Origin of the sequence: Hoeflea marina (genome assembly GCF_003182275.1) — a bacterium.
Taxonomy (GTDB): domain Bacteria; phylum Pseudomonadota; class Alphaproteobacteria; order Rhizobiales; family Rhizobiaceae; genus Hoeflea; species Hoeflea marina.
In genome coordinates, this window is sequence record NZ_QGTR01000005.1 from 1 (window position 1) to 56,753 (window position 56,753).

Genomic DNA, 56,753 nt, shown 5'->3' on the forward strand with positions numbered 1-56,753 from the left:
CGAACTTCTTGGCCGCCAGCGGCGCCCCGCCCTCGTTGTCTGAGCGGTTTATAGGCCCCACCCTCCCAAACTGTCAACAACCAATTTCACGAATCCGTCATTTTCTGCGAATTTTTGTGCGCCGCACCAGCTCGCCTGGGGTTTGCCCGGCATGCAATCGGGCGCCCTATAGGAATAAGGTGCCAAAGTGCCCGTTTTCGCCTTACAGGCGCCCGATTTCCCGCTAGAGATCGGCGACCGCGGTGCCGGGCATTGCGGCGCCATGGACTCGGCCCTGCAGGCCGGGCCGTCTGCACTGACCGGATTTGACAACAGGGTCATTGCGGGGGCACATCTTGGCTGGCAGGAGGCCGGTCCGCGCGACCGCTAGGGAGAGACTGTAAATTTGATCACGTCCGAACAGTTCCTGGTGCGGCAGATGGGCGACCAGCCTGCGCTGCTGGCCGACGGTCGCAAGCCGCCGGACCGTCGCGAGATATCGCTGCGCTGGCTGTCGGGCACCTTCATGACGGGGATCACGTCGAGCCTGCTGATGGGCGTGGCTCTCTTCGGTGCCCTCGAGGGGCGCGAACAGCTCGCCTTCCCCGCCGAGGCGCTGGCCGCGGTAGAGATGGCAAGCCGCGACACCGGCACCGTCGAGAAGGGTGGTCGCCTGGTGCAGCCGGTCGTCACCGCCAAGCCGGTGGATCGCGAGATCATGGAGGTCTCGACAATGGTGCGCGAGGGCGACCGCGACGTGGTCCGCAAGCAGCCCTTCGCCCATATCAAGATGGCGCTGGCGGCCAGTCATCCACAGCCCAGGAGCTACCCGAAGTTCGACCCGCTCAAGATCTTTGCCACCGGCGACACCGACGCGGCCAGTTCCGTGCGCACCGGGCTGATTTATGGCGCCGACGTCGATTCCGAGATCAGTCTGCGAACCTCGGACTTTCCGCTTGATGTCGCCGGACGCCCATACGCCGCCTCGATGACGCTCGACGAGGTCGAGGAGACCGTGCGCACCAATGGCTCGGTGCTCACCGACGGCAATGTGCAACTGGCCTCGCTTTACTATGTCGACCCGCGGCGCTTCGGCACCCACGCCTTCGATCTCGACTTCTCGGCTGGCCTCAATGCGCGGGTGATAGCAGAAAACGTCTCCGTGGCCTCTTATGCGCCATCGACCGAGCAGCAATCTCCCGAATTCATCGACGACATCCTCCCTGTCCGCGAGGCGGCCGACTGCACCGACGTGCTCTTGGCTGCCGGCTACGAGGAGGCGCAGTTCGCCGCCGCCAGGCTTGCGCTCGCCGGACAGATCAATGCCGACATGATTCCCGCCGGCACGGTGCTGCGACTGGGCGTGCTGCAGACCGGCACGTCATCACGGATCATCCGGATCAGCGTCTACGAGAACGGCAACCACCTGGTGACCGTGGCGGAATCCGATCGCGGCACTTTCGTCGTCGGCAACGAGCCGCAACGGATGGATGCCGTCTCCGCCGCGCTGAACGAGAACCCGGTGGCGGTGTCGGGCAACCGCGATCTTGCCGACGTCTATGACGGCATCTACCGCGCCGGCCTTTCCTACGGCATGACCACCGACATGATCGGCCAGATCATCCGCATGCTGGCCAGCAATGTCGATTTCGAGGCCAAACTGCACCCGTCCGACACGCTCGAAGCCTTCTTCTCAGTCGCCGATGAGAACGGCGATGCGGGAGATGATTCGGAGCTGCTGTTCGTCAACGCCAAGTTCGGCAACTACAACGCGCGGCTCTACCGTTTCCAGCATCCCGAAGACAATACGATCGATTATTATGACGAAAGCGGCCGCAGCGCGCGCCAGTTCCTCCTTCGCAACCCGGTTCCCAACGGCAAGTTCCGCTCCGGCTTCGGCATGCGGAGGCACCCGATCCTCGGCTACAGCCGCATGCACACTGGCACCGACTGGGCCGCGCCGCGCGGGACGCCGATCATCGCCGCCGGCAACGGAACCGTAGTCAAGGCCGGCTGGGATTCCGGTGGCTACGGCAACCAGACGCTGATCCGTCACGCCAACGGCTATGTCTCGTCCTACAATCACCAGAGCGCCATCTCCAAGAGCGTCAAGCCCGGCGCCCAGGTGCGCCAGGGCCAGGTGATCGGCTGGGTCGGCACCACGGGACTGTCAACCGGACCGCATCTGCACTACGAGCTCATCGTCAACGGCACCAAGGTCGACCCGATGCGGGTCCGGCTGCCCGACGGCAAATCGCTCAAGGGGGATGCCCTGGCGATGTTCGGGCGCGAACGCGACCGCATCAACACGCTGCTCGACATCAAGCCGTCGGAAGCCGAGGTCGCCAGCCGCTGAATGACCCGCAGGCGGGGTCTCGCGACGATCGTTGCAGGATATGACAAGGGCGGGTCAAGCCCGCCCTTGTCGATCAGCGATGGCCGCCGCTTCAGGCAGCCTGCGTCCGGTCGTCGGCGTCCCCCGGCTCGTCCAGCGGCCGGGTAACGAAGACCAGCCGGTCCGACCCGTTCGTCACGGTGACAAGCGTTCCGTCGGGGATCTCGCCGGCGAGGATCTTCTCGGCCAGCGGGTCCTGAACCTTCTTCTGGATCACGCGCTTGAGCGGCCGTGCACCGTAGATCGGATCATAGCCCTTGCCGGCCAGCCATTCGCGCGCGCCCGCATCAAGTTCGATGCTGATCTTGCGATCCGCCAGCAGCCTGCTGAGATGCCGGAGCTGGATCTCGACGATCGCCCCCATCTCCGAGCGGCGCAGACGATGGAACAGGATGATCTCGTCGATCCGGTTGAGGAACTCCGGACGGAAGGCCGAGCGCACCACCGCCATCACGTCGTCGCGGGCCACGTCGGCATCCTGATCGTCCCCCAGCGCAGCCAGATACTCGGCCCCCAGATTGGACGTCATGATGATGAGCGTGTTGCGGAAGTCGACGGTGCGGCCCTGGCCGTCGGTCAGCCGGCCGTCGTCGAGCACCTGCAGCAGCACGTTGAACACGTCGGGATGCGCCTTTTCGATCTCGTCGAACAGGATCACCTGATAGGGCTTGCGCCGGACCGCTTCGGTCAACGCTCCCCCCTCGTCATAGCCTACATAGCCCGGAGGCGCGCCGATCAGCCGCGAGACCGAATGCTTCTCCATGTATTCCGACATGTCGATGCGGTTGATCGCCGTCTCGTCGTCGAACATGAATTCGGCCAGCGCCTTGGCGAGCTCGGTCTTGCCGACCCCGGTGGGTCCGAGGAAGATGAACGACCCGATCGGCCGGTTGGGATCCTGCAGGCCGGCGCGGGCACGCCGCACCGCCTTCGACACGGCCTGCACCGCTTCGCCCTGGCCGATCACGCGCTTGCCGATCTCGTCTTCCATCCTGAGCAGCTTGTCGCGTTCACCCTCGAGCATGCGGTCGACCGGAATGCCGGTCCAGCGCGAGACGATATGGGCGATGTGATCGGGCGTGACGGTCTCCTCGACCATGCCGGCCTCATCACCATGGGCTTCTGATTCCGCCAGCTGCCGCTCGAGCGCGGGGATCTCCCCGTAGGCGAGTTCCCCGGCGCGCTGGAACTCTCCCTTGCGCTGGGCGATCGCCAGTTCGTTGCGGGCCTCGTCGAGCTTCTGCTTGAGATCGGCCGCCAGTCCCAGCTTCTGCTTTTCGGCCTGCCAGCGGGCGGTCAGCGCGTCCGACCTCTCCTGGATATCGGTGAGATCCTGGTCGAGACGCTCGAGCCGGTCGCGCGATGCCTGGTCGGTCTCCTTCTTCAGTGCCTCCCGCTCGATCTTGAGCTGCATAATGCGGCGGTCGAGCTCGTCGAGTTCCTCGGGCTTGGAATCAACCTGCATCCGCAGCCTTGCCGCAGCTTCGTCCATCAGGTCGATGGCCTTGTCGGGCAGGAAGCGGTCGGTGATGTAGCGGTTGGACAGCACGGCGGCCGAAACAAGGGCCGAATCGCTGATCCGCACCTTGTGATGCTGCTCATATTTTTCCTTGAGCCCGCGCAGGATCGAGATCGTGTCCTCGACCGCCGGTTCGTTGACCATCACCGGCTGGAAGCGGCGTGCGAGAGCCGGATCCTTTTCCACATGCTTGCGGTACTCATCGAGCGTCGTGGCGCCGACGCAATGCAGATCGCCCCGCGCCAGGGCCGGCTTGAGGAGGTTGGAGGCATCCATGGCGCCCTCGCCCTTGCCCGCGCCCACCAGCGTGTGCATCTCGTCGATGAACAGGATGATCTGTCCGTCGTTGGACTGGATTTCCGACAGCACCGCCTTGAGCCGCTCCTCGAACTCGCCGCGATACTTGGCCCCGGCAATGAGCGAGCCCATGTCGAGAGCCATCAGCTTCTTGTCCTTGAGCGCCTCGGGCACATCGCCGTTGACGATTCGCAGCGCCAGGCCTTCAGCGATTGCGGTCTTGCCGACGCCCGGTTCGCCGATCAGCACCGGATTGTTCTTGGTGCGCCGCGACAGCACCTGGATGGTGCGGCGGATTTCGTCATCACGGCCGATAACCGGGTCCAGCCGGCCCTCGCGGGCGGCCGCGGTGAGATCGCGGGCATACTTCTTGAGCGCCTCGAATCCCTGTTCGGCCGAGGCGCTGTCGGCGGTCCGGCCCTTGCGAATGTCGTTGATGGTCTGGTTTAGGCCCTGGGCGGTCACTCCGGCCTTCGCCAGCGACTTGGAGGTGGAGGCGGAAGGCTCGATGGCGAGCGCCATCAGCAGCCGTTCGACCGTGACGAAACTGTCGCCGGCCTTGCTCGACAGTTCCTCTGCGCTGGAAAACACCTTTGCCAGCGGTTGCGAGAGATAGATCTGCGCGTTGCCGCCGGTAACCTTGGGCAATTTGGCCAGCGCTGCATCATTGGCAAGCCGTGCATCCGCCGCACGGCCGCCGGAGCGGTCGATCAGTGCGGCCGCCATGCCCTGGTCGTCGTCAAGCAGGACCTTGAGCATGTGCTCGGGGGTGAATTGCTGATGCCCGTCGGCCAGGGCGCGCGATTGCGCCGACTGGATGAAGCCGCGCACCCGTTCGGAGTATTTCTCAATATTCATGACTGCTCCTTTGCATGCCCCGCCCTTCAGGCACGAGACACTGGTTCCGGAAAGGGCTCCCTGATGCGGCAAGCCCCGTTGATGACTGAGATATGGGGATCGCGAATTCAAAACGGAAGACTGCCCGCGCGCAAAACCGCAACCGGAGAAGAACCGGACGGAAACGAATCGGACGCTGCGGTCTGGGGGCCCTCCTCCCAAGCCGGACTGCGGCGCTCTGGGCCCTGGGGTGCAAGAACCCGGCAGGGAATTCCGTTGCCGCTCTCCCGACCATCTGTGATACGGACCGAGGGGTGGAACGAACCGCCATTGTCCCGATTGCTGGCCGGGCGACGCCGGGGCATCGACCGCCATTCGATCGCCGGTGCGCGCCGGTAGAAGCAACGTTGACCACCGCCATCGGTGCCGATGCATCTCGTGAAAATGGCCGCATCTTCGCCGATGCGGCCATTCAGACTGATTGCCCAGATCCCGCGCGGTCTGCGAGGGAGGCGGCTCCCAAACCCTGATTGTCGGCTCGGACGTCAATCGGCCGGCGCGACTTCCGTTGCGGGAGCGGTGTCCGCAGATCCTCCCTGGTCGCCCTCGTCGGTGCGAACCCGCCGTGGCCTGCCGCGGCGGCGAACCGGCGCCCGGGCGGCGCCCGCCGTCCCCGGATTGTCCTGTTCGATGGCGACTTCCGCCGGGACTCCGTCGATCACTGGCTGCGGTGAATTGGAATCAAACACGGGCTTTGCCGCCACATCCTTCTGGAGGGCCGCAGGCCGTTCCCGTGCCGCACGGGGAGCGCGTTCAGGCTGCCGTTCGGCACGCTCCGAGCGCTCTGCCCGCTCGGTGCGCTCCGGGCGGTCGGACTGACGCTCAGGCTGCCTGTCGGATTGGCGGCCGTCCTGGCTGCTGCCGGAGCGGTCCTGCTGGACGTTGCCGTTGTTCTGACGATCGGTCTGGCGGTCGCTCTGGCCGTTGAAGCGCTGGTCATCATAGCTCTGGTTGGTCGACTGGCCGGAGTCCATGTCGTCGTCGTCATTGCCGTTGTCGTCGTTGTCGCCGTCGCCGCTCTGATAGCTGCCGTCATTGCTGTCGCGCTGCTGGTCGCGATCATCGCGCTGGAAGCGCTCCTGCAACTGCGCCTGGGCGGCGAAAATGATCCGATTGTAGTGTTCTGCGTGCTGAAGATAGTTTTCGGCCATCACGCGGTCGCCGGAACTCTGTGCATCACGGGCGAGGTTCATGTACTTTTCGGCCACATGCTGCGCCGTGCCGCGAATCTTCACATCCGGTCCGGAACTGTCATAGGAACGGGAAAGCGGATTCTGGCCTTTGCGGTTGCTGTTGTTGCTGCTGCTGTTGTTGTTGCCGCTGCCGCCGGCGCTTCCGCTACGTCCGCGCCCGCGCTTGTTTTGCTGTCCTGGCCTCATTCCTAATTCACCTGGTTATGTTTCTGAAAATCTGGTTTTGGCTCCCGCACCGACATCCGGCGCGCAGGTAGCGCTGCAATCAAAGTCCGTTGAAACGAACCCGTTGCTGTTCTGGGTCTTAAAAAAAGATACCCGCACCGGAGGCTGCCCTGTGAATCACCACCCGCTTGGGGTGTTTCAGGAAACCGAGCCACTTCGGATCGAATCTTCTTCAAGACCTGCAATCCGGCGCTGACCCGGAACCTAGACAGGTTTTCCGGCGATTCCAAGCCTTTTCTTGCCCTATCCGCCGAAAGCCTCAGAACTCAAAGGGCAACCCGCCCATCGCTGAACACCAGGACGCGCTCGATGCGCGACAGGTCTGCGTGACTGCGCGCCAGCGTGAAGCCGGCAGCAGCGAAGATCGCGGTGACGTCGCGCCCCTGGCCCTCGCCGATCTCCACGGCCACCAGGCCGCCCGGCTTGAGGTGCGCCTCCACCTGCCCCGCGATGCTTCGGTAGGCGGCCAGTCCGTCAGGCCCGCCATCCAGCGCCACCAGCGGATCGTGCAACCGCACCTCCGCGGCGAGGCGTTCGATGTCTGCCGTGACGATATAGGGCGGGTTTGACACAATGATGTCGAAGCGTTCACTGAGTCCGCCGAGCCAGTCGCCCACCGCCGCGCGGTAGCGCGATTCCAGTCCCAGCGCCGTCGCATTGGCCGTCGCCGTGGCCACGGCGTCCGCCGAGCAGTCGATGCCGAGGCAGGTGGCGGCGGGTGCCTCGGCAAGCAGCGCCAGCCCTATGGCCCCGGTTCCGATGCCGAGATCCGCGATCGCGCAGCTGCCCGCGGCATCGACAACCGCACGGACATGCGGCAACACCGCATCGACCAGCACCTCGGTGTCCGGACGGGGCTCCAGTGTCTCGGCCGACAGCAGCAGGCGCTGGCCGTAGAACTCGCGGAACCCGAGAATCCGGTGCACCGGTCGGCCCCTGAGGCGCTCGGCGACGGCGCGGCGGACCTGGACCGCGTCGATCGGCCTGACCGGCGCGTCGGCCTGCGTCAGCAGCGCCGTCGTCGTCACATCGAGCAGGCCGCTCACGAGCAGCCGCGCGTCCAGATCAGGCGTCGCCACTTTACCCGCCCGCAAGGCGGAGCGCGCTTCTCCCAGCAGGCTGCCCAGCGTGGCGGGTTCCCGCTCAGCCCCCGTCATGGCTGCCGAGCTCGGCCAGCTGGCCGGCCTGATGGTCGGAGATCAGCGCATCGACGATTTCGTCGATTTCGCCGATCATCATCTTGTCGAGCTTGTAGAGCGTCAGGTTGATGCGGTGGTCTGTCACCCGGCCCTGGGGGAAATTGTAGGTCCGGATCCGTTCGGACCGGTCCCCCGATCCCACCTGGCTGCGGCGGTTGGCCGATCGTTCGTCGTCGGCGCGCGCCCGCTCACGGTCGTAAAGCCGGGCCCGCAGCACCTGCATCGCCTTGGCGCGGTTCTGGTGCTGGGACTTTTCCGACGAGGTCACCACGATGCCCGAGGGCATGTGGGTGATGCGCACCGCCGAATCGGTGGTGTTGACGTGCTGCCCGCCCGCGCCTGACGCCCGCATCGTGTCGATCCGGATGTCCTCGGGCCTGATGTCGATGTCGATGTCCTCGGCCTCCGGCAGCACGGCGACGGTCGCGGCGGAGGTGTGGATCCGACCGCCCGATTCGGTCTCCGGCACGCGCTGCACGCGATGCACTCCGGACTCGAACTTCAGCCGCGCGAACACGCCGCGGCCGGAAACCGTGGCGATGATTTCCTTGTAGCCGCCGACCTCGCCCTCGCTCGCCGAGAGCACTTCGACCTTCCAGCCGCGCGAGGCGGCATAGCGCTCATACATCCGGAACAGCTCGCCGGCGAACAAGGCCGCCTCCGAGCCGCCGGTGCCGGCACGGATTTCGACGATGGCGCTGCGTTCGTCCGCCGCATCCTTGGGCAGCAGCATGATCTGGATCTGTTGCTCGATCTGCTCGATGCGGTCCTTGATCTCGGGCAGTTCGGTTTCGGCCAGCTCGCGCATGTCGCGGTCGGTCGCGCGGTCCGCGAGCAGTGCTTCCAGCCCGGCCTTCTCCTCCTCGGCCCGGGTCAGTTCCCGGATCTGGGCGACCAGAGGCTGCAGTTCGGAATATTCGGAAGCCAGTTTGACATAGACATCCGCCTCCGGCCCCGCCGACATGCGGGCCTCGATCTCGCCGAACCGGCGCTCAAGCCCGCGAATCTTCTCAGTCGGTAATTGTGCCATGCCGTTTGGTGCCTCAGAGGCTCACGCCGTTGGAGTCGGCAAAATCCGCCAGGATTTCCCGAATTGTCTTGTCGCTTTGGGTGTCGGCGATTGCCGGCAGCAGCACCTCCTGCAGCTTGGCGAGGTCGAGTGACAGCAGCATCGACTTGACCGGGCCGATCGAGGAGGGCGACATCGAGATCGACCGGAAACCGATGCCGAGAAGCGCCATCGCCGACAGCGGCTTGCTGGCGATTTCGCCGCACAGCGTCAACGGAGTTCCTGTGCGTTCGGCAGCGCTGACGATCTGCTGGAGCACCCTGAGGAAAGGCCGGCCCATCGTGTCGAAACGATCGGCGACACGGGCGTTGCCGCGGTCGACAGCCATGACGAACTGGAACAGGTCGTTCGAGCCCACAGAAACGAAATCGACCTCGGCCATCAGTTCATCCAGCTGCCACAACAGGCTCGGCACCTCCAGCATGGCGCCAAACTGCAGCGTCTTTGGAAGTTGGTGGCCGAAGCGCGACAGGTGCCGGACCTCCTTGTTGAGGAGCTCGCGCGCCAGCCTGAGTTCGTTGACCTCGGTAACCATCGGCAGCATGAGCTTGAGTTCGCCGCCTGCCGCCGCCCGCAGCAGCGCGCGCAGCTGGGTTCGCAGCAGGCCCGGACGGTCGAGCGACAGCCGGATCGCCCGCCAGCCGAGCGCCGGATTCTCCTCATCCGCCGAGCGGAAATAGGGAACCACCTTGTCGCCGCCGATATCGAGCGTTCGGAAGGTCACGGAATGATCGCCCGCCTGGCGCAGCACATTGCGGTAGAAGCTTTCCTGCTCGTCCATCTTGGGCATGGTGGAGGCGATCATGAACTGAAGCTCGGTCCTGAACAGGCCGATTCCGTCGGCGCCCGATTCGGCCAGTTGCGGCAGGTCGACCAGCAGCCCGGCATTCATCTGTAGGGTGATCGGCTTGCCGTCCCTGGTCACGGAAGGCACTTCGCGCAACGCGCGGAACTGCTCCTGCCGTTTGGCGCGAAACCGCACCTTGTCGGCATAGGCGCTTTCAAGGTCCGGCACCGGTCGCAGATGGACGATGCCGTCCTCGCCATCGACGATGATCGAATCGCGGTTTTCAGCCAGCGACACGATCCCGTGGACCTGCCCCACCACGGGAATTCCCATCGCGCGGGCGACAATCACCACATGGCTGGTGACCGCTCCATCCTCGAGCACCAGTCCGCGGATAGATTCGCGAGGATAGTCGAGAAGCTCCGCCGCCCCCATCGCCCGGGCCACGATGATGGCGTCGTCAGGCAGGCTCGCGCCGCCGGGCGCGAACCCGGTCAGCTGCCTGAGCAGTCGGTTTGCAAGATCGTCGAAATCGTGCAGGCGTTCGCGGATATAGGGGTCGGTCATGTGGATCATGCGGGCGCGCGTGTCGCTCTGCACCTTCTCCACCGCCGCTTCGCAGGTCAGCCCGTTCCGGATCGCCTCCTCGAGCTTCCGTACCCAGCCGCGGTCATGGGCGAACATGCGGTAGGCTTCCAGCACCGCGCGGTGCTCGCCTTCCATGGAGACGTCGCGGCGCGACAGCATGTCATCGATCGACATGCGCAGCGATCCGAGCGAATCCTCGAGCCGCGCCAGCTCCGCATCGATGTCGTCATTGAGCAGGTTGGTGACCACGATCCGCGGCTCGTGCAGCACCACATAGCCGAGCCCGATGCCGTCACCGTAGGAATCGCCGTTGATGGACACCGGCCGCGTCAGATCCAGCTCGATTCCGGAGCTGGTGATCTTCTTGAGTTCACCGGTGGCAATCATCTCGGCCAGCACCATCGAGGTGGTCTCGAGCGCCTCGATCTCCTCGTCGCGGTACTTGCGATGCGCCTTGTTCTGCACGACGAGCACGCCAAGCGAGCGGCCGGCGCGCAGGATCGGCACGCCAAGAAAGGCGTTGAAGATCTCTTCGCCGGTTTCCGGCAGATAGGTGAAGGCCGGATGGGACTGGGCGTCGGACAGATTGAGCGGTCGGGCGCTGGCGGCGATCGTGCCGACAAGCCCCTGCCCCATCTTCAACTGCGCCAGATGCACCGAGGCCTTGTTAAGACCTTCGGTGGCGAACAGCTCCAGCACCCCGTCGGCGCGCAACACGTAAAAAGAGCACACTTCCGCGACCATGTTGGACGCTATCTGGCGTACGATCTGGTCCAGGCGCTCCTGCGGCTCAAGGGGCTCCGCCATCAATTCGCGCAGCCGCCTGAGAAGGACGCGTGGACCCGTGGATAGGTCTCTCATCGCGTGCATTCTCCCAATTTGCGTGTGCCGCCAGCCGGTATGGCCGGGGGATTAACTGCGGCTAGAGCGATGTGCGTCCGGCCGGACGCAGAAGGTACGCTCTGACACCTTGAATCCAAAACATCTGGTCTCTGCCCTGGCGGTTCCGCCTGACCTGAGGATGCTCCGGTGCCCGCCTCACGATCCCTTCGGTTCAAGTCTTATCCAGACCGTAGACCGAATGCAAAGTCCTCACCGCGAGTTCCGCATAGGCGCCATCGATCAGGATCGAGATCTTGATCTCCGAGGTCGTGATCGCCTTGATGTTGATCGCCTTGTCGGCCAACGCGCGGAAGGCGGTGGCGGCCACGCCCGCATGGCTGCGCATCCCGATGCCGATCACCGAGATCTTGGCGAGGCCAGATTCGTTCTGGATGGCATCAAAACCGATGGTCTGCCGCTGCTCGTTGAGCACGGCAAGCGCCTTGTCCACATCCCCGGACGGGACCGTGAAGGTCATGTCGGTGCGCGAGCCATCCTCGGAGATGTTCTGCACGATCATGTCGACATTGATGCGGGATTCGGCCAATGGCCCGAAGATCGCCGCTGAAACCCCCGGCCGGTCGGCAAGACGGCGCAGCGAGATCTGGGCCTCGTCCTTGGCGTAAGCGATGCCGGTGACAACTTCCTGTTCCACGATTTCTTCCTCGTCACAAATGAGAGTACCGGGCGGATTGAGAAGATCCCCCATTCCCGGCGCATCCGGGTCTACGAAACTGGAACGGACAAATGTCCGGACCTTGTGCACCATGGCCAGTTCCACCGAGCGGACCTGCAGGACCTTGGCCCCCAGCGACGCCATTTCGAGCATCTCCTCGAAGGCGATCTTCTTCATCCGCCGTGCCTTGGGTTCGATGCGCGGATCCGTGGTGTAGACGCCGTCGACATCGGTATAGATGTCGCACCGATCGGCCTTCACGGCCGCGGCGATTGCCACAGCGCTTGTATCCGAGCCGCCGCGCCCCAGGGTCGCCACGCGATTGTCCGGACCGATGCCCTGGAAGCCTGCGACCACCGCCACCTGCCCCAGCCCCATGCGCCGGATCATCTCGGCGCCGTCGATCTCCTGGATGCGGGCTGCACCATGGGCATTGTCGGTCTTGACCGGTATTTGCCAGCCCTGCCAGGAGCGGGCATCCACACCCATCGATTGCAGCGCGATCGCCAGCAGACCGCTCGTGACCTGCTCACCGGACGACACGATGACGTCATATTCGCGCGCATCGTAGAACGAGGCATCGGCGCCGGCCACCTTCGGCATCGACTGCACCCAGTTGACCAGTTCGTTTGTCTTGCCGGACATGGCCGAGACCACGACGGCGACCTCGTGTCCGGCATCAACCTCGCGCTTGACGTGGCGGGCCACATTGCGGATCCTGTCAAGATCGGAAACAGACGTGCCGCCAAACTTCATCACGATGCGGGCCATGGCTCAATTCCGGTAAGATGGCCCGACTGCGGGCAATTCTGGACGCCCGCTGCCGGGCAATAAAAACCGCCCCGGTTGAGGGAGCGGAAGTTGGCGGTCTCTTACCCAAAAAAATGTTGATCTGCAACACGACGCTTTGCGGGTCCGCCGCGGCATTGGCTGCCCTTGACAAGCCGCCCGCTTCGACCGACTTCAATAGCAGCATCCGAACCCGGGAGACTGCAATGAGCGAAACCGCGCGCACGACCATAGACGACGGCGAAGTCGAGCGTTTCTCGCGAATCGCGGCGGAGTGGTGGAGCCCGACCGGCAAGTTCCGGCCGCTGCACAAGTTCAACCCCGTTCGCCTCGCCTATATCCGCGACCAGGTTGCCGCCCATTTCGGCCGCGATCCGCGGTCGGACAAGCCGCTGGCTGGGCTCCGCCTGCTCGATATCGGCTGCGGCGGAGGTCTGCTGGCTGAACCGATGGCGCGAATGGGCGCAGAGGTGGTTGGTGCCGATGCCTCTCGCACCAACATAGAGGTTGCCAGCCTGCATGCCGTCCAGAGCGGTCTCGACATCGATTACCGCGCCACGACATCGGAAGATCTGGCCGCCGGTGGCGAACGCTTCGACATCGTGCTCAACATGGAAGTCATCGAGCACGTCGCCGATGTCGAGCTGTTCCTGAAATCCTGCGCCGACATGGTCAAGCCGGGCGGACTGATGTTCGTCGCCACCATCAACCGCACGATGAAGGCGATGGCGCTTGCCATCATCGGCGCCGAATATGTGCTGCGATGGCTGCCGCGCGGCACCCATCAATACGAGAAGCTGGTCCGTCCGGAAGAGATCGAAGGGCCGCTTGCGGCGGCCGGCATGGCCGTCATCGACCGCAGCGGCGTCTTCTACAATCCGCTGTCGGACCAGTGGAACCTGTCCAGGGACATGGATGTCAATTACATGCTGCTCGCCCAGCGGCCTTCCGCATCCGGGATCTGACGGCAGGCGCAGCCCGCCGGATCAGACTGGCAGCGCCGCGACCCTGGCCATCAGCTCCCGCTGTCCGGCTTCGTTCTCGACCGCCGTAGCCCTTGCGCGGACGCGGTCAATCACCGTCGGCGAGCCGTCTGGGCCATAAGGCTGCTTGAATGTGAATGCGCCCGGACCCGGTCCGTGATCATGCAACCGCTCCAGGCGCGGCACCGCCTCCACCCAATGCGGCACGTGACCCGCGTCCACCCACCACAGCACCAGAGGCGGCCAGGGGTTCTTCCGGTTCCACGACCGTGCGTTCTTCAGCGCTTCGGCATGCACGCCGTTGTAGGAGAAGGCCATCAGGCTCTCGATATCGATCCAGAGCGACAGCGAGGACGGCCCCGATTCGAACCCGCTTCCCTAGATGAAGCGCGGAAAGACCTGCACGCCCCAGCTTGCCGGTCCGGCTTCCCCGTCATAGCCCGAGCGCCCCACGAAACCTGCCGCGCGCTCGGCGGCGGCAAAGTTCAGTGGCTCGCGCAGGCGAAATCCGAGCACCTCGGGCTGGTCATAGGCGGCCACATGCAGGCCGAAATTGTACATGGCCAGATGGTGCGAAGCGGCCAACTCAGATCTTCTCCTCGGGAAACTCCGGCAAGGGCGCGATCTCGATACCTTCGTCGATCAGCGACCTGGCTTCGTCCCCCGTGGCGCGACCGATGATGCCGCGGGCTTCGGCCTCGCCATGATGGATCTTGCGCGCCTCCTCCGGGAACCGATCCCCGACATCCTCGGAACTGGCCCGGACGCTTTGCACCATCTCGCGCAGCTTGCGCATCACTTCTCGGCGGTTCGGATCCATCGCCAGCGGCCGCTCCTCCCGCTTCGAGGGGGCAGGCACCGCCGGCGCCATCAGGGCCTTGGTCACATCGGCCGATCCGCACACCGGACAACTGACCAGGCCGCGATGCTTCTGGCTGTCGAAATCATCGTTGGAACCGAACCAGGCCTCGAACTCATGCTCCTGACCGCAGCTGAGCGAGAACCGTATCAAGCCACCCGCTCCCGTACGCTCCCGGTCACGACCTCGGCCATGCGGTAGGGACGCGCATTCTTCAGGTTGGGTATCTTCGCCCTGGCGGCTGCGACCGCGGAGATGTCGATTTTCGCCAGCACCACGCCCGGTTCGTCGGTCTCGGCCTCCGCGACAATCCTGCCCCACGGATCGATGATCAGCGAATGCCCATAGGTTTCCCGTCCATCCTCATGCCTGCCTGCCTGCGCCGCCGAAATCATGAAGGCGCCGTTCTCGATCGCCCGGGCCCGCTGCAGCACGTGCCAGTGCGCCATGCCGGTCTGCCGGGTGAACGCCGCCGGAGCGGTCAGGATCGACGCTCCCGCCAGCGAAAGATCGCGAAACAGTTGCGGGAACCGGACATCGTAGCAGATGCCCATGCCGATCAGCATGCCGTCCATGTCGGCGTTGACCGCGAGACTCCCGGGGCGGTAGGCGGTGCTTTCGCGCCAGCTCTCGCCGCCGTCGAGATCCACGTCGAACATGTGAATCTTGTCGTAGCTGGCGATCTTCCTCCCACGGGGATCGAACACGAAGCCGCGATTGGCGGCCATGCCGTCGCCCGCGTCCACGCCGGTCGATCCGAGATGGAGAAATATCCCCAGCTCCGCTGCCAGGCGCGAGGCGGCCCGGACCACGGCGTCGTCCTCTTCGGTGCTCAACGAAGCAAACAGCGCCTTGCGGTCCTGCTGGATGGCGCCGGTCATTTCGGGCGTCTGCACATAGGAGGCGCCGCGCGCGGCCGCCTCCCGGACCAGGCGCTCCATCACGACAATGTTGTTGGCGGGGTCGATCCCCGAGCACATCTGGATGGCGGCGACAACGAGTTCGGTCATCGGTTCAGGCCCCCTTCAGCATCGGGTCGAGCTTGCCGGCCCGGTCCAGCGCGTGCAGATCGTCGCAACCGCCCACATGCACGCCACCGATGAAGATTTGCGGAAACGTCGCCCGGCCATTCGCTTTCGCCATCATCTCCTGGCGCAGGTCCGGCGACGAGGTGGCGTCATGCTCGGTGTAGTCCACGCCCTTTGTCTCAAGAAGGCGCTTGGCGGCCGTGCAGTAGCCACAGAATTGACGGGTATAGAGCGTTACATCGACCATTCGGGCCTCCGGGGCTTTGCTGGAACTGGTACTCATGCATATAGGGTCTCGACTCCGCCGGTGGCAACCCTGGCGAATGTCAGCACCGAGACTTGCGCCGCTCCGGCCTTCAGGAGCGCCTTCGTCGCCGCGTTGACCGTTGAACCGGTGGTCAGCACGTCGTCGATGAGCAGGATGCGGCGGCCTGCGACCCCGTGCATGTGACGGGGACGCACCTCGAATGCGCTGCGCACATTGTCCTGCCTGGCCCGCAATCCCAGGCCAACCTGGGGACGCGTGGCGCGGGTCCGCTGCAACACACCGGCGAGATGCGGCTTGCGGCACAGGTGAGCGACATGACGCGCCAGTTCGGCGGACTGGTTGTAGCGCCGCATCAGGATCCTGCCTCGATGCAGCGGCACTGCGATCACCGCATCACTGTCGTCGAGAACATCGCGCCCGGCCCGGACCATCCAGGCAGCCATCAGCTTCGCCAGATCGGCGCGGTCGGAATACTTCAGTCCGTGCACCAGCTTTCGCGCGGCCCCCTCATGAAGCACGGCCGCCCTGGCCCTGCGATAGGGCGGCGGATCGGCGATGGCCTCGGGCGAGACCAGGCCATCGCCGCGGTCGTGATCGAATGGCCGGCCCGTGACCTCGCAGACCGGATGCTCGATGAACGTCACCGTGCTCCAGCATTTCGCGCACAGGGCGCCATGGTCGAATGTCATCACCGAACATCCGGCGCAGACAGGAGGATAGATGAGCCGGGTCATCGCGCCGGCGCAGGATTCCATCCATCCGGACCATCCGGGAAATCGTGACGGGTCGGCTAGGCTGCGGGCAGGTTGCATGCGTTGACAATAGCGCCAATCCGGCCAACAAGCGAGCCCGATGCCTGCGACAACAAGAGGACGCGGCCACATCAGCACGAGGAGGCTGGCAGCCTTGGATCCGATCTTCGACCATTCGCTTCTGGCGCTGCGCCGCGCCCGTGCGCTGAAAAATCCGGTTGCGGGCGCCGATTTTCTGCTCAGGCGCAGCGGCCAGGACATGGCCGAGAGGCTCTCCATTGTCGAGCGCCATTTCGATCACCCCGTCCAGGTCCATGGGGGCACGGCGTTGACGGCCGACCTCATGCAGGCAACGGGCAAGACAGAAGCGTTCCGTTTCATCGATTCGACCCCGGTTTATGGAATCGCCGGCCGCGACCAGGTCCTGGCAAGCCCGGATTTAGTGCCGGGGGAACCGGGGGCAGCCGATCTGATCGTCTCGCCCCTGGCTCTGCACCTGACCAATGACACGCCTGGCGTCCTCATCCAGGCACGCCGCCTGCTCCGGCCCGATGGCCTGTTTCTGGCCACCATACCTGCGTCCGGAACGCTGGGAGAACTGCGCGAAAGTCTCCTCGCTGCCGAAAGCGGCCTTTCCGGCGGCGCCCATGCGCGCGTCCACCCCTTCGCCGACGTCAGGGACTATGGAGCTCTGCTGCAGCGCACCGGCTTCGCCTTACCGGTGGCTGATGTCGAATCCATCACGGTCCGCTATGACGACCTGTTTGCGCTCATGCGCGACCTGCGCGCCATGGGAATGACCAGTGTGCTCGCAGGCCGCAGCCGCAAGCCGGTGTCGAAGGCGCTGTTCTTGAAAGCAGCCGAGATCTATGCCGAGCGCTTTTCCGATGCCGATGGGCGCATCAGGGCCAGTTTTCCGGTCATCCACCTTTCCGGCTGGGCTCCACACGAGAGCCAGCAGAAGCCATTGCGGCCGGGATCGGCAAGGGTGCGCCTTGCGGACGCCCTCAGGACACCGGAGCGCAAGCTGCCGCGCTGACCCAAGCCGGGCTGCCGTCCGTACATGCGAAGCGGTCAGGCCAACGCGTGCCCGTTGAGGGGTCAGAGGCTGTTGGTCAGGTCCGTGGATGTGTTGGCGAAGAGCTGGTTGATCGAATTCCCGAGCATCTGCGCGCCGTAAATCAGCGACACGGCGATCAGGGTGGAGATGAGTGCGTATTCGATCGCGGTGGCGCCCGACCTGTCGGCTGCGAACCGGCGCGCCAGTCGCTCAAGACCGGCGGTGCACGGTGCCGGTTCCGGCCGGCGTTCATAAGTTTGGGACATCAGGTTCAACAATCTCCAACAGAGTGGCCGGCACGGTCAATGATGCAGACGGCCTCTGGGGTGATCTGCAGAACTGATTTTCGGATCGTATAGCTTCTTCTCGGGCCGGTTTTCGCCGGGATTGATCCGGTGGTTATCGAATCGTAGTCGCCCGGCAGAAAGGCCACATGCGCGGTTGTCCTTTCGGCGAGGATCGGAGTGAGGATGACGGCAAGCGCGATGGCGGCTGTGCCGAAAAGCAGCGCCACTCTCACCGCGCCAAAACCGCTCGGCTGATGGCCCGATCCGCCTTTGTCCATGACTGTCATCCAGAAATTGCCGTCGTCCATGACGCGCCCCGCCCGATGGTCATTCCGATGACCGTTGTTGAGGTTAATGTTGCCTCAAGTGCATTGACGGAGGATTAACGCTAATGGAGGATTGCTGCCGATTGTGTCGGTCGTACCGCAATGGGGCAGTCAGAGCAGATCGACGAGATGGGCGATGAGCGGTTCGTCTGCGGGGGGCATGGGGTACGACCGCAGGTCCCTCGGCCGGACCCATTTCAGGGCCTGGCCTTCGCGGCCCTGCGGCTGGCCTTCATAGCGGCGGCAGATGAACAGCGGCATCAGCAGGTGAAAATCATCATAGCTGTGGCTGGCGAATGTCAGCGGCGCCAGACACGCCACCTGCGTGACGATGCCGAGTTCCTCCTCGAGCTCGCGGATCAGGGCAAGTTCTGGGGTCTCGCCGGCCTCGACCTTTCCGCCGGGAAACTCCCACAATCCGGCGAGGCTCTTGCCAGTGGGGCGTTGGGCCAGCAGCACCCGCCCGTCGGCATCCACCAGCGCGCAGGCAGAAACCAGCAGCAGGCGTCTTTGAGCCCCGTTCATCCGTGCCCCGGCTTCTGCCGATAGGCATAGCGGTAGACCTCCTGGAAGCCGAGCGCGGCATAGAGACCGATGGCAGCCGGGTTGTGGCTCTCCACCTGCAGCCAGGCCTTTTCGGCGCCGCGGTGGCGCGCCCACCGGAGAGCGGCACGCACCACGTCGCGGCCGTACCCGCCGCGGCGCTTGTCGGCTCGGGTGGCCAGCTCGAAGAGCCCGGCCATGTCGTTGTCATGCACGCAAAGCGCAGTGGAAACCGGCCCGGACAGTCCGTCCTCGATGACGAACAGGCCACTGGGCGGCCGGATCGAACTCAAAACTTCCGTCAGCCCTGCCTTCAGCGCGGTGTCGCGTCCGTGCACCGCGATGGATGCGTCGACATAGCGGCCGATATCCCTCATCGGCAGGTGATCCATGCCGCCATCGATATCGAGATCGGCGATTGCGCCCGCCATGACGATGGTTTCGTCGAACCGGCGCCAGCCCCGGGCATCGAGGAATGCCTCAAGCTGCGGCGGCGCCAGCGGAGATTGGCGGAACACCAGCGGCCGGTCATAGGCGCCGAAGCGCCGTGCCGCACGCTCGACGCGATTCTCGATATCGAGATGATCGGAGGGGTCGAGCGGATTGACGGAATTGAGCCGCTTGGACGGGTGGCCGGCCGTCAGCCGGATCTGCCAGCTGCCGTCATATTGGATGGAAGCCGCGGGCCAGGCCCGAAAGCCGACAGCTTCAAGCCGCCTGACACTTGCAAGATTGGGCATGATGGCGTCGGCTTCCTTGCTCTTGGCCTTGCTGGCGGGCCCGGTGGCCATGGTCAGCTCCGGTAATCGCCATTGATCTCCACATAGGCCTTCGTCAGGTCGCAAGTCCAGACCCGCGCCTTGCCGCTGCCGATGCCGAGATCGACCCGGATCGAGATCTCGTCCCTTTTCATCACGTCGCTGGCCTCGGCTTCGCTGTAGTCGGGATCGCGCTCGCCCGCCACGGCGACACGAACGTCACCGAACCAGATCGCCAGCTTGTCGCGCTCGGCCCTTTCCCCGGCCTTGCCGACAGCCATGACGACCCGGCCCCAATTGGCGTCTTCGCCGGCAATCGCGGTCTTGACCAGCGGCGAATTTGCAATCGAGCGAGCAATCCTGCCAGCCGCCTTGGCGGAGGCGGCGCCGGTGACGGTGATCTCCACCTGTTTGCGCGCGCCCTCGCCATCGCGCACGATCTGCAGCGCCAGGTCCTGCATCAGGTCTGCCAGCGCCTTGACAAATCCGCGGGCTCGCGGATCGCTCGCCAGGGCGATCTCGCCCGCGCCGCGATCGGCCGCCGCGCCCGTGGCGAACAACAGCAACGTGTCCGAGGTCGAGGTGTCGCTGTCCACCGTGACGGCATTGAAGGTGCCGCCCACATGACGCGACAGCATCGACTGCAGTGCGGCCGAAGCTATCGGCGCGTCGGTAACGATGAATGAAAGCATGGTTGCCATGTCGGGCGCGATCATGCCCGCCCCCTTGGCCATGCCGTTGATGACGACCTCGACGTCGTCAATCCGGGCGCTGCGAGTGGCGACCTTCGGGTAGGTGTCGGTGGTCATGATCGCATGCGCGGCATCCATCCAGCGATCGCCGGCGGCCGATTTCGCCATGGCATCGAGGACACCGGAGAACTTGCCGGCATCCAGCGGCTCGCCGATCACGCCGGTGGAGGCCAGAAACACCTCCGCCTCCTCGCACCCCACGGCCCGTGCAGCCGAGGCAGCGGTCAGTTCGGTGGCGAGCCGGCCCTTGATGCCGGTGAAGGCATTGGCATTGCCGGAATTCACCACCAAGGCGCGCGCCGTGCCGAGCGGAAGGTTGGCGCGGCAGAAATCCACCGGCGCCGATGGACATTTCGAGGTGGTGAAGACCCCCGCAACCTGTGCCGGCCTGTCGAACACCATCATCATCACGTCGGTGCGGTTCTTGTACTTGATGCCGGCGGAGGCGGTCTCGATTCGGACTCCGTCCACGGGCGGCAGGTTGGCATAGCTCTTCGGAGCCAGGGGTGAGATCTCGGTCGACATTGGCCGTTCCTTTGGCAAGCGTGCCTTCTGGTGGACGGGACCACCGCCCCGCCCCTTGGTTGTGTTGACAGGCTCAGGGCTGCTTGTTGACCGCCTCGTAGGCTGCCTTCAGCGCCGGATCAATGACCTCGATCTCGGTGTCTTCACGCGCGCCGGTGATGACCTCCGCGTAGCGCTCCCGCAACAGCACCTGCCGGACCTGATCCTTGACCTTGTCGAACGCAGGTGGAGCAGCGTCGCGGCGATCCTCGACCTTGATTACATGCCAGCCGAACTGGGTCTTGACCGGTTCCTTCGAATACCCGCCCTTCTTCATGGCGAAAGCGACGGCTTCGAATTCCGGCACCATCGAGCCCTTGGCGAAATAATCGAGGTCGCCGCCGTTTGCGGCGCTCGGGCCGGTCGACTTTTCCTTGGCCAGCTCGGCGAAGTCCTTGCCTGCGTCAAGTTCCGCGATCACCGCCCTGGCTTCGTCCTCGGTCGCCACGAGAATGTGACGGGCATGGATTTCCTCTTCCGCTGGCGTGGCTGCGACTTCCTTGTCATAGCGCGCCTTGATGTCGTCTTCGGTGATCGGATCGATGACATTGGCCTTGAAATAGGCATTGTGCAGTGTCCGGTCGCGCAGAAACGACATCTGCCGCTTGAAGCTCTCCTCTTCGTCGAGCTTGGCGGCTTCGGCCTTGCGCGCCAACGTCTCGATGTCGATGACGGCCGAGAGCGCCGCGAGCCGGCGCTGTTCGGCCGGCAGTTTGTCGAATTGCGGATCCAGGTCACCTTCCGCATAGGTGAGCTCGGAGGCATGAATATCCTTGCCCGCGACCTTCGCCACCACCGGATCGGCATCGTCGGCAGCAAGGCCTGCGCCCGGCGAAAGGGCAACGCTGGCGAGAAGCAGGGCGGCGAACAGGGTGGTGTGGCGCATGGAGGAACCTTTCTGAATGGGGTGAGTCAATCATGATCGCGGAGCGAGATCGCTGATCATGATGGTCTAAGACGGCACGCAGCCGCCGTTGACATCGCACAACCCCCCTCTTATCTGTCAGCCAACCGTCCGTCCAGACCGCTTTCGCCCGCGAAAGCCGCCTGGGCGGCGCCTTCAAAACGGGGTGTCGGCTACGTTGACGGCGTATGCCACCTGCTCCGCCGTCAGCGCAGCCTTGAGAAAGGACCATTGTATGGTCAAGTTCGGCAGTATTGCCCGCAAGATTTTCGGCTCGTCCAATGAGCGCCGCATCCGCGGTTACGCCCCGAAAGTTGCAGCCATCAACGCGCTCGAGCCGGAGACACGGGCGCTTTCCGATGAGGATCTGGCGGCACGCACCGTGCAGTTCCGCGAGCAGTTGGCGGCAGGCACGAAGATCGACGATCTCCTGGTCCCCGCCTTTGCGGTCGTGCGCGAGGCCGCGCGCCGCGCCATCGGGCTGCGGCCATTTGACGTCCAGCTGATCGGCGGCATGATCCTGAATGAAAATGCCATTGCCGAGATGAAGACCGGCGAAGGCAAGACCCTGGTGGCGACCCTGGCGGTCTATCTCAATGCCCTGTCGGGCAAGGGCGTGCATGTCGTCACCGTCAACGACTACCTTGCCAGCCGCGACGCCGAATGGATGGCGCGGATCTACAGCTTCCTCGGCATGACCACCGGGGTGATCGTACACGGGCTCGACGACGACGCGCGCCGTGCCGCCTATGCCTGCGACATCACCTACGCCACCAACAACGAACTCGGTTTCGACTATCTGCGCGACAATATGAAGTTCGAGCGGGCCCAGATGGTCCAGCGCGGCCACCACTATGCGATCGTCGACGAAGTCGACTCGATCCTGGTCGACGAAGCCCGCACGCCGCTGATCATCTCTGGTCCGCTTGACGACCGCTCGGAGCTGTACAACACCATCGACGCATTCATTCCGATGCTGTCGGAGGAAGATTACGAGATCGATGAAAAGCAGCGCTCGGCCACCTTCACCGAGGTCGGCACGGAGAAGCTCGAGAAGCTGCTCAACGAGGCAGGTCTGCTCAAGGGCGAATCGCTCTATGACGTCGAGAACGTCGCCATTGTCCACCACATCAACAACGCCCTCAAGGCCCATCGGCTGTTCACCCGCGACAAGGACTACATCGTCCGCAACAACGAAATCGTCATCATCGATGAATTCACCGGCCGCATGATGCCGGGCCGTCGCTATTCTGAAGGCCAGCATCAGGCGCTCGAAGCCAAGGAGCATGTGCCGATCCAGCCCGAGAACCAGACGCTGGCATCGATCACCTTCCAGAACTATTTTCGAATGTACGACAAGCTCGGCGGCATGACCGGCACGGCTTCGACCGAAGCAGAGGAGTTCGGCAACATCTACGGTCTCGATGTCGTCGAGGTGCCCACCAACGTGCCGATCGCGCGCATCGACGAGGACGACGAGGTCTACCGCACCGTCGAGGAGAAATATCAGGCCATCGTCGACGACATCCGCCAGGCGCGCGAGCGCAACCAGCCGGTGCTGGTCGGGACCACCTCCATCGAGAAATCCGAGTTGTTGGCCGAGCTGCTGCGCAAGTCGGGCATCGAGGGCTTCCAGGTCCTCAACGCCCGCTACCACGAGCAGGAGGCCTACATCGTCTCCCAGGCCGGCGTCCCGGGCGCAGTCACCATCGCCACCAACATGGCCGGCCGCGGCACTGACATCCAGCTCGGCGGCAACGCCGACATGCGCGTTGCAGCCGAATTGGCTGATGTTCCGGCGGGTCCCGAGCGCGTTGCCCGCGAAGCCCAGATCCGCGCCGAAATCCAGAAGCTCAAGGACGAGGCGCTTGCCGCCGGCGGCCTCTACGTTCTGGCAACCGAACGCCATGAAAGCCGCCGCATCGACAACCAGCTGCGTGGCCGCTCCGGCCGCCAGGGCGACCCCGGCCGCTCGAAATTCTTCCTGTCGCTGCAGGACGACCTCATGCGCATCTTCGGCTCCGAGCGCATGGACGGCATGCTCAAGACCCTGGGTCTCAAGGAAGGCGAGTCCATCGTCCATCCCTGGATCAACAAGGCGCTCGAGCGCGCGCAGAAGAAGGTCGAGGGACGCAACTTCGATATCCGCAAGAATCTCCTGAAATTCGATGACGTGATGAACGACCAGCGCAAGGTCATCTTCGAGCAGCGCATCGAGCTGATGGAAGCCGAGTCGATTTCCGAGACCGTTGCCGACATGCGCCAGGAAGTCATCGACAATCTGGTGACGCTGAGCATTCCCGAACGGGCCTATGCCGAGCAGTGGAACGTGGCCGACCTGAAGAAGGGCGTCCAGCAGTATCTCAATCTTGATCTTCCGATCGAGGAATGGGCCGCGGAAGAGGGCATTGCAGAGGACGACATCCGCGAGCGCATCACCCAGGCCGCCAATCAGGCGGCGGCGGAACGGGCCGAGCGCTTCGGCCCCGACGTGATGACCTATGTGGAAAAATCGCTGGTTCTCCAGACGCTGGACCATCTCTGGCGGGAACAGCTGGTCAATCTTGATCACCTTCGCTCGGTGGTCGGCTTCCGTGGCTACGCCCAGCGCGATCCGCTGCAGGAATACAAGGCGGAGGCCTTCGAGCTGTTTCAGGCCCTGCTTGCCAATCTCCGCCAGGCGGTGATGGCGCAGCTGTCGCGGGTCGAGATCGTGCGCGAGGCCGCCGAGGCGCCCGAGCCGCAACTCCCCCCGCAGATGGCCGCCCATCATGTGGACGCAAGCACAGGCGAGGACGAGTTCGAGCCCGGACTCCTGTCCGCGGACACGCGGATCGTGGCACCTGAAGACCGCAACCCGGACGATCCGTCGACCTGGGGCAAGGTCGGTCGCAACGAGCCTTGCCCTTGTGGCTCGGGCAAGAAGTTCAAGCACTGCCACGGCGTCCTGGAGGCCTGAGCCGATCATTGCGTTGCAGCTGCGGGATGGGTCCATCGTGGACGGATGCGGCGGTCCTGGCTGAGGCCTGAGCGGCCGGCGCAACGCGCCGACCCGCGCTCCGGGGGGAATAGATGCGCGGAAGCCATGCGCTGGATTACGAGCGGAACCAGGCCTTCAACGGGCTGGTGCGCTATCTCCATTCCATCCGGTACGGATATCTGATCGAAGCCATCGCCGCCATAGACCGCGGCGAAACATTGCGGATCGTCGACATCGGCTGCGCCCATGCCAAGGCCTTTGCGGTGCTCGATGCGCGTTTCGCCATCGAGTACACCGGCATTGAGATCGATCCCGAATTCTGTCGGATGGCGCGGCAGAGATATGCCGGTTCATCGAACTTCCGCATCATCGAAGGCTCTGCGGAGGACCATCCCGAGCCGCTCGCGGGTTCCGATGCCGTTCTTGCTCTGGAAACCCTGGAGCATGTCGGTGACGACAAGGTCACCGCGCTTCTGGACAGCATCCGCGCCGCCCGGCCGCAGCTGTTCATGTGTTCTGTGCCCAATGAGATCGGGCCGGCCCTGCTGATCAAGAATCTCGGATCGTGGGCGACGGGTTACATGCGGCATCGGGAGTACAGCCGGAGGGAAGCCTGGAATGCCGCCCGCGATCGGCTGGAGCGGCTGCCTCCACACGGGGTGCAGCACAAGGGCTTTGACTGGCGCTGGCTCGCCCATACCCTGCGCCAGCGCTTCATCATCGACCGGGTGCTCTGCTCGCCTTTTCGATGGTTGCCACGCTCGCTGTCCTTCACGCTCGTGTTCCTCTGCAGGCCGCGCTGAAACAGCAGGGTCGCCGCTTTGCCGGCTCATTCCGCTTGTCTTTGAATCGGCGGCATTATCACCCGAACCGTTTTTTAACGTCACCGTGCCATCATGCGGGCTCACGAGGTCTTTGAACCGGATCCGCCTGCCCCATGGCATTGATCGAGACAGCAGGAAGAGTGCTCCCGCCGCGCACCGTCGAGTGGCTGGCGATGCTTGTCCGGCAGTTGGCTGAGGTCATCCGGGGTGAGGATGAAACCGCGGCCGCCCAGCGCATGGCGCTGATCGCCTTCGGCATCCGCGTTGTCAGCGCGGCCATCGCATTTGCCTCGCAGATCGTGCTCGCCCGCCTGATGGGCGACTTCGAATACGGCATATTCGTATTCGTCTGGGTGCTGGCGGTCATACTGGGCAATCTTTCCTGCCTTGGCTTCCATACCGCCGTCATCCGGTTCCTGCCGCAATACCGCGCTGAGGGTGCGGATGACGCAATCCGCGGCCTTGCCGTCACGGCGCGGATCTTTGCCCTCCTGTCAGCAACACTGATAGCCGCCACGGGCATTGCGGCGCTTTACCTGCTCGGCGACCGCATCGAGAACTACTATGTGACGCCGCTGTTCATCGGCGCCTTCGCTCTGCCGATGATCGCGCTCGGCGACGTGCTGGATGGCACCGCGCGCGCCAATGGCTGGGCTGTGTACGCCCTCAGCCCCACCTATATCGTTCGACCGTTGCTGATCCTGATCTTCGTCGTCGGCGCCATGATGCTCGGCCTTCACACGGATGCCCGCACCGCACTGCTCGCCACGCTCGCCGCCGCCTATCTGACCACCGTCGTGCAATTCGTCGTGATCACCCGCAAGCTGTCTCGCCGATTTATGGCGGGGGCGCTGAAGATCCATTTTCGCACCTGGATCGTGGTCGCGCTTCCGATCTTCCTGATCGAAGGCTTCTATTTCATGCTGACCAATGCCGACGTGATCATCGTCGGTTTCTACCTGCCGCCTGAAAAGGTCGCTGTCTACTTCGCCGCCGCCAAGACCATGGCCCTGGTTCATTTCGTCTTTTTTGCCGTCAAGGCGGCGGCCGCGCCCCGATTCTCGAGCCTCGTCTCGGACGGCGACGCGCCCGGCCTGGCGAAGTTCGCCCGCCAGGCCGTGCACTGGACCTTCTGGCCCTCGCTCGCCGTCGGCACCGCGGTGATTGCCGCCGGTCCCTTCCTGCTGTCGCTGTTCGGCCCACATTTCGGAGACGGCCACCCGGTCATGATCATCCTGCTGGCCGGCATCATCGCCAAGGCCACGGTCGGCCCCGGAGAAGTGCTTCTGACCATGGTCGGCGAGCAGAAGATCTGCGCAGCCATCTATGCCGGCGCGCTCGCGGCCAATATTGGCCTCAATGTCCTGCTGATTCCGATCTATGGCATCGCCGGCGCCGCATTCGCCACGATGGGCGCGATGATGATCGAGGCCCTGCTGCTGCATCTGATCGTCCGGCGCCGTCTTGGCATTCTGCTGTTCATCGGCGCCCGGTCGCCCGGCACGCCGGTCGATGGCCGGACCAGGGTGGGATAGACCATGTCCAATCCCATCGTTCAGGATAGCGTCGGCAGCCAGGCCAATGCGCTCATCGGTGAATTCGCCCATCTGGAGGCGGAGCGCCCGCTGGCCGAGCAGGACATCCGGGTCGGGGCCGGGCACCGTCATCTGGCGCTCTATTCGGGACGTTCCGGCTACGGCCTGCAGGAGGAGCTTGACTACCTGACCAACCGCGCCATGGAACCCAATGTGTTCTTCTCCGGCCGTTTCCTTGCCCCGGCGATGCCGCGGCTCGAGGATCGCCAGATCCGGCTGATGCTGATGCGCGACCAGACCGAGAAGTATTCGCGGATGCGGCTGCTCATGCCGTTCTCGATCGAGAAGCCGGGTTTTTCGGTCGGCGCCTCCATCATCCGGGTATGGTCCAACCCCTTCGGTCCCCTCGGCACGCCGCTGGTCGACGCGGAGGGTGCCGCCGAGACGCTCGACAACCTGCTGGAAGGCCTGGCACGTCCCGAGCTTGGCCTCCCCGGCATCCTCGTCATTCCCGACCTTCGGCTTGACGGGCCGGTCGCGAGTCTCCTGCGCGCCGTGGCGCTCGGCCGGAACCTTCCCGTCACCGACACCGACCGGGTCGAGCGGCCGATGCTCGAAAGCGCGCTCGATGCCGACGAGTACTTCTCCAGGGCGATTTCCCGGCACCATCGGCGCGAGATGCGGCGGCAATGGCGGCGGCTGTCGGAACAGGGCACGCTCGACTATCATGTCGCCCGTCAGCCTGCGGAAATCCGAGCCCAGCTCGAGGAGTTTCTGACCCTGGAGGACAGCGGCTGGAAAGGCCGCCGTCGCACCGCGATGGTCTCCGACCGGTATAGGGCCGCTTTCGCGCGCGAGGCCATCAACAGCCTGGCCGAGACCGACAGCGTCCGCATCCACAGCATCGCGCTCAACGGCGAGACGATCGCATCCATGGTGGTACTGATAACCGCGGGCGATGCCTACACATGGAAGACTGCCTATGACGAGACCTATGCCCGCTTCTCGCCCGGCAAGCTGTTGATGGACCGGCTCACGGAATGGCACCTCGATGATCTCAACATCCGCCGCACCGATTCCTGTGCTGCACCCGACCACCCGATCATGAGCCGGTTCTGGACCGAACGCGTCACCATGGGGACCTTGGTCATCGGGCTCTCGCAGAATCGCGACAGGGATGTCCGCCAGGTCGCCGCGCAGTTGCACATCTACCGCAACACCCGCAACATGGCCCGCATCCTGCGCGAGAAGATCCGCGGCCTCGCCCGCCGCTGAAACCCGCAAGCCCCGCGGCACCGAAACCTATCGGCCAGCTTCCGCCTCCTTGACTGCCCGCTGCCTGAGTTCGCGCCGGATCACTTTGCCCGTGGTGGTCAGCGGCAGGCTGTCGACGAAGCTTATCTCGCGCGGATACTCATGCGCCGACAACCGGGTCTTGACCCACTCGCGGATCCCTACCGTCATGGTTTCGTCGCCCCGCTGTCCCTCGACGAGTACCACATAGGCCTTGACGATCTCGGTGCGCAATGGATCCGGCTTGCCCACCACAGCCGCCAACGCCACTGCCGGATGCCCGGTCAGGCAGTCCTCGATCTCCGCCGGGCCGATGCGATAGCCCGAGGAGGTGATAACATCGTCGTCGCGGCCGAAGAAGGAAAAATAGCCGTCCGCATCGCGCACGCCCTGGTCGCCGGTCAGCAGCCAATCACCGATGAACTTCGACCGGGTGGCTTCCGCATTCTCCCAGTAGCCGATGAACATCACCGGATCGGGCCGCCTGATCGCGATCTGACCGGACACTCCATTCGCCACGGGATTGCCTTCATCATCGATGATCGCGACCTCGTGCCCGGCGACCGGCTTGCCGATGGCGCCCCCGCGGCTCACGCCGCTCGCCGCGCAGGACGACAGCACCAGATTGCATTCGGTCTGGCCATAGAACTCGTTGATCGTCAGGCCGAGTTCGCGCTTGGCCCAGTCGAAGGTGGACTGGCCCAGCGATTCGCCCCCCGAACCGATGGTCCGGAGATTGAGCGCGTGGCGGCTGCGCGGATCGGCCACTGTCCGCATGATGCGGAGCGCAGTGGGAGGGATGAAAGCATTGCGCACCTGCATCTCCGCCATGATCCGATAGGCCAGCTCGGGATCGAATTTCTGCGCCGGGGACGCCACCACGGGAACGCCGAGCAGCAGTCCCGGCAACAGCACGTTGAGCAGTCCCCCGGCCCAGGCCCAGTCGGCCGGCGTCCACAGGCGGTCGCCGGGCTGCGGCAGGAATTCGTGATGCGTCTGCACGCCGGGAATGTGGCCGATGAGCACCCTGTGGGCGTGCAGCGCGCCCTTGGGTGATCCCGTCGTGCCCGAGGTAAAGATCATCAGCGCCGGATCGTCGAGGCCGGCTTCGATGATGAGCGGGGCATCGTCCTGCCCGGTCTGCAGTGCCTCGAACCCGGCCTCACCTGCGTCCCCGCCGGTGACCACCACATGGTCAAGCGCCGGAGCGGTCTCGCGGATGACGGCAACCTTGTCGCGCCCGGACGGATTGGTGATGATCACGCTGGCGCCCGAAGCGCCCAGCCGGTGGCTGATGGCCTCGATGCCGAACAGCAGTGCCAGCGGCACGGCGATGGCACCGAGCTTGTAGATCGCCACATGGGCGATGGCCGTCTCAAATCCCTGCGGCAGCATGATCGCCACACGATCGCCCCGGCGGACGCCGAGCCGCCGCAGGCCGCGGGCGAGGCGGTTCGACCGCAGTGCCAGTTCACCATAGGTCAGAGATGTGTGCTGGCCGTCCAGGCTGAAATTCTGCAGGCAGATCCGATCGGGGTCCCGTGCTGCCCATTGGTCGGCCACGGCCGTGCCGATGTTGAAATCGGCGGGCAGATCCCACGCGAAATCGCGGATCTGCGCCGCATGGTCCTTGTTAGGTGAAAGCAGCAAGCCGCACTGTCTCCGTGGCTGGAAACTGGCGCACTCGCCGGTTTCGAAAATTTCGGTATCTCCGCACCGGACAGATATGACATAGTTTTGAGCCGGGCGGCGGACCCTAACAAACATGCCTGGATCTGGAAAGCCAGCCGCCTTGGCGCTGGCCGCGCCCGAAACAGTTGCCGATTCGACCGTGCCTCAAGGAGCATCCGACATGAACATCCTCATCATCGGCGCAGCCGGAATGCTCGGCCGCAAGCTGTCCGGGGCGCTGATTGACCGCGGCGAAATCCTCGGCAGGCGGATCGAATCTCTGGTGCTCGCCGATATCGTAGCGCCGGAAAGGCCGGACTTCTCCGGTCCAGTCGAGACCGTCGCAGCAGACCTCTCCATGCCGGGTGTCGCCGAGACGGTGATCGCCTCGCGGCCTGACCTGATCTTCCATCTCGCCGCCATAGTGTCGGGCGAGGCCGAAGCCGATTTCGAGAAGGGCTATCGGATCAATCTCGACGGCACCCGGATGCTCTTCGAGGCAGTGCGTCTGGCGTCCCGAAACCAGGCCTATTGCCCGAAATTGGTCTTCACCTCCTCCATCGCCGTCTTCGGCGAACCGTTGCCTGCCATCATCGGCGACGACCAGATCCTCACCCCGCTGACCAGCTACGGCACGCAGAAGGCGATCGATGAATTGCTGCTCGCCGACTACTCCCGGCGCGGCTTCCTCGACGGTGTCGGCATCCGCCTGCCGACGATTTCGGTTCGCCCCGGCAAGCCCAACAAGGCGGCTTCGGGCTTCTTTTCGGGCATCCTGCGCGAACCTTTGGTCGGCCTGGAAGCGGTGCTGCCGGTTGGCGACGACGTGCGGCACTGGTTTGCCAGCCCGCGCGCGGCGATCGGCTTCCTGCTGCATGCGGCGGAGCTCGACACCGGCAGGCTCGGCGCCCGCCGCAACCTGACCATGCCCGGTCTGTCGACGACGGTGGGCGGGCAGATCGAGGCGCTGCGACGAATCGCAGGCGACAAGGCCGTCGCGCTGATCCGCCGCGAGCCCGACGCCACCATCGGCCCCATCATCTCGGGGTGGCCGAAGAACTTCGATGCGCGCCGCGCTACCGAACTTGGATTCGTCGGCGAACAGAGCTTCGACGACATCATCCGGGTGCACATCGAGGACGAACTCGGCGGCAGCATCTGACGCCCTCCCCCAAATGGATACAAGCGATGCCGAAATTTTCAGCCAATCTGGGCTTTCTCTGGAGAGAGCTGCCGCTGCTCGACCGCATCACTGCAGCTGGCCGCGCCGGATTCCGCGCCGTCGAATTGCATGGACCCTATGACACCGACGCGGCGCTGGTGCGTGCGGCCTGCGAGGCAAACGCCGTGACGCTTGTCAGCATCAATGCGCCCCATGGCGACGGAGCAAAGGGCGATTTCGGCCTGGGCGCATTGCAAGGCCGCCGCGACGACTTCAAAGCCTCCATCGAGCAGGCCCTGGCCTATGCGCGAGCCGCAGGCGCTTCCGCCGTTCACGTCCTGGCGGGCATCGTCGCCGAAGCGGAAAAGCCGCGCGCGAGGGAGATCTTTGAAGACAACCTGGCCTGGGCGGCGCTTCAGGCGCCCGACCTGACACTGCTGCTCGAACCCATCAACCAGCGCGACGCGCCCGGCTATTTCCACTCCACCACCACCGAGGTGGTGTCGTTGATCGGGACAGTCGGCGCGCCAAATTTGCGGCTTCTTTTCGACGTCTACCATGCCGCCATCGGCGAGGGGGACATCCTCACCCGGCTTGAAAGGCTGATGCCGGTCATCGGCCATGTGCAGATCGCCGCTGTCCCCAGTCGCGCCGAGCCTGACGAGGGCGAGATCGCCTATCCGGCGATCTTCGATGCGCTCGATCGCCACGGCTATGCCGGGTGGGTCGGATGCGAGTACCGGCCCCGCGCCGGAACCGATGCCGGCCTCGGCTGGGTCGACCGCCTGGGCGTCAGGCTCTGACCCAGATATTTGTCGGCACAGCGGCAGGAGGAGAAAAGATGAACCAGATCCGCTTCGAAGACGGCGGTTTTGAGATCGACGCCGGGCTCATCGCCGAGGGGCTCGGCATCAATGAAGCGGGGCTGCAGGCGGGCATGCACGACGGCTCCATCACCAGCCTCACGGAAAAGGGCGTGGGCGACGACGATGGTCGCTATCGGCTGACATTCTTCTCGCCGAGCCGGCGGTTCCGCCTGCTCGTTGATGGTTCGGGGACCGTGCTGCAACGCTCGACGATCGATTTCGGCGACCGGCCGCTTCCCGCTTCCGCCCGCCGCCCAGGCGGCTGACGGCGGATCGAAGCTGGGGCAGGCGCCGCCTCGACCGCGCTGTCCCCGGTGCGGGTCCGCGAAGCCGAGTGCTGCGCGCCAACGGTCACGGGACCCGTCGGATGCCGTCCGCCGTGCGCCGTGGCAGTGCCGAAAAGCGGGCGACGTCACCCGGATTGACTTGCCTGTCACAATTGCGCGGTCTATCCCGGAAGGGTATCCGCGAATGTGATTTCCCCCTCAGGAAGGTCCGCGACGTGCCGCAACACGCATCCCCCCTGCGCCTGTTTCAGAACGCCCCGTTCCGAGCCCTCTGGACCGCCACGCTTGCCTCCAATCTCGGCGGCCTGATCCAGGCGGTCGGGGCCGGTTGGATGATGACCTCGATTGCAACATCCTCGGACATGGTGGCACTGGTGCAGGCCTCCACTGCGCTCCCGATCATGCTGTTCTCGCTGCCTGCCGGTGCTCTCGCCGACGGACTGGACCGGCGCAAGATCATGCTCACCGCACAGATCTTCATGCTGCTGGTCTCGGTGGCGCTGACGGTCTGCGCCTACACGGATCTGCTCACCCCCTGGCTGCTGCTCGGTTTCACCTTTCTAATCGGCTGCGGCACGGCGCTGCACAATCCCTCCTGGCAGTCCTCGATGGGCGACATCGTGCCGCGCGAAGACTTGCCGTCGGCGGTGCTGGTCAACTCCATGGGGTTCAACTTGATGCGCAGCGTCGGCCCGGCCATCGGCGGCGCCGTGGTTGCCGCCATCGGCGCCGCGGCAGCCTTCGCCATCAACGCCGCGAGCTATCTGACGCTGATCATCGCGCTTCTCCGCTGGACGCCGTTGCGGCCGGCGGCCACCCTCCCGCGCGAGGCCTTCGCCCCGGCCGTCGCCGCCGGCCTGCGCTATGTCGCCATGTCACCCAACCTGGTCAAGGTGATGTTCCGCGGCTTTCTCTTCGGATTCACGGCCATCGCGGTGCTCGCGCTGTTGCCGCTGGTGGCCCGCAACCTGCTCGGCGGCAGCGCCCTGACCTACGGCATCATGCTCGGCTGCTTCGGTTTTGGCGCCATCGGCGGCGCCTTTGCCAGCGGGCCGCTCCGGGAGCGGTATTCCAACGAGACCATCGTTCGCTCCGCCTTCCTGGTCTTCTCCGCCGCCGTGGTGGTCCTTGGCCTGAGCCGGGAGATCTGGTTGAGCTGCCTGACGCTGCTCTTCTGCGGCGCCTGCTGGGTCATGGCCTTGTCGCTGTTCAACGCGACGGTGCAGCTGTCGACCCCGCGTTGGGTGGTCGGTCGCGCCCTCGCGCTTTACCAGACCGCCACCTTCGGCGGCATGGCCGGCGGCAGCTGGCTCTGGGGCACGATTGCCGATTCGCACGGCTCCGACCGGGCCCTGCTGATCTCCGGCGCCTGGCTGGTGCTCGGCGCCCTCGTCGGACTGAGGCTGCCGCTGCCTGAGTTCGAGGGCAACAATTTCGATCCCCTCGACCGCTTCAGCGAACCGCAGCTGCGGCTTGACCTGAAGTACCGCAGCGGTCCGATCATGATCATGGTCGACTACGACATAGCTCAGGAGAACGTGCCGGCGTTTCTTGCCGCCATGGCCGCGCGACGGCGGATCCGCATTCGCGACGGCGCCCGGCAATGGGCCTTGCTGCGCGACCTGGAGAATCCGGACATCTGGACTGAGACCTACCACGTCGCCACCTGGATCGAGTATGTCCGCCACAACCAGCGCCGCACCAAGGCCGACGCCGAATCCGCCGAGCGGCTCAGGGCGCTGCACAAGGGCGACAGGCCGCCGCATGTCCACAGGATGATCGAGCGTCAGACGGTCCCGCTGCGCGATGACATGCCGCTCAAAGACCATCCCGACATGCATTAGGGCATTTCCAGGCGAAGTGAATTTGCGGCAAGCCGATACCTTGCAGCGCGTCCGTGATCCAATGAAAGCAGAGCGCTCTGCGGCTCTTTGCAATCATGGATGTCGCAGTCCCGAAACCGCTGCCCACTTCCGGGTAACATGCGTCAGGACAATTGTGCGCGAATCGCCCGTTCGGCCGACTGCAGCATCTCGAAGGCGGCGAACCGTTTGTCGTGCAGCACGGCGATCTCGCCGCCGGCCGGGAGGAAGACCGTGTCGATGACCGACATCGCGCTCATGGCCTCGGCGAGAGCGGGATATCGGCCGGCCGCCACCGCTGCGAGCATGGCGGAGCCGAGCAGTACCGGCTCCTCCGTCGCGGTCACCGCCACCGGCACGCCGGTCGTGTCGGCGAGAACCTGGCGCACCAGGCCGCTTTGCGCGGCGCCTCCGCTGGCGACGATCAGCTCGATGCGAATGCCATCCGCGCCAAGCTTCTCCAGCAACTGCCTGAGCCCGTAACCGATGCCGCAGAGTCCGGCGACATAGAGGCCGACGAGCGACGGCACCCCGGTCTCGAGCCCCAGGCCGGAAATCACCGCTCTGGCTTCAGGATCGGCGAAGGGGGAGCGGTTGCCGAGAAATTCCGGAACCACCTGCACGCCGCCGGCCAGCAGCACCGCCTGCGCCGTCGCGCCGCCCATCTCCGTCGCTTCCCGGTCGAGCCAGGCCACCAGCGACAGACCGTCTGCATCCGCCCGAGCCCGCGCCGCCGGCGCCGCCGGATGCAGCGTGACCAGATGATCGATCGCCGCGCCTGCCGCCGACTGACCACCCTCGTTGAGCCAGAGGCCGGGCACCATGGCCGAGAAATATGGGCCCCAGACGCCGTCGACGAAGACCGGCTCAGGGCTCGAGGCCATAGAGCAGGCGGAGGTTCCGAAGATGTAGGCGAGCCGCGAACTGACTCTGGGGTCGAAGCCGGCCACCTCCGCCCCGAGTGTTCCGATGCCGCCTGCATGGGCATCGATCAGCGCCGCACCGACGGCGGTGCCCTGCGCCAGGCCGAGATCGGCCGCGGCCGCGGCGGTCAGTCCGCCGCCCAGCGGGGTGCCCGCATCGACGATCTCGGTGCCGATCCGGGCGAAACCTTCGTTCGCCAGTTCGTCCAGGCCGATGGCCCTGAAATAATCTGCATCCCAGCGCTTCTCGTGCGCCAGATAGGTCCATTTGCAGGTCACTGTGCAGACCGAACGGCTCAGCGAGCCGGTCGAGCGCCAGGTCAGGTAGTCGGACAGATCGAAGAACTGCTCCGCGCTGGCGAAGGACTGCGGCAGGTTGCGCTTGAGCCAGAGCAGCTTCGGCGTTTCCATTTCCGGCGAGACGCGGCCGCCGACATAGCGCAGCACCGCGTGTCCGCCGGCATTGATCTCCGCCGCCTCGCCCGCGGCGCGATGATCCATCCAGACCATGACATTGCGCTGGGGGTCGCCCGACTGTCCCACGCCGACCGGCCCGCCTCCGGCCCCCACCAGCACCAGCGAGCATGTGGCATCAAATCCGATGCCGGCCACCTCGCCCGCAGGGACTCCTGCGGAAACCACCGCCTCGCGCACGCTGGCGCAGACGGCTGCCCAGATCTGCTCGCTGGACTGCTCGACCCGGTTTCCGCTGTCGTGCCATGTGCTGACCGGACGCTTTGCTGCGGCAAGCAGCCGGCCGTCCGCGTCGAAGACGCCGGCACGTGCGCTGCCGGTCCCGACATCGACGCCGATGAAGAACCGGCAGCGGCTCGCGTCGGGGGTGTTGTCTGCGCTCATGGGTTCGCCATTCGTGGGTGTTGGTCGGCCGCGGCCCGATGCCGCACGCGCATGTCGGCGCTCAGCCGCTCAAATGTCAACGCTTTGCGGCAGGATAACGAGATCGCGAATGGTGACGTTGCGCGGCCGCGTCAGCATGAAGAGCACCGCCTCGGCCACTTCCCCGGGCTGCATCAGGCTGCCGTTGGCGAGCGCCTCGTCCATCTTTTCCTTCGGCCAGTCGTCGAGCAGCGCGGTCACCACCGGGCCGGGCGCCACGGCACCGACGCGGATGCCGTGCCCCGCCACCTGCCGCCGCACCGTGTGCACAAAGGCCTGGATGGCGTGCTTGGACGCTGTGTAGATCGGCTCCCAGACCACCGGCACCACGCCGGCCACCGAACTGGTGACGATGATGTCGCCACTCTTCTGCGCCACCATGTGCTGCAGGACCGCATGAACCGAGCGGAACACCGCGTTGATGTTGAGATTGAGCATCCGGTCCCAGGCATCGGGATCGCCGGTGACCACGTCGCCGCCGACATAGGAGCCGGCATTGGCATGGAAGATGTCGAGGCCGCCCGCCTTTTCAAGGATCTGGGGGACCATGGTGGCGACGCTCGAGGGGTCCATCAGATCGATCACCAGGGGAATGGCACCGGGCCCCATGTCCGCGCACAGGCCGGCAAGCCGGTCCTCCGCGCGATCGACGAGCACGACAGTCGCCCCCGCCCTGAGCATCGCCCGGGCGCATTCCAATCCGATCCCCGACGCCGCGCCGGTGACGGCGGCGATCTTTCCGTTCAGTGTGTCAGTCATGAGTGGGTTCCTTGCAACCGGTGCCGTTACGCGCGGCCGTGCGAGACGCGGCTCTGGCGCGCCAGGGAATCAACGATCACGGCGATGGCGAGCACACCACCGGTGATCATGTAGCGGAGCGACGACGACAGGTTGAGCAGCGTCAGCCCGTTGGCGATCGACTGGATGACGATGATGCCGAGCAGCGCCGACCAGGCATTGCCCCGACCGCCGAACAGGCTGGTACCGCCGATCACCGCCGCGGCGATGGCATTGAGATTGACGTCGCCCGTGCCCGCCTGCTGGCTGGCCGACGCCAGCCGCGCCGACGACAGCACGCCGCCGAGTGCGGCGAACATAGAGCACAGCATGAAGGCCGAGATGTAGATCCGGCGCACGCTGATGCCGGCTCGGCGCGCCGCTTCCGCGTTGCCGCCCACCGCCGTCATCGACCGGCCCCACTTGGTGCGGGTCAGCGCGTAGTTCATCACCACCACAAGCCCGACGAACAGGCCGAACATCCACGGCACCCCGCGCCCGGTGTTGAGGTAGAAGACGATGCCGACGAGGCCCGCGGCGATGGCCGAGGCCTTGAGCACCAGCCCGCCCGTCGAGCCCGGGGTGAGATTGGCATTGCGGCGCTGGTCCATTGCCCTGAGGCCGGTGTAAAGGATCACCAGGCCGGGAAGCAGCGCCAGCAGATAGGAAACCCAGGCCGGCATGATCATGAGCTGGCCGAAATTCACCATGCCCGAGCCATAGGGCAGGTTGATCGAGCCGGTAGAGCCGAGCATGTAGAGCTGTAGCCCGAGCAGGGCGAGCAGGCCGGACAGCGTCGAGACGAAGCTCGGCATCCCGAGCCGCGTCCGCAGCGAGGCGTAGATGGCCCCGACGATGGCGCCCATGGTCACCGCGGCAGCGATGGCCAGCGGCAGCGGCACGCCCTGGTTGACCCAGAGCACGCCGATCAGCGCCGAGCCGACCCCGCTCATCGAACCCACCGACAGGTCGATCTCGCCCAGCATCAGCACGCAGACAATGCCGAGCGCAATCACGCCGACGGTGGAGCAGTCAAACAGAAGATTGACCAGATTGTTGGCCGAAAGGAACACCGGATTGAGGCTGGTGAACACGCTCCAGATGATCAGCAGGCCCACCACCACGGGCAGCGAGCCGAGATCGCCGGATTTCACCCGGTTGAAGAAGGAGCCGACCGCCCCGGAGATGCCGGTGGCATGGCTGACGCGCACGTCGCTGCGGTCGAGCTGGGTGGGTGCGGGCTTCGCGACGGGAATGTCGTTGCTCATTGCAATGCCTCCGGGAATTGCTCGCGGCCGCCCTGCAGGCGTCCCTCGCGGCGGGAAACGGCGTTGTCGGTGGCGCCGGTGATGGCGCCCACTAGGTCCTGATTGGAGGCGTCCGGCGTGAAGATGCCGTTGTTGCGTCCCAGCCTCAGCACCACGATGCGGTCGGCGACGGCGCGCACGTCCTCCATATTGTGGCTGATCATGATGACGCCAAGGCCGCGATCGCGGACCCGCTCGACCAGGTTGAGCACCTCCGCGGTCTGGGCGACGCCGAGCGCCGCGGTGGGTTCGTCGAGCATGATGATGCGCGGGTCGAGCAGCAGCGAGCGGGCGATGGCGACGGTCTGGCGCTGGCCGCCCGACAGCGACGCCACCACGTCGCGCACATTGGGAATGCGGGCGGCAAGCTCATTGAGCAAGGTCCAGGACCGGACTTCCATCGCCACCTCGTCGAGCCGCAAGGGGCTCAGTTCCTGGCCCAGGAAGATATTGGCCACGACATCGAGATTTTCGCACAGTGCCAGGTCCTGGAACACGGTGGCAATGCCGAGCTGCAGCGCGGCGCTTGGCGTGGACAGGTGGACAGGCCTGCCCTGGAACGAGATCGTCCCGGTGGTCGGCTGGTGCACGCCGGCAAGGATCTTGACCAGCGTCGACTTGCCGGCGCCGTTGTCGCCCACCAGGGCCACCACTTCGCCGGCATGGACATCGAGATCGATGCCGGTCAGGGCCGAGACGGCGCCGAAATTCTTGGATATCTCCCGGAGGCTGAGCAGCAACTCGCCCGTGGGTCTTGATCGCTGGGATCTGTCGGTCATGGCGGATACTCCTGCCGGCGCGGTCCGGATTGGCTGGAGACGATGTCTCGCCCGGCCGCGCGAACGCGGCCGGGCGATGTTCACAGGATCACTTGATGCCGAGTTCGTCACAGCCTTCCGCATAGCGGCCGGTGCAGAGTTCGGCAGCGGTGTTGATGCCCTTGTCGATGATCTCGGCCTTCAGGTTTTCGCGGGTGACCACCGCGGGCACGAACAACTGCGAGGGCGTGTCGTAGAGCGTCATCTCTGCGGCGGGCGTCTCGCCGTTGAGCATCTTGACGGCCACATTCGCGGCCGCGGCCGCGACGATCTCCGAGGGCTTGGAGATGGTGTTGTACTGGTCGCCGGCGATGATCAGCTGAAGCGCCGCGATCGTCGCATCGTTGCCGGTGACCGGCGGAACCGGATCGATCCCGGCCGCCTTGAAGGCCGCGATGGCGCCGCCGCCGGTGCCGTCATTGGCCGCCACCACGCCGATGATGTCGGCGCCGAAGCGGGTGATCTGGCCGCTTGCCCATTCCTGTGCCTTCGGCGGCGCCCAGTCCGGCGTGTCGAACTCGGCCAGCGTCTTGTAACCGCCTGCCGCGATGCCTTCGTGGATGCCGTCCTTGATCAGTCCCGCTGCGGCATCTGTGGGCGAGCCATTGATCTGCAGCACGCCGCCCTTGTCGGTGGGCACGCCCATTTGCTTGAGATGGTTCATCAGCGATTCGGCGATTGCCTTGCCGATGCCCTGATTGTCGAAGGACACGTAGTAGTCGGCGGTCTTGCCGGGGATCGGCCGGTCATAGGCGATGACCTTGATGCCCTGCGCCTGGGCAAGGCTGACCAGCGACGCGGCGGCGCTCGAATCGACGGGATCGAGCACGATCACCTTCGCTCCCTGGGTGATGACCGAGTTGAACTGCTGTTGCTGCAGGGCCACGTCGGCATTGGCATTCTGGTAGATCACGGTGCAGTCGGGACAGAGCTTGGTCATCTCGGCCTTGAAGCCCGGGAAGTCGTGCTGCTCGTAGCGGGTCGATGCCTGGTCGGGCATCAGGAAGGCGACCGTGCCCGCGGTTTGCGCAAGCGCGGCGCCGCTCATCAGGATGGCGGTCAGCGCTGCGGCGCCGGTGAGTTTCATGGCTGTGGTAATCATCGGGCTTTCTCCGTTTCAATCAGGTCTGCGGATCCGCAGGGTCTCCGGCCTGGCCGGCCTTGCGGCAACACGTGGTATCAAGTCGATGTCAGGGACCTCCCCGGACATCCGGATCGATCTTCGTCGATGTGCGGCCGGCGTCGGCCGGCCGGAATTCAGGACGCGCGAAGCCGCCACGGAATGGCAGCTGCAGCCCCGCGTCCCGTCCTGGCGATGGTATTCCTCCCTTCCTCCCTCTGGTTCAGGCGGCCTCCACCGCCCTGATATTCTTGCGGAGCAGGCTCCTGAAGCGCGAGGGCGACATGCCCTTCTGCGCCAGGAACCGGCGGTTGAAGTTCGATATGTTGTTGAATCCGGCGGAAAAGCAGATCTCTGTGATCGCCATCTCACCGCGGTTCATCAGCAACTGGCAGGCCAGATTGATCCTGAGCCGGTTGACATATTCGACCAGCGCCATGCCGGTATGCCGGCGAAACGAGCGCGAGAACGAACTCGGGCTCAGCCCCGCGAGATCAGCCAGGTCGCTTTCGCTGAAAGGCTCGGTCAGGTGACCGCTGATATAGGCCAGCGCCTCGTTGATGCCCGTCGACATGAAGCCGGACGGGTCGGGCAGGTAGCGCGAGCTGGTCAGCGCCTTGGTGCCCGTTGCCCGGCTGAGAGCGCCCAACACGGCCATGAACAGTTCGATGCGGCGAATGCCCCGGGCGTGCACCAGTTCGGCCAGCATCGGCGCCACCAGCTCGGCCGTGTGCAGCGAAAACAGTGCCCCGCGCCGGCTGAGTTCCAGTACGTCCCGCGAAGCCTGCAATTCCGGCAGGGCCTTCGTGGCGTCCGCGAGAAACTGTTCGGAAAACTGCACCACCCGGCCGCGCAGCGGCAGCACCGCGCCGGGCGGCACGTCGCTGACCCAGTTGTGCGGCAGGTTCGGGCCGGTGAGCACCAGGTTTCCGGGCTCGAATTCCCCTATGAAGTCGCCGACGAAGTACTGGCCGCTGGTGTCGACCACGTGATGGATCTCGTACTCCGGATGAAAATGCCACCGCACCGTATGGAACGGCAGGCCGTGCTCCCAGGCCTTGAACGATTCCGAGCGGCCTATCTGAACGACTTCCAGGTCTGGGTTCATATCTCGCTCCTCCCTTTTCCGTCGGCCGGGTCGTGCCGGGCCTCGGCGCCTCCTCCCAAAGGCTGCGGCTTGAACTCCGCGATGACCAAAGCTTAGCCGCGCAGTGTCACGCCCGCTACTACGCCTTCAACGTCTGATCGATACTTTTTTGACATTGTTATGGCGTCTGACGCGAGTTTCGCCCAATGCCAGGGCGCCCCGGCAATCCTGTCGCCTGACGACGGAACACGCACGACTTTCCGGTCGGAACGGATCTCATCCGCTTTGAATGGAGTGACCGCCGGCGTCAGGCGCTTTGGCGGCCGATGACCTTGAAGCCGACATCGATCGTGGAATCGGTGAGCCTGTGTCCGCCAATCCGCTTCAACAGCGCATCGGCCGCGGTGTGGCCGAGAACGTCACGGTCGACGCGCACGGTGGTCAGCTTCGGCACCGTGTGGGCGGCAAAGTCCATGTCGCCGAAGCCGATGACCGCCACATCGCCAGGGACCTTCAGGCTGCGAGCCTGCGCCTCGATCAGCACCCCATGCGCAAACAGATCGGAGCTGCACTGGATCACGCCCGAGGTGAACCCGTTGCGCATCAGCCCGGCAAGCCCCTCGCGACCGTTCTTGATCGAGGCCGATCCCTCGCAGACATGCTCCACCGGCGCCGCGCCGCCGAGCGCTATGAATTCGCTGCAGAAGGCATCCTTGCGCCTGAGCGCGCGCTGATCCGGCGCCGTCAGCACGCCGGCCTGGCGGTATCCCCTCTGCCAGGCGAACCTGGCCATCGCCCGCCCGGTCTCGACATGGGAAAAGCCGACGCTGATGTCGATGGGACTTTCAGACGTATCCCAGACCTCCACCACCGGCAGCCCGGCGCCGAGCAGCATCCGGCGGCAGTCAGGCGAATGGTTGACACCGGTCAGCAGAATGCCTTCGGGCTGGCGCGACAGCAGATTCTGCACCATCGCCGCTTCCTCCTGCTCGTCAAAACCGGTTTCGGCCAGGATGATCTGATAGCCGGCCTGCCGCATGGCCTCAATGAAGGGCCGCAGGAAACTTGAATAGGTGATGTTGGTGATCGACGGTATCAGCGCCGCAATGATGCCCGAGCGTCGCGACGCCAGTGCCCCGGCAACCAGATTGGGCACGAAACCGGTGGCGCGGATCGCCTCGTTGATGCGCGCCAACGTGGCGGGCGCCACCTTTTCCGGATGATTGAGCGCCCGCGATACGCTGACCTGTGACACGCCAGCGATCCGCGCGACCATCTCCATGGTGATCGGACCGGCCTTCTTGCCACCTGGCTGCATCGCTTCACTGTCCATCCGGGCTTTGCGCAAATCGGGACCACATGGTTGTTTCGGAAGCTGGACCGCCTGCCGCTGGCGGTCCGGAGTCACTGTCTTGCATGTCCTTCGCCGGCCTTGCAAGTCACGCGGCCGGCTGGATGCTATTTCGGATCACGCGCCGCCCGTCCGGCAGAGCCGGCCATCCACACAGACATGGCTATCGACAGCGCAATCAGCAGCCAGAGCACCCCGGCGATCCAGCTCTTGGTGAAGAAGATCGTCAGCGTGCCGAAGGATTCGAGGCTCTTGACGAAATAGATTTCCGCTGACGGCCCGAGGATGAAGCCGATGATGAAGGGGGCGATCTCCAGCCCGATGCGGTGCGCCAGATAGCCGAACAGCCCGAACAGGAACAGCGTCCAGACGTCGAACATGATGCCGTAGTTGATGGTGTAGGAGCCCACCACGCACATCACCAGGATGATCGGCAGCAGGATGTATTTGGGCACCGTGACGATGCGGGCGATGTGGCGGATGGCGAAGTACATCATCGCGAACATGAAGATGTTGGCAAGCAGCATGGCGACGATGATCATGTTCCAGACATCGGTGTTGCCGCTGATGAACAGCGGCCCCACCTGCACCCCCTGCAGGGTGAAGGCGCCGATGAGGATCGCCGTCGTCGCGTCACCTGGAATACCGAGCGACAGCAGCGGAATGAGTGCGCCTCCGGTCAGTCCGTTGTTGGAGGCTTCCGAAGCGATGATGCCCGCCGGGTTGCCCTTGCCATAGCTCTGCGGATCCTTGGAAAAGGCCTTGGCCTGGCTGTAGGACATAATCGACGCCGCGCTGCCGCCAACGCCGGGCAGCAGTCCGACGAAGGTTCCGATAAAGGCCGAGCGAAACAGGTTGACGCCCTGGCCGCGGAAGATCGTCAGCCGGAACTTCTTCTGCCGCGCCGTCGCGGTGCCGGTTGTGCTGGCGGTGGCCGGAACCCCCTCTTCCGCCTCGATCAGGATGCTCGACAGGCCGAAGACTCCGATGAGCACGGGCAGCAGCGAGAACCCGCTGGAGAGATAGGGCTCCATGAACTCGAACATCAGCCGGTATTCGCCATTGCCGCCCTTGTCGGTCGAGTAGGCGCCCACGAGGCTTACCAGAACGCCGAGCACGCCGCTGAAGACGCCGACGAGCATGTTTGAGCACAGTGCGCCCATGATGGTCAGCGCAAAGAAGATGATCAGGAATTTCTCCACATAGGAGAACTTGATGGCGAAATCGGCCAACGCCGGGGCGAAGAAATACAGCGCCACCAGGCTGAAAATGCCTCCGAACAGCGAGGCGAAGATCCCGAGCTTGAGTGCGATCTCGCCTTCGCCGCGCTGGTTCATCGGATGGCCGTCGAAGGTGGTGGCGATCGATGCTGGAGTGCCGGGGATATTGAGCAGGATGGCGGGCACCAGCCCGCCGGAAATGCCGCCGACATAAAGCCCTAGCAGCAGCGCCAGCCCTTCCTGCAGCCCGAGCGAATAGGTCAGTGGCAGGCAGACCGCGACCGCCATGGTGGCGGTCATGCCCGGGATGGCGCCGAAGATGATTCCGATCAGCGTGCCGACAAAGACCAGCAGCACAAACATCGGCGAAATGTGGGCGAGAAGTTCCATGGATCAGATCTCTTTCGGGCCGGGCGACGTCAAGGCAGAGTGAGGTTGAAGACGGATGCCATCAGGTACCAGATCAGGGTCGTTGCGATGAGCGCCGAGAGAAAGGCGATTCCCAGTTTGCGGGTATCGCGGCCATGCATGTAGAGCACCGACAGGGCGAACATGAACGGCGCCGAGCAGAGCAGGAAACCGAAGCCGCGGTTCGGAAACAGGCCACCGACAACAGGCATGGCAAGGAAATAGACGAGGATCAGCACAAGGGTTCCAAAGAAGCGCGGCTGATCGATTCCCGAGGGCCAATGACCGTCACTGCGCAGGCTCGCTGCAATCCCGCGCCAGCGGGTGGCAAGGATAGCCAGTCCGAGAATGCAGAGAAGGATCGCCATCATGGTCGGAAAGATCAGGTGCGACCGGCTGAAATCGATGGTGACGTCAAAGATGGATGAGTGCTGCATCAGGTGCTCCGCCTCGGGATGGCTGGTCCCGATCTTGAGATCGGTGGATGGCGCGGCCGCCGGCATTGCCGGCGACCGCGCACCGGGAGGTTACTGACGGATGGCTTCAATGACCTTGGCGTAGTCGTCGTTCTTTTTCTGAAGATAGGCCGCAGCTTCGTCGGTAGGCCTGTAGGCCGGCACGAAGAAGTTCGCCTTCAAGGTTTCAGCCAGCTTGCCCTCGGCGTAGATTTCCTTCAGCGCGGCATCGATCTTGGCGACCAGCGCCGGATCCATGTCCTTGTTGAACATCATGAAGAAGACCTTGTCGAAGGTGAAGTCGGACGACCCGTCGAGCGTCACGCTGGCATTGGGGGAAGCGAACTGCGCCAGCGCATCGCGGCCGGTTTCGCCGTAGCCACTCTCGTTGCCGCCGGCAATGGTGCTGCCCTCGGCGGTCAGCCAGACGAAGCGCATCGCCTTCTGGTCGTCGGCGGCAAGCCGCGTGTACTGTTCGTTCGACTGCACCGAACCGTTGATGACATCGGCCTGGCCGTCAAACAGCAGTTGGTCCTTGTCGGCCTGCGAGCCGGTGTTGACGGGCACGATGTTGGCTTCCGAACCGGGGCTGGCGATCTTCGCCGCATTCTTCAGCGCCGAGAAACCGATCTCGGAAACGCCGCCCGGCTGGATCGCCACGCGCACGCGGGTGCCGCTTTCGGCAGCTTTCAGCACATCGCCGATGGTCTGGTAGGGCGAATTCTTCGGCACCAGATAGGCGTTGCCCGGGTTGACCGCCAGCGTCGGGCCGATCTTGTAGGTGGCGAAGATGTCCTCGTAACCCTTGATGCCGTAGAGATAGCCGAGATAGGACTGGTCGTGGTGGATCATGATGGTCGAGCCGCTCGGATCACGCGCGATCGCCTTGAAGGCCTCGGTCGGGCCGACGGCGTCAACCTTGGCATTGATGCCGAGTTTCTCCGACAGCGCCGACGCGATGAAGGATGATGCCTGATAGGTATCGCCCCCGGTCGAGGTCGAACCGATGACCACGCGAACGTTGCTCGGGAATTCCTGCGCCTGGGCGCCGGCCGTGGAAATGAGTGCGAGACCTGCTGCCAGGCCGAGCTCGGTGAAAAATCGGGTCATGGTATCCTCCCTTTAATGTTGCAGCACGGGCACCTGCCCTGCCGTGCAGCGCGACCGGACCTCCTGTCCTGCCCGCTGCGGATCTGCAAACCGCCTGCGTGTGCAGCAACGGCTCCCGCCCTGCGCGATTTATGTATGCGCATACATTGCAAATGCTCATATCTGCAGCCCTCCTGTCAAGCACTTTCGGCCCACCGAAAAGCTATGAGTTGCTATGCTTGTGGAATGGACAATGCGTGTTGACGCTGTGAATGATTGCGCATACATAAGCTACAAGCGCCCGTACATGGGCAAGCAGGGAGAGCAGATCGTGAGCAAGAAACCGCAGAAGACCGCCGCCGACCTGCGATCGGCCCGCTGGGTTGCCCCCGACGATTTGCGCAGCTTCGGCCACCGCTCACGGCTGATGCAGATGGGCTACGGTCCAGAGGACTGGGTGGGCAAACCCTTCATCGGCATCCTCAACACCTGGTCCGACCTCAACCCCTGCCATGCCCATTTCCGTGACCGCGCCGAGGACGTGAAGCGTGGCGTGCTGCAGGCGGGGGGCATTCCGCTGGAGATGCCCGCGATCTCGGTGGACGAGAGCTTCACCAAGCCGACCTCGATGATGTACCGCAACCTGCTGGCGATGGAGACCGAGGAGCAGATCCGCAGTCATCCCCTTGATGGCGTGGTGCTGATGGGCGGCTGCGACAAGACCACGCCCGGCCTGGTGATGGGCGCGCTGACCGCCGGTGTGCCGATGATCTATCTGCCCGCAGGCCCCATGCTGCGCGGCAACTACGCCGGGCAGGTCCTGGGCTCGGGCTCGGACGCATGGAAATACTGGGACGAGCGCCGCGCCGGCACCATCACCGACGCCCAGTGGCAGGGTGTCGAAGGTGGCATTGCCCGCTCCTACGGCACCTGCATGACCATGGGCACGGCCTCCACCATGACGGCGATTGCCGAAGCGATGGGCCTGTGCCTGCCCAACGCGTCATCGATTCCGGCTCCGGATGCAGGTCACAAGCGCATGGCATCAGGCTGCGGACGGCGGATTGTCGACATGGTCTGGGAGGATCTCACCCCCGACCAGATCGTCACGCCGTCAGCGATCCGCAACGCGGCAATCGTCGCCATGGCCACGGGCTGCTCGACCAATGCCGTCATTCATCTGCTGGCCATGGCGCGCCGCGCCGGCGTCGACCTGACTCTCGATGACCTTGACGCACTCGGGCGCACAACGCCGCTCATCTGCAATGTCCGGCCTTCGGGCAAGGACTACCTGATGGAGGATTTCTTCTATGCCGGCGGGCTTAGAGCGTTGATGGCGCAACTGACCGACCGGCTCGACACCAGCGCCATCACCGTGACCGGCAAGACCCTGGGTGAGACGCTGGAAGGCGCCGAAGTCTACAATGACGACGTCATCCGGCCGCTCTCCAACCCGGTCTACCACGAGGGCTCGCTGGCAGTGCTGCGCGGCAATCTCTGCCCTGACGGCGCGGTGATCAAGCCGGCAGCCTGCGACCAGAAGTTCCAGCAGCACCAGGGTCCTGCCCTGGTCTTCGACAGCTATCCGGAGATGAAGGCAGCCATCGACGACGAGGATCTCGATGTCACCCCCGACACCGTCATGGTGCTGCGCAATGCCGGACCGCTCGGTGGTCCCGGCATGCCGGAATGGGGCATGCTGCCGATCCCAAAGGCGCTGATCAAGCAGGGCCACCGCGACATGCTGCGGATTTCGGATGCGCGCATGTCGGGCACCTCCTACGGCGCCTGCGTGCTGCATGTGGCGCCCGAATCCTTCATCGGCGGGCCGCTGGCTCTGCTCAGGACAGGCGACGTCATCCGCCTCGACATTCCCAACCGCAGTCTCGACATGCTCGTCGACGATGCGGAGCTTGAAGCCCGCCGCGCCGCCTGGGCCCCGCCGCCACAGCCCTTCGAGCGTGGTTACGGCTGGATGTTTGCCCAGCATGTGACCCAGGCCGACCAGGGCTGCGACTTCGATTTTCTCACCGCCGCCTTCGGCCGACCCGCCGGCGAACCCGACATCTATTGAGGACAAGACCATGAACAAGGATACCCACGCCCGGCTGATGGCTGTCTCCGTTGCAACGCTGGCGACCGCTTTGTTCAAGCGCGGCCTGCGCAACCAGGTGATCCAGGACGTGCGTCCGGTCGCCCGCAAGGGCCGCAACATGGTCGGCCCCGCCTTCACGCTGCGCTACATGCCGGCGCGCGAGGACCGCAACCAGCTCGTCGAATTCCGCAACCCGCAGCATCCGCAGCGCCAGGCGATCGAGCAATGCCCGCCCGGCTCCATCCTGGTGATGGACAGCCGCAAGGATGCGCGCGCAGCCAGCTCCGGCGACATCCTGATCACCCGTCTGATGGTCCGCGGCGGCGCCGGCGTCGTCACCGATGGCGGCTTCCGCGATTCCATGGTCATCGGCGAACTCGACATTCCCGCCTATCACCACCGTCCATCGAGCCCGACCAATCTGACCCTGCACGAGGCCATAGACATCAATGTGCCGATCGGATGCGGCGATGTCGCCGTCTTTCCCGGCGACATTCTCGTCGGCGACGACGACGCGGTGATCGTGATCCCATCCGGGATCGCCGACGAGATCGCGCGGGAAGCGGTCGAGATGACCGCCTACGAGGATTTCGTGGTCGAGCGCGTCAAGGCTGGCGCTCCGATCATCGGGCTCTATCCGGCCACGGACGAGACCAATCTCGAAAAATTCGCCGAATGGCGCAAAGCCAACAACCGCTAGCGCAATCCCAGCGGAAGCGCCGACAGGACCGTCCATGCCCAAGACCATCACCGAACTCCGCGCCGCCCTTTCCGGGATCTCCGGCATCCTTGTCACGCCGTTTGACTCTGACGACCGCATAGCGCCGGCACGGCAGAAGCCGATCGTCGAACGCGCCGTCGACGCCGGCGTGCACATCCTGGTGGCCAACGGCAACACCGGCGAGTTCTACGGCCTGACGATGGACGAGGCCGAGGCGATGGTGGCGGGCGCCGCCGAGCACATCGATGGCCGCGTCCCGCTGTTCGGCGGCGTCGGCCGCTCGGTGCAGGATGCCTGCCGCCTGGCCACGACGTCGGCCCGGGCCGGCGCCGATGCGCTGATGGTGCACCAGCCGCCCGATCCGTTTTCCGCGCCGCGCGGCTTTGTCGAATATGTGCGCCGCGTGGCGGGCGCGTCCGATGGACTGCCGCTGATGCTCTATCTGCGCAATGACATGATCGGCACCCGCGCCATCGTCGAGCTCTGCGCTATCGAAGGCGTGGCCGGCGTCAAGTGGGCGACGCCCAATGTGTTGAAGCTCGCAGACGCCATGGCCAGCACCGATCCGTCGATCATCTGGGTCGGCGGGCTGGCCGAGACCTGGGCGCCGCCGCTCTATGCGGTGGGGGCGCGCGGCTTCACCTCGGGCCTGATCAATGTCTGGCCGCAGCGCTCGGTTGCCATCCATGCCGCGCTCGATTCGGGAGACTACGCGACTGCCAACCGGCTGATCGCCGGCATGCGGGTGTTCGAGGACATCCGTGCCGAGGAGCTCAACGGCACCAATGTCACCGGCGTCAAGGCGGCACTCGCCGCCATCGGCCACGACTGCGGCCGTGCCCGCCCGCCATCGGCCTGGCCGCTGACCGAGGCGCAGCAGAACAAGCTCGACGCCTTCGTGGCCGGGGAACAACTGCCGCGCTTCTGAGCCAGAGCGCCTCTGCTTTTCGTTGAAGCGGAGAGGCGCAATCAGCTTTTGATTCGTCGCGTTGTCGATTGCGCAATTCGAAATGGAAGACGGATCAACCGGCCCTTGAGACGGTTTGGTGCCCCCTGCCGGAATCGAACCAGCACTCCTCTCGGAACCTGATTTTGAGTCAGGCGCGTCTACCAGTTCCGCCAAGGGGGCGCGTCCGGCGGACCGGAGCGAACGGTCGGGACTATAGTCGGGGTTTTGGCGCGGTCAAACGCTTTTTCCACCCCGGGATGCATGACGCGTCCGGCAGGCGGACCCCGGGCGCCGGCGATTCCCCAGGCTGATACGCCCGGCTGTTCAGTCGCATCCGGCGGGCGACGCCTGCGCAGTGGCGATAACGCCGCCGGCACAAATGCCGGTTTACGCCCGACCGCTTTGCGCCTAAAACCCCTCGGCCACGCTCCGCCGGAAGGATCCTCCATGCTTCGACGCCTCTACGACTGGACCATGTCCCTTGCGGCCACTCGGAACGCCGAGCGGGCGCTGTTCGGCGTCGCCTTCGTCGAAAGCTCGATCTTTCCGATTCCCCCGGACGTGCTGCTCATTCCCATGACCCTGTCGGCGCCGCAGCGCTGGATGCGGTTCGCGCTGCTGTGCACCATCGGCTCGGTGCTCGGTGCCTTCCTGGGCTACGGCATCGGCAAGTTTCTCTATGACAGCATCGGCGTCTGGATCCTCGACGCCTACGGCATGACCGACAAGTTCGACCACATCGCCGACTGGTACAACACCTATGGCGGCTGGGGTGTCCTGTTTGCCGCCGTCACGCCGTTTCCCTACAAGGTGCTGACGATCTTCTCCGGCGCCACCGGGCTCAACATCCTCGTCTTCGCCGCCGTCAGCCTGGTCGGCCGGGCGATGCGCTTCTTTCTGGTCACCTGGCTTCTCTCCCGCTTCGGCGAGCCGATCCGCCTGTTCATCGAGAAATATCTCGGCCTCCTTTTCACCGCTTTCGTCGTGCTTCTGCTCGGGGGATTCTACGCAGTCAGGTTCGTGTTCTGATCATGGCAGGTTTCTCGCCCCTCCTTGCCCCGGCCGGCCCCGTCCAGATCCGCTCGTCGGTTCTCGTCACACTCGGCATGGCCTTCACCGTCGGCTCGGCGCTCGCCTTCGAGCATGTCGGCGGCTACATTCCCTGCGCGCTCTGCCTGCTGCAGCGCGACCCCTATTACTATGGCCTTCCGCTCGGCATTCTCGCCGTTCTGAGCTTTGTGCTGAAGCTCCCCGCGTGGACCACGCGCGGATTGCTGGTCATCATCGCCGTCCTGATGGTCGTCGGCGCAGGCATGGGCGTGTATCATTCGGGTGTGGAATGGCATTTCTGGGCCGGGCCGAGCGCCTGCTCGACCGCGGCGCAGGGCGTGACCACCAATGCCGGAGACCTGCTGGGTGATCTCAATTCCAAGAAGCCGCCATCCTGCGACGCGGCATCGCTGCGGGTGCTTGGCCTCTCGTTCGCCGGCTGGAACGTGCTCGCCAGCCTGGTGCTAGCGGCCATCGCCCTGCGCGGGGCCGTCTCCAATCGCCGATAGACCGCTCAGGGCTGCAGTTCGACATCCCAGTAGAGATAATCCATCCAGCTTTCGTGGAGGAAATTCGGCGGGAACATCCGGCCGTTGTTGTGCAGGTCCTGCACGGTCGGTCGGTAAGGAGTCTGGAACGGCACCATGCCGGCGCGCTCGGGCATCTCGCCGCCCTTCTTCAGATTGCACGGCGAGCAGGCGGCGACCACGTTCTCCCATGTCGTCTGGCCGCCGCAGCGGCGCGGGATCACATGATCGAAGGTCAGATCCTCGCCCGAATGGCAGTACTGGCACTGGAAGCGGTCGCGCAGGAACACATTGAAGCGGGTGAAGGCCGGATGCCGCGACGGCTTCACATAGCTCTTCAGGCAGACCACGCTCGGCAACCGCATCTGGAAGCTCGGCGATGACACGGCATGATCATACTCTGCGACAATATGAACGCGATCGAGGAACACCGCCTTGACTGCATCCTGCCAGGACCACAGCGAAAGCGGATAATAACTCAACGGCCTGTAATCGGCGTTCAGCACGAGCGCCGGCAGGGACTGGGGAGACACATAAATCGTCAAGCTACGCTCCTGATCGACTCGGCACCTGAAACTATATTAGGCGCAGTGTGACAGCGTTGTGAAGCCGATCATTTCGATGAGCCCTGCCGCGGCGAGCTTGCCGATGCGACGCTCAGGGCGCAAGCGGGGCGGCATCACGGCGCATATGGGCGGCATAATAGGCCCAGAGCAGCCGTGCCGCGACGCCGCGCCAGGGGCTCCAGGCCTCGGCAATGAGGGCCAGCGCCCGCGGTGCGGGCCGGCCATCCAGCCCCAGAGCGTGGGCCGCGGCACTCTGAAGCGCCACGTCGCCGGACGGAAAGATGTCGACATGGCCGGCGCAGAACAGAAGATACACTTCCGCCGTCCACGGCCCGACCCCCTTGATAGATGTCAGCGCGGCCATCGCCTCGGGTGCCGGCACCGTGCAGAGACGGTCAAGATCGAGGCCGCCGAAGACGACGGCGCGGGCCACCCGGTCGAGCGTCGCCGCCTTGGCGGCCGACAGACCCGCCGCCCGGGCCGTGGCAGGATCGAGGCTGAGGATCGCCTCCGGCGTCACCCCGCCGGTGGCAAGCTGCAGCTTGCGCCACAGCGCGCCGGCGCTGGCCTTTGAGACCATCTGCCCGAGGATGATCTCGGTCAGGGCCGCGTAGCCCGGCTGGCTGCGTCTGAGCGGCACGCGGCCCGCCTGGTCAATCACCCGCGCCAGTCGGGGATCGGCGCCGAGCAGGCCCTCCAGCCCGTCCCGGATATCGTCTTCGCTGTCGATGCGACGCATGGTCGTCTCCGGGTGTTCGGGCAAAGGCCTTCGTGACGGTCATTTCAAAACATGCCAAAAGGCTCGGATGCGCGATTCCCTGCCCCCTCACCGCACCATAGTCCGGTTTGCGCCCAGCCCCAATGGCCTGCTGCATCTCGGCCATGCCCGGTCGGCACTGGAAAACTGGCGGACGGCCGAGCGCGAGCACGGCACCTTCCTGCTCCGCATCGAGGACATCGACGCCGACCGCTGCCGGCCGCACTACGAGACGGCCATATTCGAGGATCTCAGCTGGCTGGGCCTCGACTGGCCCTTGCCGGTGAGGCGGCAGTCGGAGCATCTGGATGCCTATCGCGAAGCCCTCGCCGAGCTCCAGGCCTTGGATCTGGTCTATCCGGCCTTTCTCAGCCGCGCCGACAGCGCCCGCGCCATTGCGTCGGCGGAAGCCGATGGAGCAGCCTGGCCGCGCGATCCCGACGGCGCGCCGCACTATCCGGGCGCCGAGCGCGCCATGGCCGCCTCCCAGCGCAGGCGGCGGGTCGAGGCGGGCGAACCCTTCGCCTGGCGCCTGGACATGAGGGCGGCCTGCGCGGGTGCTGCAGGCCGATTGCAGTGGCTTGAGGCGGACGGCGCCGCGGGCCGGATGGTCGAGGCCGATCCGGCAAGCTGGGGCGACGTGGTGCTGGCTCGCCGCGACACACCGACGAGCTACCATCTGTCGGTCACGGTGGACGACCATGTCCAGGCGATCACCGATGTCATCCGCGGCCGGGATCTCTATCACGCCACATCGGTCCACCGCCTGCTGCAGACGCTCCTCGGCTTTCCCGCGCCCCGGTACCGCCACCATGGACTCGTCACCGACGCCTCCGGGCGGAAGCTGTCCAAGAGCGACGGAGACACCGCCATCGCCAGCATGCGCGCGGCCGGGATGAGCCCGGCGTCGGTCGCGCGCCTCGCCTTTGCAGGCGAGGCGCCGGGCGACGATCAGACCTTCTGAACCAGCCGCTTGATCAGCGCCAGCATGAACAGCATCACGAAGGCGAACGCGATGGCCGCCGGCATCACCATCGGTCCGGCGACCAGTCCGCCGGGCAGACGGTCGACGAGGTTCAGTCCGACCGCAAATCCGCTGAGCAGGATCAACATGTTTCCGACCACGCCGAAGCCCTGCGAGCCCAGCACCGAATCCATGGCATTGCCGACAAAGAAGGCTGACACCGCGGCAAGCGCCGCGTAGATCAGCTTCATGTCGGCGGGCAATCCAGTCATCACAGCCACATCCTCCGACTGTTTTTCAAGGCCTTATTATATCATGGTGAATCCACGCGTCGGCGGCTCTCTGCCGGCAAGGATAACGCTTAACCCTGATGAGCCGCCAACTGTGCCTTTGCGGCACGCTCCTCGCGCGTGCGGGCGCGGATCTTCATGATCGCCGCATTGATTTCGGCCCCGAGAATGAAGATCGCCGCCAGGATGTAGAGAAACACGATGGCGATCATGATCGACGCCAGCCCGGCATAGGTGGTGACGTAATTGGCGAATTCCTTGAGGTAACTCGCAAACATCAACGCTCCCGCCACCCAGAACACCAGCGTGACGGCGATGCCGGGAAGCACGTCGACGATCCGCCGGCGCCCTGCCGGCAACCACAGATGCGACGCCACCAGGCCGGCGATCAGCACCACGACCGCTACGAGAATGCGCCAGTTGTCGACGGCGGAGATCAGCGTCTCCATCCACGGCATCACTCTGCGCGCGATCTGCACCGCCAGCGGCGCCAGCACCAGAAGAAAGCTGATCGCCATGATCACCAGCACGGCGATGATGACGAAGGCAATGCTTTGCGCCCGGGTCGAATACCAGGGCCGGGTTTCCGTCACCCGATAGGCCCGGTTGAGCGACACTCGGAGAGCTTCGACGCCGTTGGCGGCAAAAAAGGCCGCCGCCAGCACGCTGACGGTGAGCAGGCCGCCGCGCTCCACGGTCAGCACCCGCACCACCTCCCGCGAGATCGGGTCGGCGATTGTGGCCGGCCAGGTGTCGAAGATGAGGTGGGAAGCCGTCTCGGCATAGGCGTCAGCGCCGAGAAAGCTCGCCAGCGCCGTTCCGAATATCATGAACGGAAACAATGCCATGAGAATCGAAAGCGCGACATGGCTGGCCATCGCCCATCCGTCGTCATTGTTGAAATGGTTGATCGCGTCACCCACTATGGAGCGGAGTTTTCTCAAGGTGACGTCCTTCTGGCAGCGGCATTGTCAGTTGCCACTGATTATGGGATTGCATCGACCACATGAACAGGGGTGATCGCAGATGACGACAGAAATCGACCGGCGCGTCATTCTCATCACCGGCTGCTCGAGCGGCATCGGCGCGCATTGCGCCCGCGCACTCCTGGCCGACGGCTGGCGCGTCATCGCCAGCGCGCGCAAGCCGGCCGACCTCGCCACCCTGCAGGCGGACGGACTTGAGGCTCTCGCGCTCGACTATGCCGACCCGGCGAGCATCGCTGCCTTCTTCGATCAGGCCATGAACCTGACCGGCGGCCGCTGCGACGCGCTGTTCAACAACGGTGCCTACAGCCAGGTCGGCGCCATAGAGGATCTGCCTGTGGAAGCCCTGCGCGCCCAGTTCGAGACCAATGTCTTCGGCTGGCATGACCTGACGCGGCGGGTGATTCCGGTCATGCGCGCCCGGGGCAGCGGGCGGATCGTCCAGTGCTCGTCCATTCTCGGACTGGTGCCCTATCGCTGGCGCGGCGCCTACAATGCCTCCAAGCATGCCATCGAGGCGCTGTCGGTGACGATGCGGATTGAGCTGCAGGGCACGGGCATCCATGTCAGCCTGATCGAGCCTGGGCCGATCGAGACCAGGATTGCCGCCAATGCTCTCGGCCATTTCGAGCGCAACATCGACCGCGACGGCTCCGTGCACCGCGAGTTCTACGCCGCCCAGATCGCGCGGATGCGCGGCGATTCGGGCGCGCGCCCTGCCAGGCTCGGGCCCGATGCGGTCTGCAAGGTGCTGCGCCATGCCCTGAATTCGCCTTCGCCCAAGCCGCATTATCCGGTCACCCTGCAGGCGCGGATCGGTGTCATCGCCCGCAGGCTGCTGCCGGCGCGACTATTCTACGCATTCCTTGCCCGCCAGAATTGATTGCCACCGGATTGGATCGCGCCGCCGAATGCCCTATCTCAGGGTCACCAGAGTTCCAAAAGGCAGAGCTTCATGTCATCCGTTACCTATGTGCTTTCCATCATCGTCATGATGGCCGTTGCCGCCGTGCTGATCCGCGGCCTCGTCAACATGGCCCGCAATGGCAATGCCAATCTCTCCAACAAGCTCATGCAGATGCGCGTGCTGTTGCAGTTCGTCGCCATTGTGCTCATTGTCGCCACCCTGTGGCTGACCGGCGGCGGTCGCTGACGGGGACGGATCGGCTGCAAAGGGGGGACCGGACATGGTCAAGTTGAACAAGATCTACACGCGCACCGGTGACGATGGCCGCACCGGCCTGGCCAGCGGCGACCGCAGGCCGAAATACGATCTGCGCGTTGCCGCCTATGGCACGGTCGACGAGGCCAACTCGGTCGTCGGTCTGGCGCGCCTGCACACGAGCGGGCACGCCGAACTCGACGCCATGCTCTCGCGCATCCAGAACGACTGCTTCGATCTCGGCGCCGACCTCGCCACCCCGCATGTCGAAAACCCGGAATACGAGGCACTGCGCGTCACCGACCACCAGGTCGACCGGATCGAGTCCGACATCGACCGCCTCAACGCCGATCTCGAGCCGCTGCGTTCGTTCGTGCTGCCGGGCGGCACGGCGGCGGCCGCCCATCTGCACCTGGCCCGCACAGTCTCGCGCCGCGCCGAACGCATCATGGTGGAACTGTCCGACCAGCCCGGCGAAACGGTCAATCCGGCCGCCATCCGCTTCGCCAACCGACTGTCGGACTTCTTCTTCGTCGCTGCCCGCTGGGTCAATGACCAGGGTCGCGCGGACGTGCTGTGGGTTCCGGGCAAGAATCGCTGACGAGCCTCGGCCGGCTGGGGCCCCGGGGCGCCCACGGCAGCCCGGAACTGTTTGGATTTCCACCCTGTTGCCGTAGCGTATCCTGATTTGCGAGGCCCGATGTTCATCCCGCTGCATGATTTCAACAGCCTCAAGCACATCCGGCTGCAATGGGTCACCTGGTCGCTGATCGCCGTCAACCTCGCCATATGGGGCCTGACAGGACTGGCCGGCGAGGAGAGCGAGTTCACCACCGCGGCCGTGCTCGGACTGGGCTACATTCCCGCCGTCTCCAACGGTCTTGCCTATCTCGATCCGCTTGACGTGCTGGTGCCGGACAATTTCACCTACCTGACCTATGCCTTCGTGCATGGAAACTTCTTCCATGTCGCTTCCAACATGCTGTTTCTCTGGGTCTTCGGCGACAATGTCGAGGACGCGCTGGGGCATGTCCGCTTTCTGATCTTCTATCTTGCCTGCGCCGCCGCAGGGGCCTTCGTGCACGGACTGCTGTTGCCGCACTCGCAGGCTCCGCTGATCGGGGCGTCCGGGGCGGTGGCCGGAATTGTTGCCGCCTATCTGATCCTGCATCCGC

Annotated in this window: 53 protein-coding genes, 1 tRNA gene and 1 pseudogene (1 of these 55 running past the window's edge); 22 read left to right on the plus strand and 33 right to left on the minus strand. The window is 64.8% G+C overall.

Annotated elements, in window-relative coordinates:
* The first annotated feature begins 388 nt into the window (after positions 1-388).
* Positions 389-2,335, plus strand: coding sequence for a M23 family metallopeptidase (locus tag DFR52_RS18225; RefSeq protein WP_110033773.1), 1,947 nt, complete (start codon positions 389-391; stop codon positions 2,333-2,335).
* Positions 2,336-2,426: 91 nt separating this feature from the next.
* Here DFR52_RS18225 and clpB read toward each other — a convergent pair whose 3' ends face one another.
* Together clpB and DFR52_RS18235 are read right to left on the minus strand one after the other, a co-directional pair.
* Positions 2,427-5,048, minus strand: coding sequence for an ATP-dependent chaperone ClpB (clpB, locus tag DFR52_RS18230; protein WP_110033458.1), 2,622 nt, complete (start codon positions 5,046-5,048; stop codon positions 2,427-2,429).
* A 524-nt stretch (positions 5,049-5,572) separates the two neighbouring features.
* A complete protein-coding gene (locus DFR52_RS18235) occupies positions 5,573-6,466 on the minus strand; it encodes a DUF4167 domain-containing protein (RefSeq protein WP_110033459.1) in 894 nt (297 codons plus the stop codon).
* Between DFR52_RS18235 and DFR52_RS24630 the strand changes: the two genes are divergently transcribed.
* Complete coding sequence (locus DFR52_RS24630; protein ID WP_170132308.1) at positions 6,369-6,701, plus strand: hypothetical protein; 333 nt, start codon at positions 6,369-6,371, stop codon at positions 6,699-6,701. The genes DFR52_RS18235 and DFR52_RS24630 overlap by 98 nt on opposite strands.
* 70 nt (positions 6,702-6,771) lie before the next feature.
* Here the strand turns inward: DFR52_RS24630 and prmC are convergent, their stop codons facing one another.
* The 4 genes from prmC to DFR52_RS18255 all read right to left on the minus strand — a co-directional run bounded on the left by prmC (position 6,772) and on the right by DFR52_RS18255 (position 12,477).
* Entirely contained in the window at positions 6,772-7,662 is an 891-nt protein-coding gene (gene prmC, locus DFR52_RS18240) for a peptide chain release factor N(5)-glutamine methyltransferase (protein ID WP_110033460.1), read from the minus strand.
* Positions 7,649-8,734, minus strand: coding sequence for a peptide chain release factor 1 (gene prfA, locus DFR52_RS18245; protein WP_110033461.1), 1,086 nt, complete (start codon positions 8,732-8,734; stop codon positions 7,649-7,651). The genes prmC and prfA overlap by 14 nt, the downstream gene beginning before the upstream one ends.
* Positions 8,735-8,747: 13 nt before the next feature.
* Positions 8,748-11,009, minus strand: a complete 2,262-nt coding sequence (gene ptsP, locus DFR52_RS18250) for a phosphoenolpyruvate--protein phosphotransferase (RefSeq protein ID WP_110033462.1) — start codon at positions 11,007-11,009, stop codon at positions 8,748-8,750.
* 193 nt (positions 11,010-11,202) lie between these two features.
* On the minus strand, positions 11,203-12,477 hold the full coding sequence (locus tag DFR52_RS18255; protein WP_110033463.1) for an aspartate kinase: 1,275 nt from the start codon (positions 12,475-12,477) through the stop codon (positions 11,203-11,205).
* 224 nt (positions 12,478-12,701) lie between these two features.
* Between DFR52_RS18255 and ubiG the strand changes: the two genes are divergently transcribed.
* Positions 12,702-13,460: a bifunctional 2-polyprenyl-6-hydroxyphenol methylase/3-demethylubiquinol 3-O-methyltransferase UbiG gene (gene ubiG, locus DFR52_RS18260; protein WP_110033464.1), complete on the plus strand. Its 759-nt coding sequence runs from the start codon at positions 12,702-12,704 to the stop codon at positions 13,458-13,460.
* Positions 13,461-13,481: 21 nt separating this feature from the next.
* Here ubiG and DFR52_RS18265 read toward each other — a convergent pair.
* The 5 genes and pseudogenes from DFR52_RS18265 to DFR52_RS18285 all read right to left on the minus strand — a co-directional run bounded on the left by DFR52_RS18265 (position 13,482) and on the right by DFR52_RS18285 (position 16,445).
* A pseudogene (locus tag DFR52_RS18265) lies at positions 13,482-14,039 on the minus strand (DUF3291 domain-containing protein).
* A gap of 25 nt (positions 14,040-14,064) precedes the next feature.
* The gene (locus DFR52_RS18270; protein ID WP_110033465.1) at positions 14,065-14,490 is read right to left on the minus strand and encodes a DUF1178 family protein; all 426 of its coding nucleotides are present in this window, start codon (positions 14,488-14,490) and stop codon (positions 14,065-14,067) included.
* Positions 14,487-15,347: a carbon-nitrogen hydrolase family protein gene (locus DFR52_RS18275; protein ID WP_110033466.1), complete on the minus strand. Its 861-nt coding sequence runs from the start codon at positions 15,345-15,347 to the stop codon at positions 14,487-14,489. Before DFR52_RS18275 ends, DFR52_RS18270 begins: the two co-directional genes overlap by 4 nt.
* Before the next feature lie 4 nt (positions 15,348-15,351).
* Entirely contained in the window at positions 15,352-15,612 is a 261-nt protein-coding gene (gene grxC, locus DFR52_RS18280) for a glutaredoxin 3 (protein WP_110033467.1), read from the minus strand.
* Positions 15,613-15,644: 32 nt separating this feature from the next.
* Complete coding sequence (locus DFR52_RS18285; RefSeq protein ID WP_425351221.1) at positions 15,645-16,445, minus strand: ComF family protein; 801 nt, start codon at positions 16,443-16,445, stop codon at positions 15,645-15,647.
* A 94-nt stretch (positions 16,446-16,539) separates the two neighbouring features.
* On the opposite strand from DFR52_RS18285, the gene DFR52_RS18290 reads away from it, so the two are divergent.
* On the plus strand, positions 16,540-17,424 hold the full coding sequence (locus DFR52_RS18290; RefSeq protein WP_110033469.1) for a malonyl-ACP O-methyltransferase BioC: 885 nt from the start codon (positions 16,540-16,542) through the stop codon (positions 17,422-17,424).
* A gap of 62 nt (positions 17,425-17,486) precedes the next feature.
* Here the strand turns inward: DFR52_RS18290 and DFR52_RS18295 are convergent, their stop codons facing one another.
* The 6 genes from DFR52_RS18295 to DFR52_RS18320 form a co-directional block, all read right to left on the minus strand.
* Positions 17,487-17,711, minus strand: coding sequence for a Flp family type IVb pilin (locus tag DFR52_RS18295; protein ID WP_110033774.1), 225 nt, complete (start codon positions 17,709-17,711; stop codon positions 17,487-17,489).
* Between the two features lie 5 nt (positions 17,712-17,716).
* Positions 17,717-18,040, minus strand: coding sequence for a hypothetical protein (locus DFR52_RS18300; protein WP_110033470.1), 324 nt, complete (start codon positions 18,038-18,040; stop codon positions 17,717-17,719).
* A gap of 129 nt (positions 18,041-18,169) precedes the next feature.
* A complete protein-coding gene (gene mutT / locus DFR52_RS18305; RefSeq protein ID WP_110033471.1) occupies positions 18,170-18,583 on the minus strand; it encodes an 8-oxo-dGTP diphosphatase MutT in 414 nt (137 codons plus the stop codon).
* A complete protein-coding gene (locus tag DFR52_RS18310) occupies positions 18,580-19,392 on the minus strand; it encodes a GNAT family N-acetyltransferase (protein ID WP_170132310.1) in 813 nt (270 codons plus the stop codon). Before DFR52_RS18310 ends, mutT begins: the two co-directional genes overlap by 4 nt.
* Before the next feature lie 2 nt (positions 19,393-19,394).
* Entirely contained in the window at positions 19,395-20,636 is a 1,242-nt protein-coding gene (gene argJ / locus DFR52_RS18315; protein ID WP_110033472.1) for a bifunctional glutamate N-acetyltransferase/amino-acid acetyltransferase ArgJ, read from the minus strand.
* 73 nt (positions 20,637-20,709) lie between these two features.
* Positions 20,710-21,561 carry a peptidylprolyl isomerase gene (locus DFR52_RS18320; protein ID WP_110033473.1) on the minus strand — a complete coding sequence of 284 codons (852 nt, stop codon included), beginning with the start codon at positions 21,559-21,561 and terminating at the stop codon, positions 20,710-20,712.
* A 253-nt stretch (positions 21,562-21,814) separates the two neighbouring features.
* Here DFR52_RS18320 and secA point away from each other — a divergent pair, with 253 nt between their 5' ends.
* From secA to DFR52_RS18340, 4 genes are all read left to right on the plus strand, one after another.
* Positions 21,815-24,538 (plus strand): preprotein translocase subunit SecA, encoded by a 2,724-nt coding sequence (gene secA / locus DFR52_RS18325; protein ID WP_110033474.1) that lies wholly within the window; start codon positions 21,815-21,817, stop codon positions 24,536-24,538.
* Positions 24,539-24,651: 113 nt separating this feature from the next.
* Positions 24,652-25,362 carry a class I SAM-dependent methyltransferase gene (locus DFR52_RS18330; protein ID WP_110033475.1) on the plus strand — a complete coding sequence of 237 codons (711 nt, stop codon included), beginning with the start codon at positions 24,652-24,654 and terminating at the stop codon, positions 25,360-25,362.
* Positions 25,363-25,496: 134 nt separating this feature from the next.
* Positions 25,497-26,918 (plus strand): lipopolysaccharide biosynthesis protein, encoded by a 1,422-nt coding sequence (locus DFR52_RS18335; RefSeq protein ID WP_110033476.1) that lies wholly within the window; start codon positions 25,497-25,499, stop codon positions 26,916-26,918.
* Between the two features lie 3 nt (positions 26,919-26,921).
* A complete protein-coding gene (locus DFR52_RS18340; protein ID WP_110033477.1) occupies positions 26,922-28,193 on the plus strand; it encodes a GNAT family N-acetyltransferase in 1,272 nt (423 codons plus the stop codon).
* 27 nt (positions 28,194-28,220) lie between these two features.
* On the opposite strand, the gene DFR52_RS18345 is transcribed toward DFR52_RS18340, so the two are convergent.
* Positions 28,221-29,861 (minus strand): AMP-binding protein, encoded by a 1,641-nt coding sequence (locus tag DFR52_RS18345; RefSeq protein WP_425351223.1) that lies wholly within the window; start codon positions 29,859-29,861, stop codon positions 28,221-28,223.
* 202 nt (positions 29,862-30,063) lie between these two features.
* Between DFR52_RS18345 and denD the strand changes: the two genes are divergently transcribed.
* From denD to DFR52_RS18365, 4 genes are all read left to right on the plus strand, one after another.
* On the plus strand, positions 30,064-31,044 hold the full coding sequence (gene denD / locus DFR52_RS18350; protein ID WP_110033776.1) for a D-erythronate dehydrogenase: 981 nt from the start codon (positions 30,064-30,066) through the stop codon (positions 31,042-31,044).
* A gap of 26 nt (positions 31,045-31,070) precedes the next feature.
* Positions 31,071-31,847, plus strand: a complete 777-nt coding sequence (locus DFR52_RS18355) for a hydroxypyruvate isomerase family protein (protein WP_110033479.1) — start codon at positions 31,071-31,073, stop codon at positions 31,845-31,847.
* A 38-nt stretch (positions 31,848-31,885) separates the two neighbouring features.
* The gene (locus tag DFR52_RS18360; protein ID WP_110033480.1) at positions 31,886-32,176 is read left to right on the plus strand and encodes a DUF6522 family protein; all 291 of its coding nucleotides are present in this window, start codon (positions 31,886-31,888) and stop codon (positions 32,174-32,176) included.
* Positions 32,177-32,412: 236 nt separating this feature from the next.
* Positions 32,413-34,041, plus strand: coding sequence for an MFS transporter (locus DFR52_RS18365; RefSeq protein WP_110033481.1), 1,629 nt, complete (start codon positions 32,413-32,415; stop codon positions 34,039-34,041).
* A 143-nt stretch (positions 34,042-34,184) separates the two neighbouring features.
* Here DFR52_RS18365 and DFR52_RS18370 read toward each other — a convergent pair whose 3' ends face one another.
* The 10 genes from DFR52_RS18370 to DFR52_RS18415 form a co-directional block, all read right to left on the minus strand.
* Positions 34,185-35,840, minus strand: a complete 1,656-nt coding sequence (locus DFR52_RS18370) for an FGGY-family carbohydrate kinase (RefSeq protein WP_110033482.1) — start codon at positions 35,838-35,840, stop codon at positions 34,185-34,187.
* 69 nt (positions 35,841-35,909) lie between these two features.
* Positions 35,910-36,638, minus strand: a complete 729-nt coding sequence (locus tag DFR52_RS18375) for an SDR family oxidoreductase (RefSeq protein WP_110033483.1) — start codon at positions 36,636-36,638, stop codon at positions 35,910-35,912.
* A 26-nt stretch (positions 36,639-36,664) separates the two neighbouring features.
* Positions 36,665-37,924 (minus strand): sugar ABC transporter permease, encoded by a 1,260-nt coding sequence (locus DFR52_RS18380; protein WP_110033484.1) that lies wholly within the window; start codon positions 37,922-37,924, stop codon positions 36,665-36,667.
* Positions 37,921-38,742 carry an ATP-binding cassette domain-containing protein gene (locus DFR52_RS18385; protein ID WP_110033485.1) on the minus strand — a complete coding sequence of 274 codons (822 nt, stop codon included), beginning with the start codon at positions 38,740-38,742 and terminating at the stop codon, positions 37,921-37,923. The genes DFR52_RS18380 and DFR52_RS18385 overlap by 4 nt, the downstream gene beginning before the upstream one ends.
* Before the next feature lie 88 nt (positions 38,743-38,830).
* Positions 38,831-39,868, minus strand: a complete 1,038-nt coding sequence (locus DFR52_RS18390; protein WP_425351228.1) for an ABC transporter substrate-binding protein — start codon at positions 39,866-39,868, stop codon at positions 38,831-38,833.
* Positions 39,869-40,124: 256 nt separating this feature from the next.
* Positions 40,125-41,009 (minus strand): AraC family transcriptional regulator, encoded by an 885-nt coding sequence (locus DFR52_RS18395; protein ID WP_110033487.1) that lies wholly within the window; start codon positions 41,007-41,009, stop codon positions 40,125-40,127.
* Positions 41,010-41,295: 286 nt separating this feature from the next.
* Positions 41,296-42,321: a LacI family DNA-binding transcriptional regulator gene (locus DFR52_RS18400; RefSeq protein ID WP_245415398.1), complete on the minus strand. Its 1,026-nt coding sequence runs from the start codon at positions 42,319-42,321 to the stop codon at positions 41,296-41,298.
* Between the two features lie 125 nt (positions 42,322-42,446).
* Positions 42,447-43,949: a tripartite tricarboxylate transporter permease gene (locus DFR52_RS18405; RefSeq protein ID WP_110033488.1), complete on the minus strand. Its 1,503-nt coding sequence runs from the start codon at positions 43,947-43,949 to the stop codon at positions 42,447-42,449.
* A 29-nt stretch (positions 43,950-43,978) separates the two neighbouring features.
* Complete coding sequence (locus DFR52_RS18410) at positions 43,979-44,404, minus strand: tripartite tricarboxylate transporter TctB family protein (protein WP_158284999.1); 426 nt, start codon at positions 44,402-44,404, stop codon at positions 43,979-43,981.
* A 90-nt stretch (positions 44,405-44,494) separates the two neighbouring features.
* A complete protein-coding gene (locus tag DFR52_RS18415) occupies positions 44,495-45,532 on the minus strand; it encodes a type 2 periplasmic-binding domain-containing protein (RefSeq protein WP_110033490.1) in 1,038 nt (345 codons plus the stop codon).
* A gap of 310 nt (positions 45,533-45,842) precedes the next feature.
* On the opposite strand from DFR52_RS18415, the gene araD reads away from it, so the two are divergent.
* Genes araD through DFR52_RS18430 form a run of 3 tightly spaced genes read left to right on the plus strand, consistent with a single transcriptional unit; the run spans position 45,843 to position 49,255 of the window.
* Positions 45,843-47,585 carry an L-arabinonate dehydratase gene (gene araD / locus DFR52_RS18420; protein WP_110033778.1) on the plus strand — a complete coding sequence of 581 codons (1,743 nt, stop codon included), beginning with the start codon at positions 45,843-45,845 and terminating at the stop codon, positions 47,583-47,585.
* A gap of 10 nt (positions 47,586-47,595) precedes the next feature.
* Positions 47,596-48,306 (plus strand): ribonuclease activity regulator RraA, encoded by a 711-nt coding sequence (locus DFR52_RS18425; RefSeq protein ID WP_110033491.1) that lies wholly within the window; start codon positions 47,596-47,598, stop codon positions 48,304-48,306.
* Positions 48,307-48,340: 34 nt separating this feature from the next.
* Entirely contained in the window at positions 48,341-49,255 is a 915-nt protein-coding gene (locus tag DFR52_RS18430; RefSeq protein WP_110033492.1) for a dihydrodipicolinate synthase family protein, read from the plus strand.
* A gap of 116 nt (positions 49,256-49,371) precedes the next feature.
* On the opposite strand, the gene DFR52_RS18435 is transcribed toward DFR52_RS18430, so the two are convergent.
* Positions 49,372-49,456: transfer RNA gene (locus tag DFR52_RS18435), tRNA-Leu, on the minus strand.
* A gap of 267 nt (positions 49,457-49,723) precedes the next feature.
* Between DFR52_RS18435 and DFR52_RS18440 the strand changes: the two genes are divergently transcribed.
* Both DFR52_RS18440 and DFR52_RS18445 read left to right on the plus strand, forming a co-directional pair.
* Positions 49,724-50,305: a YqaA family protein gene (locus tag DFR52_RS18440; RefSeq protein WP_110033493.1), complete on the plus strand. Its 582-nt coding sequence runs from the start codon at positions 49,724-49,726 to the stop codon at positions 50,303-50,305.
* Between the two features lie 2 nt (positions 50,306-50,307).
* The gene (locus tag DFR52_RS18445) at positions 50,308-50,835 is read left to right on the plus strand and encodes a disulfide bond formation protein B (RefSeq protein ID WP_110033494.1); all 528 of its coding nucleotides are present in this window, start codon (positions 50,308-50,310) and stop codon (positions 50,833-50,835) included.
* A gap of 5 nt (positions 50,836-50,840) precedes the next feature.
* On the opposite strand, the gene DFR52_RS18450 is transcribed toward DFR52_RS18445, so the two are convergent.
* Both DFR52_RS18450 and DFR52_RS18455 read right to left on the minus strand, forming a co-directional pair.
* A complete protein-coding gene (locus tag DFR52_RS18450; protein ID WP_110033495.1) occupies positions 50,841-51,398 on the minus strand; it encodes an HNH endonuclease in 558 nt (185 codons plus the stop codon).
* 112 nt (positions 51,399-51,510) lie between these two features.
* Positions 51,511-52,158, minus strand: coding sequence for a DNA-3-methyladenine glycosylase family protein (locus DFR52_RS18455; protein WP_110033496.1), 648 nt, complete (start codon positions 52,156-52,158; stop codon positions 51,511-51,513).
* A 67-nt stretch (positions 52,159-52,225) separates the two neighbouring features.
* Here DFR52_RS18455 and gluQRS point away from each other — a divergent pair, with 67 nt between their 5' ends.
* Entirely contained in the window at positions 52,226-53,140 is a 915-nt protein-coding gene (gene gluQRS, locus DFR52_RS18460) for a tRNA glutamyl-Q(34) synthetase GluQRS (protein WP_110033497.1), read from the plus strand.
* Here gluQRS and DFR52_RS18465 read toward each other — a convergent pair.
* Together DFR52_RS18465 and DFR52_RS18470 are read right to left on the minus strand one after the other, a co-directional pair.
* The gene (locus DFR52_RS18465; protein WP_146215632.1) at positions 53,128-53,412 is read right to left on the minus strand and encodes a hypothetical protein; all 285 of its coding nucleotides are present in this window, start codon (positions 53,410-53,412) and stop codon (positions 53,128-53,130) included. The two genes, gluQRS and DFR52_RS18465, sit on opposite strands and share 13 nt — an antisense overlap.
* 89 nt (positions 53,413-53,501) lie before the next feature.
* The gene (locus tag DFR52_RS18470; protein ID WP_110033499.1) at positions 53,502-54,374 is read right to left on the minus strand and encodes a YihY/virulence factor BrkB family protein; all 873 of its coding nucleotides are present in this window, start codon (positions 54,372-54,374) and stop codon (positions 53,502-53,504) included.
* Between the two features lie 82 nt (positions 54,375-54,456).
* Here DFR52_RS18470 and DFR52_RS18475 point away from each other — a divergent pair, with 82 nt between their 5' ends.
* From DFR52_RS18475 to DFR52_RS18490, 4 genes are all read left to right on the plus strand, one after another.
* A complete protein-coding gene (locus tag DFR52_RS18475; RefSeq protein WP_110033500.1) occupies positions 54,457-55,299 on the plus strand; it encodes an SDR family oxidoreductase in 843 nt (280 codons plus the stop codon).
* Between the two features lie 72 nt (positions 55,300-55,371).
* Entirely contained in the window at positions 55,372-55,569 is a 198-nt protein-coding gene (locus tag DFR52_RS18480; RefSeq protein ID WP_110033501.1) for a twin transmembrane helix small protein, read from the plus strand.
* 34 nt (positions 55,570-55,603) lie between these two features.
* On the plus strand, positions 55,604-56,179 hold the full coding sequence (locus DFR52_RS18485) for a cob(I)yrinic acid a,c-diamide adenosyltransferase (protein ID WP_110033502.1): 576 nt from the start codon (positions 55,604-55,606) through the stop codon (positions 56,177-56,179).
* A gap of 99 nt (positions 56,180-56,278) precedes the next feature.
* A protein-coding gene (locus tag DFR52_RS18490) for a rhomboid family intramembrane serine protease (RefSeq protein ID WP_110033503.1) crosses the window boundary here: on the plus strand, positions 56,279-56,753 show its 5' portion. 311 nt of this gene lie beyond the right edge of the window; 475 of the gene's 786 nt are visible here — the first part of the coding sequence; it begins with the start codon at positions 56,279-56,281; its stop codon lies beyond the right edge, outside the window.

Bases quoted from the DNA above. Each gene is read 5' to 3' on its own strand.
- DFR52_RS18440 (WP_110033493.1), top strand. From the start codon at position 49,724: ATGCTTCGACGCCTCTACGACTGGACCATGTCCCTTGCGGCCACTCGG.
- DFR52_RS18295 (WP_110033774.1), bottom strand. From the start codon at position 17,711: ATGTCCCAAACTTATGAACGCCGGCCGGAACCGGCACCGTGCACCGCC.
- DFR52_RS18455 (WP_110033496.1), bottom strand. From the start codon at position 52,158: ATGCGTCGCATCGACAGCGAAGACGATATCCGGGACGGGCTGGAGGGC.
- secA (WP_110033474.1), top strand. From the start codon at position 21,815: ATGGTCAAGTTCGGCAGTATTGCCCGCAAGATTTTCGGCTCGTCCAAT.
- DFR52_RS18465 (WP_146215632.1), bottom strand. From the start codon at position 53,412: ATGACTGGATTGCCCGCCGACATGAAGCTGATCTACGCGGCGCTTGCC.
- DFR52_RS18425 (WP_110033491.1), top strand. From the start codon at position 47,596: ATGAACAAGGATACCCACGCCCGGCTGATGGCTGTCTCCGTTGCAACG.
- argJ (WP_110033472.1), bottom strand. From the start codon at position 20,636: ATGTCGACCGAGATCTCACCCCTGGCTCCGAAGAGCTATGCCAACCTG.
- grxC (WP_110033467.1), bottom strand. From the start codon at position 15,612: ATGGTCGATGTAACGCTCTATACCCGTCAATTCTGTGGCTACTGCACG.
- clpB (WP_110033458.1), bottom strand. From the start codon at position 5,048: ATGAATATTGAGAAATACTCCGAACGGGTGCGCGGCTTCATCCAGTCG.
- DFR52_RS18415 (WP_110033490.1), bottom strand. From the start codon at position 45,532: ATGACCCGATTTTTCACCGAGCTCGGCCTGGCAGCAGGTCTCGCACTC.
- DFR52_RS18475 (WP_110033500.1), top strand. From the start codon at position 54,457: ATGACGACAGAAATCGACCGGCGCGTCATTCTCATCACCGGCTGCTCG.
- prfA (WP_110033461.1), bottom strand. From the start codon at position 8,734: ATGGCACAATTACCGACTGAGAAGATTCGCGGGCTTGAGCGCCGGTTC.
- prmC (WP_110033460.1), bottom strand. From the start codon at position 7,662: ATGACGGGGGCTGAGCGGGAACCCGCCACGCTGGGCAGCCTGCTGGGA.
- DFR52_RS18430 (WP_110033492.1), top strand. From the start codon at position 48,341: ATGCCCAAGACCATCACCGAACTCCGCGCCGCCCTTTCCGGGATCTCC.
- DFR52_RS18335 (WP_110033476.1), top strand. From the start codon at position 25,497: ATGGCATTGATCGAGACAGCAGGAAGAGTGCTCCCGCCGCGCACCGTC.
- DFR52_RS18275 (WP_110033466.1), bottom strand. From the start codon at position 15,347: ATGACCGAACTCGTTGTCGCCGCCATCCAGATGTGCTCGGGGATCGAC.
- DFR52_RS18480 (WP_110033501.1), top strand. From the start codon at position 55,372: ATGTCATCCGTTACCTATGTGCTTTCCATCATCGTCATGATGGCCGTT.
- DFR52_RS18255 (WP_110033463.1), bottom strand. From the start codon at position 12,477: ATGGCCCGCATCGTGATGAAGTTTGGCGGCACGTCTGTTTCCGATCTT.
- DFR52_RS18300 (WP_110033470.1), bottom strand. From the start codon at position 18,040: ATGGACGACGGCAATTTCTGGATGACAGTCATGGACAAAGGCGGATCG.
- DFR52_RS18485 (WP_110033502.1), top strand. From the start codon at position 55,604: ATGGTCAAGTTGAACAAGATCTACACGCGCACCGGTGACGATGGCCGC.
- DFR52_RS18400 (WP_245415398.1), bottom strand. From the start codon at position 42,321: ATGGACAGTGAAGCGATGCAGCCAGGTGGCAAGAAGGCCGGTCCGATC.
- DFR52_RS18380 (WP_110033484.1), bottom strand. From the start codon at position 37,924: ATGAGCAACGACATTCCCGTCGCGAAGCCCGCACCCACCCAGCTCGAC.
- DFR52_RS18445 (WP_110033494.1), top strand. From the start codon at position 50,308: ATGGCAGGTTTCTCGCCCCTCCTTGCCCCGGCCGGCCCCGTCCAGATC.
- DFR52_RS18285 (WP_425351221.1), bottom strand. From the start codon at position 16,445: ATGCAACCTGCCCGCAGCCTAGCCGACCCGTCACGATTTCCCGGATGG.
- gluQRS (WP_110033497.1), top strand. From the start codon at position 52,226: ATGCGCGATTCCCTGCCCCCTCACCGCACCATAGTCCGGTTTGCGCCC.
- DFR52_RS18370 (WP_110033482.1), bottom strand. From the start codon at position 35,840: ATGAGCGCAGACAACACCCCCGACGCGAGCCGCTGCCGGTTCTTCATC.
- DFR52_RS18355 (WP_110033479.1), top strand. From the start codon at position 31,071: ATGCCGAAATTTTCAGCCAATCTGGGCTTTCTCTGGAGAGAGCTGCCG.
- DFR52_RS18310 (WP_170132310.1), bottom strand. From the start codon at position 19,392: ATGGCCACCGGGCCCGCCAGCAAGGCCAAGAGCAAGGAAGCCGACGCC.
- DFR52_RS18395 (WP_110033487.1), bottom strand. From the start codon at position 41,009: ATGAACCCAGACCTGGAAGTCGTTCAGATAGGCCGCTCGGAATCGTTC.
- DFR52_RS18340 (WP_110033477.1), top strand. From the start codon at position 26,922: ATGTCCAATCCCATCGTTCAGGATAGCGTCGGCAGCCAGGCCAATGCG.
- DFR52_RS18385 (WP_110033485.1), bottom strand. From the start codon at position 38,742: ATGACCGACAGATCCCAGCGATCAAGACCCACGGGCGAGTTGCTGCTC.
- DFR52_RS18390 (WP_425351228.1), bottom strand. From the start codon at position 39,868: ATGAAACTCACCGGCGCCGCAGCGCTGACCGCCATCCTGATGAGCGGC.
- denD (WP_110033776.1), top strand. From the start codon at position 30,064: ATGAACATCCTCATCATCGGCGCAGCCGGAATGCTCGGCCGCAAGCTG.
- DFR52_RS18320 (WP_110033473.1), bottom strand. From the start codon at position 21,561: ATGCGCCACACCACCCTGTTCGCCGCCCTGCTTCTCGCCAGCGTTGCC.
- DFR52_RS18235 (WP_110033459.1), bottom strand. From the start codon at position 6,466: ATGAGGCCAGGACAGCAAAACAAGCGCGGGCGCGGACGTAGCGGAAGC.
- ubiG (WP_110033464.1), top strand. From the start codon at position 12,702: ATGAGCGAAACCGCGCGCACGACCATAGACGACGGCGAAGTCGAGCGT.
- ptsP (WP_110033462.1), bottom strand. From the start codon at position 11,009: ATGAGAGACCTATCCACGGGTCCACGCGTCCTTCTCAGGCGGCTGCGC.
- DFR52_RS18410 (WP_158284999.1), bottom strand. From the start codon at position 44,404: ATGCAGCACTCATCCATCTTTGACGTCACCATCGATTTCAGCCGGTCG.
- DFR52_RS18330 (WP_110033475.1), top strand. From the start codon at position 24,652: ATGCGCGGAAGCCATGCGCTGGATTACGAGCGGAACCAGGCCTTCAAC.
- mutT (WP_110033471.1), bottom strand. From the start codon at position 18,583: ATGAACGGGGCTCAAAGACGCCTGCTGCTGGTTTCTGCCTGCGCGCTG.
- DFR52_RS18375 (WP_110033483.1), bottom strand. From the start codon at position 36,638: ATGACTGACACACTGAACGGAAAGATCGCCGCCGTCACCGGCGCGGCG.
- DFR52_RS18405 (WP_110033488.1), bottom strand. From the start codon at position 43,949: ATGGAACTTCTCGCCCACATTTCGCCGATGTTTGTGCTGCTGGTCTTT.
- DFR52_RS18360 (WP_110033480.1), top strand. From the start codon at position 31,886: ATGAACCAGATCCGCTTCGAAGACGGCGGTTTTGAGATCGACGCCGGG.